This is a genomic window from Vibrio sp. JPW-9-11-11 (assembly GCF_013369335.1).
Taxonomy (GTDB): Bacteria; Pseudomonadota; Gammaproteobacteria; order Enterobacterales; family Vibrionaceae; genus Vibrio.
On sequence record NZ_SZQJ01000004.1, the window covers coordinates 460,528 to 518,198 of the forward strand.

At 43.5% G+C, this 57,671-nt stretch carries 40 protein-coding genes (2 of these 40 only partly in view); 29 read left to right on the top strand and 11 right to left on the bottom strand.

The window, feature by feature from the left end; all coding sequences use genetic code 11:
• The 7 genes from FCU94_RS04690 to recR form a co-directional block, all read left to right on the top strand.
• Window positions 1–55: the final stretch of a response regulator gene (locus FCU94_RS04690; RefSeq protein WP_176287379.1), read on the top strand. 1,046 nt of this gene lie to the left of the window's left edge; only the last 55 of its 1,101 coding nucleotides appear in the window; the start codon falls outside the window, past its left edge; the stop codon is at window positions 53–55.
• A gap of 165 nt (window positions 56–220) precedes the next feature.
• Window positions 221–352: a hypothetical protein gene (locus FCU94_RS19280; RefSeq protein WP_255199225.1), complete on the top strand. Its 132-nt coding sequence runs from the start codon at window positions 221–223 to the stop codon at window positions 350–352.
• A gap of 24 nt (window positions 353–376) precedes the next feature.
• The gene (locus tag FCU94_RS04695; protein WP_369597233.1) at window positions 377–769 is read left to right on the top strand and encodes a YbaN family protein; all 393 of its coding nucleotides are present in this window, start codon (window positions 377–379) and stop codon (window positions 767–769) included.
• 155 nt (window positions 770–924) lie between these two features.
• Window positions 925–1,470, top strand: a complete 546-nt coding sequence (gene apt, locus FCU94_RS04700) for an adenine phosphoribosyltransferase (RefSeq protein WP_176287381.1) — start codon at window positions 925–927, stop codon at window positions 1,468–1,470.
• 29 nt (window positions 1,471–1,499) lie between these two features.
• Window positions 1,500–3,557 (top strand): DNA polymerase III subunit gamma/tau, encoded by a 2,058-nt coding sequence (gene dnaX, locus FCU94_RS04705; RefSeq protein ID WP_176287382.1) that lies wholly within the window; start codon window positions 1,500–1,502, stop codon window positions 3,555–3,557.
• Window positions 3,558–3,632: 75 nt separating this feature from the next.
• Window positions 3,633–3,962 (top strand): YbaB/EbfC family nucleoid-associated protein, encoded by a 330-nt coding sequence (locus tag FCU94_RS04710; protein WP_004413339.1) that lies wholly within the window; start codon window positions 3,633–3,635, stop codon window positions 3,960–3,962.
• Between the two features lie 14 nt (window positions 3,963–3,976).
• Window positions 3,977–4,576, top strand: a complete 600-nt coding sequence (recR, locus tag FCU94_RS04715) for a recombination mediator RecR (protein ID WP_176287383.1) — start codon at window positions 3,977–3,979, stop codon at window positions 4,574–4,576.
• Window positions 4,577–4,629: 53 nt separating this feature from the next.
• Here recR and FCU94_RS04720 read toward each other — a convergent pair whose 3' ends face one another.
• From FCU94_RS04720 to FCU94_RS04745, 6 genes are all read right to left on the bottom strand, one after another.
• The gene (locus FCU94_RS04720; RefSeq protein ID WP_176287384.1) at window positions 4,630–5,697 is read right to left on the bottom strand and encodes a PKD domain-containing protein; all 1,068 of its coding nucleotides are present in this window, start codon (window positions 5,695–5,697) and stop codon (window positions 4,630–4,632) included.
• Window positions 5,698–5,715: 18 nt separating this feature from the next.
• Window positions 5,716–6,717 (bottom strand): DUF2860 family protein, encoded by a 1,002-nt coding sequence (locus tag FCU94_RS04725; RefSeq protein ID WP_176287385.1) that lies wholly within the window; start codon window positions 6,715–6,717, stop codon window positions 5,716–5,718.
• Between the two features lie 60 nt (window positions 6,718–6,777).
• Window positions 6,778–8,427: an ATP-binding protein gene (locus FCU94_RS04730; protein ID WP_176287386.1), complete on the bottom strand. Its 1,650-nt coding sequence runs from the start codon at window positions 8,425–8,427 to the stop codon at window positions 6,778–6,780.
• Window positions 8,424–9,143, bottom strand: coding sequence for a winged helix-turn-helix domain-containing protein (locus tag FCU94_RS04735; RefSeq protein WP_176287387.1), 720 nt, complete (start codon window positions 9,141–9,143; stop codon window positions 8,424–8,426). Before FCU94_RS04735 ends, FCU94_RS04730 begins: the two co-directional genes overlap by 4 nt.
• Window positions 9,144–9,292: 149 nt before the next feature.
• A complete protein-coding gene (locus FCU94_RS04740; protein WP_176287388.1) occupies window positions 9,293–9,541 on the bottom strand; it encodes a YkgJ family cysteine cluster protein in 249 nt (82 codons plus the stop codon).
• Between the two features lie 85 nt (window positions 9,542–9,626).
• Entirely contained in the window at window positions 9,627–10,598 is a 972-nt protein-coding gene (locus FCU94_RS04745) for a peptidoglycan DD-metalloendopeptidase family protein (RefSeq protein ID WP_176287389.1), read from the bottom strand.
• A gap of 267 nt (window positions 10,599–10,865) precedes the next feature.
• Between FCU94_RS04745 and FCU94_RS04750 the strand changes: the two genes are divergently transcribed.
• The 4 genes from FCU94_RS04750 (at window position 10,866) to FCU94_RS04765 (ending at window position 27,356) form a co-directional block, all read left to right on the top strand.
• Window positions 10,866–19,049 carry an Ig-like domain-containing protein gene (locus tag FCU94_RS04750; RefSeq protein WP_255199226.1) on the top strand — a complete coding sequence of 2,728 codons (8,184 nt, stop codon included), beginning with the start codon at window positions 10,866–10,868 and terminating at the stop codon, window positions 19,047–19,049.
• Window positions 19,050–19,782: 733 nt separating this feature from the next.
• The gene (locus FCU94_RS04755) at window positions 19,783–21,477 is read left to right on the top strand and encodes a hypothetical protein (RefSeq protein WP_176287390.1); all 1,695 of its coding nucleotides are present in this window, start codon (window positions 19,783–19,785) and stop codon (window positions 21,475–21,477) included.
• Between the two features lie 3 nt (window positions 21,478–21,480).
• Complete coding sequence (locus FCU94_RS04760; RefSeq protein WP_176287391.1) at window positions 21,481–22,581, top strand: hypothetical protein; 1,101 nt, start codon at window positions 21,481–21,483, stop codon at window positions 22,579–22,581.
• A complete protein-coding gene (locus FCU94_RS04765; protein ID WP_176287610.1) occupies window positions 22,581–27,356 on the top strand; it encodes an OmpA family protein in 4,776 nt (1,591 codons plus the stop codon). The genes FCU94_RS04760 and FCU94_RS04765 overlap by 1 nt, the downstream gene beginning before the upstream one ends.
• Before the next feature lie 72 nt (window positions 27,357–27,428).
• Here FCU94_RS04765 and FCU94_RS04770 read toward each other — a convergent pair whose 3' ends face one another.
• Together FCU94_RS04770 and tssH are read right to left on the bottom strand one after the other, a co-directional pair.
• The gene (locus tag FCU94_RS04770; RefSeq protein ID WP_176287392.1) at window positions 27,429–29,057 is read right to left on the bottom strand and encodes a sigma-54-dependent Fis family transcriptional regulator; all 1,629 of its coding nucleotides are present in this window, start codon (window positions 29,055–29,057) and stop codon (window positions 27,429–27,431) included.
• Window positions 29,044–31,722 carry a type VI secretion system ATPase TssH gene (tssH, locus tag FCU94_RS04775; protein WP_176287393.1) on the bottom strand — a complete coding sequence of 893 codons (2,679 nt, stop codon included), beginning with the start codon at window positions 31,720–31,722 and terminating at the stop codon, window positions 29,044–29,046. The genes FCU94_RS04770 and tssH overlap by 14 nt, the downstream gene beginning before the upstream one ends.
• Window positions 31,723–32,176: 454 nt before the next feature.
• Here tssH and FCU94_RS04780 point away from each other — a divergent pair, with 454 nt between their 5' ends.
• The 13 genes from FCU94_RS04780 to tssG all read left to right on the top strand — a co-directional run bounded on the left by FCU94_RS04780 (window position 32,177) and on the right by tssG (window position 47,645).
• A complete protein-coding gene (locus FCU94_RS04780) occupies window positions 32,177–32,695 on the top strand; it encodes an Hcp family type VI secretion system effector (RefSeq protein WP_004748728.1) in 519 nt (172 codons plus the stop codon).
• Between the two features lie 72 nt (window positions 32,696–32,767).
• The gene (gene tssI, locus FCU94_RS04785) at window positions 32,768–34,846 is read left to right on the top strand and encodes a type VI secretion system Vgr family protein (protein ID WP_176287394.1); all 2,079 of its coding nucleotides are present in this window, start codon (window positions 32,768–32,770) and stop codon (window positions 34,844–34,846) included.
• Window positions 34,846–35,331, top strand: a complete 486-nt coding sequence (locus FCU94_RS04790) for a hypothetical protein (protein WP_176287395.1) — start codon at window positions 34,846–34,848, stop codon at window positions 35,329–35,331. The genes tssI and FCU94_RS04790 overlap by 1 nt, the downstream gene beginning before the upstream one ends.
• Before the next feature lie 39 nt (window positions 35,332–35,370).
• Window positions 35,371–36,690, top strand: coding sequence for a hypothetical protein (locus FCU94_RS04795; RefSeq protein ID WP_176287396.1), 1,320 nt, complete (start codon window positions 35,371–35,373; stop codon window positions 36,688–36,690).
• Window positions 36,671–37,651 (top strand): DUF2169 family type VI secretion system accessory protein, encoded by a 981-nt coding sequence (locus tag FCU94_RS04800; protein WP_176287397.1) that lies wholly within the window; start codon window positions 36,671–36,673, stop codon window positions 37,649–37,651. The genes FCU94_RS04795 and FCU94_RS04800 overlap by 20 nt, the downstream gene beginning before the upstream one ends.
• A gap of 4 nt (window positions 37,652–37,655) precedes the next feature.
• The gene (locus FCU94_RS04805; RefSeq protein WP_176287398.1) at window positions 37,656–38,597 is read left to right on the top strand and encodes a hypothetical protein; all 942 of its coding nucleotides are present in this window, start codon (window positions 37,656–37,658) and stop codon (window positions 38,595–38,597) included.
• A gap of 236 nt (window positions 38,598–38,833) precedes the next feature.
• Window positions 38,834–40,825: a serine/threonine protein kinase gene (locus tag FCU94_RS04810; RefSeq protein ID WP_176287399.1), complete on the top strand. Its 1,992-nt coding sequence runs from the start codon at window positions 38,834–38,836 to the stop codon at window positions 40,823–40,825.
• Window positions 40,826–40,827: 2 nt separating this feature from the next.
• Window positions 40,828–42,402 carry a type VI secretion system protein TssA gene (gene tssA, locus FCU94_RS04815; RefSeq protein ID WP_176287400.1) on the top strand — a complete coding sequence of 525 codons (1,575 nt, stop codon included), beginning with the start codon at window positions 40,828–40,830 and terminating at the stop codon, window positions 42,400–42,402.
• Between the two features lie 26 nt (window positions 42,403–42,428).
• Window positions 42,429–42,935, top strand: coding sequence for a type VI secretion system contractile sheath small subunit (gene tssB / locus FCU94_RS04820; RefSeq protein WP_176287401.1), 507 nt, complete (start codon window positions 42,429–42,431; stop codon window positions 42,933–42,935).
• An 8-nt stretch (window positions 42,936–42,943) separates the two neighbouring features.
• A complete protein-coding gene (gene tssC / locus FCU94_RS04825; RefSeq protein WP_176287402.1) occupies window positions 42,944–44,419 on the top strand; it encodes a type VI secretion system contractile sheath large subunit in 1,476 nt (491 codons plus the stop codon).
• A 61-nt stretch (window positions 44,420–44,480) separates the two neighbouring features.
• Complete coding sequence (gene tssE, locus FCU94_RS04830; protein ID WP_049846755.1) at window positions 44,481–44,891, top strand: type VI secretion system baseplate subunit TssE; 411 nt, start codon at window positions 44,481–44,483, stop codon at window positions 44,889–44,891.
• 10 nt (window positions 44,892–44,901) lie between these two features.
• A complete protein-coding gene (tssF, locus tag FCU94_RS04835; RefSeq protein WP_176287403.1) occupies window positions 44,902–46,650 on the top strand; it encodes a type VI secretion system baseplate subunit TssF in 1,749 nt (582 codons plus the stop codon).
• Window positions 46,647–47,645, top strand: a complete 999-nt coding sequence (gene tssG / locus FCU94_RS04840; protein ID WP_176287404.1) for a type VI secretion system baseplate subunit TssG — start codon at window positions 46,647–46,649, stop codon at window positions 47,643–47,645. The genes tssF and tssG overlap by 4 nt, the downstream gene beginning before the upstream one ends.
• 45 nt (window positions 47,646–47,690) lie before the next feature.
• Here the strand turns inward: tssG and FCU94_RS04845 are convergent, their stop codons facing one another.
• Genes FCU94_RS04845 through FCU94_RS04855 form a run of 3 tightly spaced genes read right to left on the bottom strand, consistent with a single transcriptional unit; the run spans window position 47,691 to window position 52,865 of the window.
• The gene (locus FCU94_RS04845; protein WP_049846758.1) at window positions 47,691–48,143 is read right to left on the bottom strand and encodes an Lrp/AsnC family transcriptional regulator; all 453 of its coding nucleotides are present in this window, start codon (window positions 48,141–48,143) and stop codon (window positions 47,691–47,693) included.
• Between the two features lie 31 nt (window positions 48,144–48,174).
• Entirely contained in the window at window positions 48,175–51,561 is a 3,387-nt protein-coding gene (gene tssM, locus FCU94_RS04850) for a type VI secretion system membrane subunit TssM (RefSeq protein WP_176287405.1), read from the bottom strand.
• A gap of 23 nt (window positions 51,562–51,584) precedes the next feature.
• Window positions 51,585–52,865 (bottom strand): type VI secretion system ImpA family N-terminal domain-containing protein, encoded by a 1,281-nt coding sequence (locus FCU94_RS04855; RefSeq protein ID WP_176287406.1) that lies wholly within the window; start codon window positions 52,863–52,865, stop codon window positions 51,585–51,587.
• Between the two features lie 621 nt (window positions 52,866–53,486).
• Here FCU94_RS04855 and FCU94_RS04860 point away from each other — a divergent pair.
• The 5 genes in view from FCU94_RS04860 to icmH are tightly spaced (at most 11 nt apart) and all read left to right on the top strand, a layout consistent with a single transcriptional unit that may run on beyond the window.
• Complete coding sequence (locus FCU94_RS04860; protein WP_176287407.1) at window positions 53,487–54,089, top strand: hypothetical protein; 603 nt, start codon at window positions 53,487–53,489, stop codon at window positions 54,087–54,089.
• 9 nt (window positions 54,090–54,098) lie between these two features.
• Window positions 54,099–55,586 (top strand): type VI secretion system-associated FHA domain protein, encoded by a 1,488-nt coding sequence (locus FCU94_RS04865; protein WP_176287408.1) that lies wholly within the window; start codon window positions 54,099–54,101, stop codon window positions 55,584–55,586.
• Window positions 55,579–56,082: a type VI secretion system lipoprotein TssJ gene (tssJ, locus tag FCU94_RS04870; RefSeq protein ID WP_176287409.1), complete on the top strand. Its 504-nt coding sequence runs from the start codon at window positions 55,579–55,581 to the stop codon at window positions 56,080–56,082. Before FCU94_RS04865 ends, tssJ begins: the two co-directional genes overlap by 8 nt.
• Before the next feature lie 11 nt (window positions 56,083–56,093).
• Window positions 56,094–57,419 carry a type VI secretion system baseplate subunit TssK gene (gene tssK / locus FCU94_RS04875; protein WP_176287410.1) on the top strand — a complete coding sequence of 442 codons (1,326 nt, stop codon included), beginning with the start codon at window positions 56,094–56,096 and terminating at the stop codon, window positions 57,417–57,419.
• Window positions 57,416–57,671 carry the beginning of a type IVB secretion system protein IcmH/DotU gene (gene icmH / locus FCU94_RS04880; RefSeq protein ID WP_176287411.1) on the top strand. It continues 545 nt past the right edge of the window, so 256 of the gene's 801 nt are visible here — the first part of the coding sequence; it begins with the start codon at window positions 57,416–57,418; the stop codon falls past the right edge of the window. The genes tssK and icmH overlap by 4 nt, the downstream gene beginning before the upstream one ends.

Consider the following 57,671-nt stretch of genomic DNA (forward strand, 5'->3'; position numbering starts at 1 on the left):
CTGTTTGGGATCCAGTAGCTTTAGCCTAGATATTTATCGCGGCAATAAAGCGTAATTGCACTTCTATTAACATTTCTATAAAGACCCTAATTTTACTCGGTGTTTGTCGCCGAGTGATTAGGGTATAGTCCGCCACAAACAAAAATAGCCCATTTCGTTAACATCTAGATAATGATGCGGGCGACCGTTTCGTCACCTTTATATTTAGAGAAGCAAGCTCATGGCAGACAAAGATTTTAAAGAACCTTATAATATCTTCTACTTTCTTGGATTCATCGCAGTATTGTTAATCCCGACGTTACCTGCGACGCTCACTTGGATTCGTGTATTCAACGGTTATACGGGTTTCTAAACACGTCATCGATAGGAGCATACCATCATCATTCGGCGAGTTTTTCTCAATATGGTTGGTGTGCTCAGTCTAGCTTTAGGCATTCTGGGCATTTTTCTGCCTCTTCTCCCCACCACTCCTTTTGTCATTTTAGCCAGTGCATGCTTCATGCGCAGCAGTCCGACATTTCATTTCTGGCTTCATCAACATCGGGTCTTTGGGCCAATGCTTGATAATTGGCACCAACACCGCGCCGTGACACGCAAAGTGAAAACCCGTGGCGCACTCTGTATGTTATTCAGTTTTGCCTTTTCTATTTGGGTGGTGCCTCATGACTGGTTAAAGATTATGCTAGCTGTAATGTTAGTGATCATGCTGATCTGGTTTATTCGTTTACCTGTGATTGAGTACCTTGCCGATAGCGAAGAAAATCACTAAGATTGCTGGGAAGTGTGCCCGCTTTTATAGTGGGCGTTTGTTTTTTAGGCACAGCAAACCTGGGTATCCGTAGCGATTGACTGCCGCAGGTAAGGTTGTGCTGGTACTATGCTAACCCTCTCTTGTGTTGAGTTGGCTTATTGAAGTAAAGAATTATGACCACTGAAACTATTGCACAGATCAAATCTAGCATCAAAAGCATTCCAGACTACCCAAAACCAGGCATTCTATTTCGTGATGTCACCAGTTTGATGGAAGATGCTCAAGCTTACCAAGCGACTATCCAACTTTTGGTAGACCGATACAAAGCGATGGGCTTTACCAAAATTGTCGGTACTGAAGCGCGAGGTTTCCTATTTGGTGCGCCTTTAGCATTAGAGCTTGGAGTTGGATTTGTTCCAGTACGCAAACCTGGTAAGTTGCCGCGCCAGACCGTCGCTCAGTCGTACGAGCTTGAGTATGGTACTGATACGTTGGAGATCCATGTCGATGCAATCAGCGAAGGCGATAAAGTGTTGGTTGTGGATGATTTGCTCGCGACAGGTGGCACGATTGAAGCGACCACTAAGCTGATTCGTCAACTAGGCGGTGTCGTCGAGCACGCAGCATTTGTGATTAACCTTCCTGAAATCGGTGGTGACAAGCGTCTTGAGGGCTTGGGGCTCAACGTTTACAGCATTTGTGAGTTTGAAGGTCACTAATCGGCTAGGTTATTTATGGGTACAGTTTCATGAGTTATCTTGCTTTAGCACGTAAATGGCGACCAACCAAATTTGATGAAGTGGTGGGTCAATCACATGTATTGACCGCGCTTGAAAATGCGCTCGCACAAAATCGCCTTCACCATGCTTACTTGTTTAGCGGAACCCGAGGGGTAGGGAAAACAACCATAGGGCGACTATTCGCCAAGGGGCTAAACTGTGAAACGGGCATTACTGCGACCCCTTGTGGTGTATGCGATACCTGTCAAGAAATCGATCAAGGACGCTTTGTTGATCTGCTTGAAATCGATGCCGCATCGCGGACTAAGGTCGAAGATACCCGTGAGTTACTTGATAACGTTCAATACAAACCAGCGCGTGGACGCTTTAAGGTTTACTTGATCGACGAAGTACACATGCTCTCGCGTCATAGCTTCAACGCGTTATTGAAAACGCTCGAAGAGCCGCCTGAGTATGTGAAGTTTTTGCTCGCAACCACCGATCCCCAGAAACTACCTGTGACGATTTTGTCTCGTTGTTTGCAGTTTCACCTCAAACCCATCAGTGTCGATACGATTCACGAACAACTGGATCATATCCTCGCAAAAGAGCAGGTTGACTCAGAGACGCGCGCACTTGGGATGATTGCCCATGCGGCCGATGGTAGTATGCGCGACGCGCTTAGTTTGACCGATCAAGCCATTGCGCTCGGGAATGGACACGTATTGGCTGACAGTGTGACCCATATGTTAGGCACATTGGATACCGACCAAGCGCTACATTTGTTGGAGTCAATCAGTTCTAAACAGCCTCAAACGGCGATGGCTAGCATCGCTGCGTTAGCGAACAATGGCGTCGAGTGGGATGGGTTACTGCAGCAGCTTGCTAGCCAGTTACATCGTATCGCGATGTATCAAGCGTTGCCTGCCACGCTCGACACCGCGCAGCCCGACGCAGAAAAAATAGAGCTGTTAAGCCGCGCTCTATCGCCACAAGATGTCCAGCTTTATTACCAAATTGCACTCAAAGGTCGTCAAGATTTGCCTTTGGCGCCTTCAGAGCGAGTCGGACTAGAGATGGTCGTATTGCGAATGTTGGCGTTTCGCCCTGAGCAACCGCAAGCTAACCTGATTTCGACTCATCCAAAGGCACAGCCGACTTCTGCGCCTGCTGCTGAGAATGCGGTGCAAAAAACGCCTCAACCCGAGTCCACAGAGATGCCGCAGCAGCCTAGCTATAATAGGCCTGATGACATGCCTGAGCCTCCGCCCTACGAAGGGCCAGAGTATCAGTCGGCGCCTCCGAGCGAGTCGTACCCGTCGTCACCGATGGCCCAACCAGAACCAACACCTCAGGCCAGCGATGTTCGTGTGAGCTCCTCCCTAGGTGGTTTGCGCCATCAACTACGTTCTCAGCGTAAAGGCTTAAACCCGACTCAGGGCAACTCGCCAAAAAAGGCTAGTGCGGCACCTGCAAAAAATGAATCTGTTCTTGAGCGTGTGGCGCAAAAACACCCAGGATCGGCGCAGGTGTCGTCTCTATCTCCAGTTTCACAAACGGCTGCGGCCCCAGAGAAAGATGAACCGTATCAGTGGAAGCCGACTCAACCCGTCGTCGAAAAGCCGATATCGCAACTCACGCCTTCGATATTAAAAAAGGCGCTAGAGCATGAGAAAACGCCAGAAATGGCGCAAAAACTGATTGATGAGAGTTTAAAGCTCGATGAGTGGGCGCAACTGATTAGCCAACTTAATACCGCCAAGCTCACGGAGCAATTGGCACTCAACTCTAGCTTTCAACGCAATGGCAATACCATCGCGCTGACACTGCGACCATCACAAGCGCACTTAAATACAGATAAAGCGCAGAGCGAGCTTTTGCAGGAGCTGAACAGAGTATTAGAGGATGAGTGTTATCTGAGTGTGGAAGTGGGTGAAGCGGGAGAGACGCCACTCGAGCTAAGAGACAGACTATACCAAGGGCGATTAGAGCAGGCGTTTACCAGCTTGGAATCTGACCCTCATGTGCAGTTTATTGAGCGACGCTTTGCCGCGCAGCTCGATAAAGAGAGCATTCGACCGATTTAACCTTATTGGGGTTGAACTTAACGGGTTTGACCCCATCTAAATAACGAAACAAGCGAAATAACCAGAGAGATAAACATGTTTGGTAAAGGCGGTATGGGCAACTTAATGAAGCAAGCCCAGCAGATGCAAGATCGTATGCAAAAGCTTCAAGAAGAAATCGCAAATATGGAAGTCACCGGCGAGTCTGGTGCAGGCCTTGTGAAAGTGACGATCACAGGTAGTCATAGTGTGCGCCGCGTTGAAATCGACGAGAGCTTGATGGAAGACGACAAAGAGATGCTAGAAGACTTGATCGCAGCCGCGTTTAATGATGCTGCGCGTCGTGTCGAGGAAACTCAAAAAGAGAAAATGGCGGGCGTAACCGGTGGCATGCAACTACCGCCAGGCATGAAGATGCCGTTTTAATTGAGTAATCATTAATGCGCACCAGTCACATGCTGGAGCAATTGATGGAGGCCTTACGTTGTCTACCTGGGGTGGGTCCTAAGTCGGCACAACGTATGGCCTTTCATTTGTTACAGCGAGATAGAAAAGGCGGTCTTCAGTTAGCTGACGCTCTTAGTCAAGCGATGACAGAAATTGGTCATTGTAATGAGTGTCGTACCTTTACTGAAGAAGAGACATGCCACATTTGTACCAATCCAAAGCGGCAAGAAAATGGTCAAATATGCGTGGTAGAAAGCCCTGCGGATATCGCGGCTGTCGAAGCGACGGGGCAATACTCTGGTCGCTATTTTGTGTTGATGGGGCACTTGTCGCCCCTCGATGGCATAGGACCAAGTGATATTGGTTTGGACGTGTTAGATTATCGCTTACGTCATGGTGATATTAGTGAAGTGATCTTGGCAACGAACCCGACCGTTGAGGGCGAAGCTACGGCCCATTATATTGCCGAGCTTTGCCGAGAGCATCAGGTTCAAGCCAGTCGTATTGCTCATGGTGTACCGGTCGGAGGGGAGTTGGAGTTGGTCGATGGCACAACGCTATCTCATTCGCTGTTAGGTCGACAAAAACTTTAGCAATAAAGCAACAGTATAGTTAAAGGCGATGCCACTCGGCATCGCCTTTTTTATTAGCGCAAAACTAAACCGGATACTAGAGGTAAACTCGGTACAAATTCAAACGTATCGCCACCTAAATTAATTGTTTCAATGAACTGGGCGAATTGCCGTGAGGACTGGCTATGTTCGGCTCCTATGACCTTAAACTGAACATCACTTAGCGCGTTGTTTTCTGCTACTAGTACACAATCAGATTCTAAGGCAGAGCCGGCAAGACAAAGGCGGATGCGGCGCGGGGTCAGCTTGGTCAATAAGGAGAGAAACGCTTGGTCGTCAAAGGCACCGCTTTGACTAAAATCCAGTTGGATCTCTTGACTCGATGACAGATGCTTTAGCGCTGTGGCAAGCTTTAATGACAGTTCCTGACTGGTTAAGGTATTGAGCCTGTTGAAGTGAATCGTACCGATACCGTTGCTTTGGGACCATACGACTGAATCCGAGTTTGACTCTGTATTCGCCACATCGATGGATAAGCTGTCTAGCTCAAGTTGATCATTATTCAGTTCGCTTAGCATGCTTAAAACGAGATCTTGCCACTGTTCATCTGATGTTATTTGATCGGCCTTTAGTAAATATGGTTGATATAGGGCTTGCCACTCGTCCTCTATCAAAGGGTACCGGGCTGGGTCATTTGCTACGGTGTTCCACATCAAGTTGTAGTCATCATTGTACGATAAACTGCTACGGGCAACCGCCACTTCTGCGCTTTGTGTCAACACAATATTGACGCTATCGGTATTGGTTCTCCCTCCACTGTCTTTAACATACAGTTTAAACACGTAACTGCCGGTAGACGTTGGGTTGAGTATCGTTGCGGTAAGTGTGTCAGCGTTAAGAATGGTAAGCGCTGTTGGACCCGCTGTCTGCGTCCACTTGGTTTCTTTAATTGAGTAGACATTCTTAGGGTATGTTTTTGCCGAGCCCGTTAAGGTGATTTTATTTTGAGGTAAGGTATAGACTTTGTCGCTACCTGCATTCACGGTTGGCTTGGTGTACTTTTCAGCATCGCCGATATCATCATCGCATCCAGAAATAGCGATGACCGCGACCAGTATCAGAGTTTGAATAAACGTCGACATACAGATTCCTCGCTTAGATTAGAAGTGGTAGCTCATGCCAGTGGAGAGAAATAAGTTCTCGCTGCTATAGAAGTTGATATCCGAGTCTTTGGTTTGATACCCCGCCATAACATTCAGGTCGGTGTTGGGCAGATTCAATGGGCTGTGGTAGCTGTAAACAGAAAAGAGCCCCACGCTTCGATAGTCTTGTTTTCGGTCAAATTGAGGGTTCTCGCGATCAAACTCTGCTCGACTGCCCCGCAACGTGGTAGTGAAAGAGTGTCGAGTGAGATGAATAACAACGGCAATTTGGCCACTGATTTCAGCAAAAGAGTGAGCATCACCTGTGGCGTTTCTTTGCGTGTAATACATACCTGGTGAAAAAGTTACTGTTTGGCCAAAGGGAAGCGCGAGATCGGCGCCAAAGCGGTGATAGTCGCTATCACGCAAAAGCTGCGAACGTTGAGGCTGCGACAGGGGCTGCGATAAGCCAATGTCGTCTTTATCCACTTCGCTTTTCGCATAGGCGTACTTTAATGAAACAGATAAAGGGCCAAACAGATCCCAAGCGAATCGGACACCGGATACGCTTTGATCGCTAGCGCTTCTCGACACCCCCGTTAAGTAGGGATCGCGCCAAACTTCATCTTGGCCGGGTACACTGCCAAACAGAGCGCCGGTAATCGCACTGTTTCGGCCGAGCTTTTGACTCATGCCAAGTTCTGCTTGAAAGTTGGCTTCAGTGACTTGGTCTTCACTGTTACCCAAAAAGATCACGGTGTCACCAAAGCTGTACTGAAGTCTTCCAAGTAGCATCGGGGAGGCTTGATTAATCGTTTTTCCTTTATTGTTTAAGTTTGCTGTGATGGCATTGTCATCGTGGGTATTGTGTTGAGATTGGCTTTGGCTGTAGGCGCCATTCAAACTGAGCACACCACTGAATCCAGGCGTGAACGGGTCAGTTTGGGCGTGCACGTTGAGGGAAAGCAGCGTAGTGACGGACGCACCGAGCAGTGCGACGAAAGATAAACAGTTGTGCATGTGAATTCCTTTTTAGAGTGACGAGCTTGACTCACTCCAAACATACATTCACGCGAACCATTATTCGTTGGCAATATATGGACGAATTGTGTCCGATTTGGTCACAATGGCCGATGGGGTCTCCGGTGTGCCTCTCGCAGGCCAAGTCAGCGTAAACTGTGCGCCGCCCAATGTAGAGCAAGAGACTATCGCACTGCCTTGATGCCACTGCATGACTTGGCGAACGATTGCCAAGCCTAGGCCATGACCTTTGTCGCTGCTCCGCTCTTGGTTGTCGAGCTGAGTAAAGGGCTCGAAGACTTTGTCATGTTCATGTACGGGAATTCCAGGTCCATCGTCTTCAATGAGGATTCGGTAAAAGTGCGACTCTTTAGCAAAAGAAATCATAATCTTGTGATTGGCGAAGCGACTTGCATTGGTCAATAGGTTCTTCACCGCGCGCATCAAGCCTGCTTTATCAATAAACAGCTTATGATTGCGTAGGTCGGGTGAACAATAGAACCTGACTTCGAGCTCTGAATGTTCAAGGCAGAAATAGTCGACTTCTTTCGCCAAATCATCAGCAAGGCAACATGATGAAAATTGAGTGATGTCCGCAATTCGGCTGTAGCGAGACAGTAAAAGATTTTGGTTTATCAAGTGGTCTAAGTCGTCGATGCTGGATTGAATCGTATTGTGGTACTTGTTTTTTTGCACCTCTGATAGAGATTCATCTTCAAGCATTTCCAAGGCAAACCTCAGTCGATATAGCGGTGTACGCAAGTCATGGGCAACAGCGTTGGTCAGCTCTCGTTGGCCAGCAATCAATCTCTCGATATTGTCTGCCATGGTGTTGAATGACGTGCTTAGTTGAGACACGACAGATAAACGCGATGCTTTAGCTCGTTTAGAAAGCACCCCTTTACCAAATTCGTTGGCAGTTTGCACCAATCGTTTGAGGTCACGCCACAAGGGAAATACCCATAGCACTAAGGCGAGAGAAATGATCAAAAAGAACAGCCCGCCAATGGCGGAAGTCAGTTTCATTTGGGTTCGCTGCGACATGTCGTCTTGAATGTGCAGCCAGATATTCTTTTCAACAGGGGCGAGAAGTTCGACCTGTCCATGTGAATTAAGGTAACTGACGATATCATCGGAAGCACCTTCTACGGCCTTAAGGCCACTGGGAGAAAGGTCACTGAGCGTTTTTAAGCTGATTTGAAACGGTATGCGGTTATTTTTTTCTGCTAAATCCTGTTGCCACTGTGCTTTGGGCAGAGCGCGCAGTTGTTCTGAAGCCAGATAGAGGGTGCCTCTGGCCTGATTTAGAACGGCGAGTTCGGTAGACTCGTTGAGGGCGAAATATATCAGATAGTCACTTGAGCCGACACGCTTGAGAAGGGCCATAGGGTCGCCAAACAAAAAAGCAGTGTCATCACGCTCGATGGCCTCCATTATCTCGATATTGTCTTGATAGGTGTCTATCAGCTCTAACCTAAGCGGATAAGCAAAGTGTGCGGAATACGAACGGATAATGTCTTGCCATTGATTTTGTGGGGCCACGAGCAACTTGTCGGTCAGGATGTCGAAACTAACGGTGTAGATTTGCTTGTAAAACTGCTCAGAGATAGATTCATTTAAGCGCTGGATCGGGTTAAATGATGTGGGGAGAATCAATAGGATAATTGGGGCGAAGACCGCTAACCAAAGAATAAAGAACGCCCGGATCATCTCAATGTCTCCAGATCAGAAACACATAACTGATAGCCGATTCCTCGCACGGTTTTAATTAAGGTGGGCTCTTGAGGATCATCGCTAAGCGTCCGTCGTAAGCGAGAGATGCGCCTATCAATCGACCTGTCCAATCCATCATATTCAAACCCTCGGATTGATTGAGCAATCTCATCACGAGAAACCACTTGGCCAGCCCTCGTCGCCAGTAAGTGAAGGAGATCAAACTCGGAAGTGGTGAGTTTGATCGCCTGATGGTTGACCATAACTGCGCGATGTTGGAGGTTTATAGTGAGACGACCGAGCTTCATTTCATGGTCGTTAGGCTCGCTCGATTGACGCTCTTGGCGACGGAGCAGCGCGCGAAGACGTGATAAAAGTAGCCGCGGTTTAATTTGTTTGACCACATAGTCATCCGCCCCAAGTTCAAGCCCCATCACTTGGTCAATGTCGTCATCGAGCGCGGTTTGCATCAAGATCATACCGCGATACTTTGATCGTATGGCGCGGCAAACGTCCATACCATTTTGGCCAGGTAACATGACGTCGAGAATAACCAAATCAGGTTGAGTAGAGAGAATGGTCTCAACGGCTGTGATGCCATCTGAGATAACGTCCACGCGAAACTCGTGGTTGTGCAGAAAGTCTCTAATTAAGTCAGCGAGCTCGAGGTCGTCTTCAACGAGTGTGATCGAATAAATGGTATCTGTAGCCATCACTCAATAAACCGGAAATGAATAATAGCAAACTATAACTCACTCCTATCGATTGCAATGTGACGATTTGTGACGTGAACAAAAAGTTGTGACGCATTCACGAAAAACAGCCAGGTGGTGTGTTGTTAAGCGGCTTCTAAAGAGTGTACTTACGTTGAGCGCTCTAGAACGGCAATATTAATCAGTGCCTGCTGGTTAGATGAACCACATACGACCGGACAAGGCTTAAATTCATGGCACACCTTCGGCCGATCTGGCTTGCCAAACAATTGGCATAAATTGTCATCGTTAAGTTGTATGCACCTCTCCCCAGCAGGTTTACCGTTGGGCATACCAGGAATAGCAGAAGAGATACTCGGTGCGATACAGCAAGCGCCGCAGCCTAATCGACAGTCCATCTACATACACCTCTAATAGAAACTCGTGGTATTGTAACAAAATGTGAGCTTTGTATCATTACGATTATAACGTTGCGAATACTTTCTATGGCTTAAATACAGTATGTCTGAGAGCTTGAACAAGTTCATTACGCTCGAGTTGAGCGTTAATCAATTTTTTAGGGTCACTAATCGAGTTAGAAGTTAAACTGGTATAGTGCTCAAAGTCGACATGCCTTCCGTTAAGTACAAGTTCAATATGTAAGTGGGGACCCGTTGTCCTTCCGCTATTTCCAGAACGCCCTATTTGTTGTCCTTGTAATACCTGGTCTCCGGTTGCTACCTCTCGTTGAGATAGATGAAGGTATCTGGATATCGCGCCATCTGCGTGCTGAATATTTATATAATGACCTGCGAAACGATTATAGCGAGATCTAACGACTCGCCCATCAGCAACGCTATAAATGGGGGTACCAATAGGAACGGCGTAATCTGTTCCCAGATGAGGTGTAATTCGTTTAGTTATTGGATGTTTACGCTTAAGATTAAACTCGGAGCTTACTTTGTGGAAGGTATTTAGAGGGTGCCTATAGAGAAGAGGATCATTAACTTTAGCACCAAATTCATTCAGCGCACCGTTATCACTATCTGCTCGTATAAAAAAGTCATTTCCACTGCCGGAGTAGTAAAAAGAACGGATATTTCTTTCATTATATCTATTGTTTTCAAGTTTAATTGAAAATCGATCCCCTTTTCTAACAGCGCCTACAATATCAAAATTGTTCCCTATTAACTTCAATAGTGAATTTATCTCTCTTTTAGATAGTCCTACATTAATCATTGAAGTGATAAATGAGTAGTCAATAGAGCCTGTTACGATAACATTTTTTTTAGCGATCTTATGAGGTGCTGTTTCTGCTTCTTGGGGGACGTCTATTTCATTGCTAGCGGCCGGGAACTGATTCTCCGGAGTAAGAATAATGTGGGTAATGGACACTCCGAACACCATCGCTACAGCTATGATAAAGAGTGCTAGAGATAAATTATTAGCGCCATTTCTAAATATGAGACTAGTCATTGACTTGGAGAAGATTCGTAGAGGTCAAGTTGATGGGAAGTATAATATTTTGAAAAAAAACATACACTCTGTTAGACCTAATTAATGTGTTTTGACTAATTAAATAATTATAGATACTGAATTAAGGTCATTTTGCATGTGAGATTTAACTATTGAACTAGTTTTTACGTCTGTTTTTATGGTTATTATGCCACGTTGAGATATTTTTTGACGATAATATAATCGCGGGAAAATATACTCTGCCTAAAATCTATGTTCACTAATAATATGCCTAAACTGTCATTTGGTCTCATAATTGTTTCACTTTTACTCACTGCATGTGGCGGTGGTGGTGAAGAGGGGGATAGTACTCCTCAAGCACGTAAAACAGGAACCATATCTGGAAACGTTTTTGATGCACCTGTTTATGGTGCGACAGTCAATGTATGGGAATACGATGACGGCAAACTTGGAAGAAAGTTAGCCAGCACAACAACAGACTCTATAGGAAACTACAAGTTAGAGTTTGAAGCGGCATCTCGACCGTTATTGATACGTGCTGAAGGCGGTGGGTACACAGATCCACTAACCAAAGAAACGGTTTCAGTTAGTAATGGCAACATGCTCAAACTGGATAGTGTGATCAATTACAGCGAAGGCGCTACTCATAGCTTAATGATAACGCCATTAACGAACATAGCAGCTGGATTGACAAAGTATCAAATCTCCCAAGGTGTAGCAGGTTCTACTGCGATTTCTTCGTCTCTAGAAAGTGTCAACTCTATGTACGGTTTCAATGTTAACGAAACTTTACCTATTGATATCACAAAAGGCGGCCAGAGTGGGTACGCGACTCCTGGGCACCAGTACGGAGCTTTACTGACTGCCTACTCGTCATTGTCTTACGACATGATCAAAATGCATGGTAACTCAGACAATATTTATACCTCGATGCATCTTGCCGACATTCAATATCGAGATGTGGCCGCAGATGGCTTACTCAATGGTGAAGAGATAAGTTCGGTAACTGGTGGTCTTAGCAAATCAACGTTCGGTCAAAAAAAGATCACCAGTGATGTATATACCAACGAGCTTTCTCAGCATGTTCTGATTGTTGTAAATGATCCTGATCTTAATGTATCTGGTACATCTGGTGATGATTATGTTGAATTCAGTCAACAGCTAAATGGTCAGGGAGCGAACGGAAACAGTGGGGGGCTTGTTCCTCCTAGAGATGAAACTCAAATCGATACCACTGCGCCAAATGTCACCCGAGTTGGAAGTGAGATGCTTGCGGGTGAAGATAAAGTCGATATTACCTTAACCGATGAAGTCGGCGTCAAGGATGTGTCCGTCTATTTTCAGTATCAACTGTATGATTCATGGTCGAATGAATATCAGTGTGATGATTTACAGTCATCAGGAAGCCAATTTTGTTCCATTGAATTTGATGACTTCAAGGCGGGCTCACGTGAAACCAAGATCAAAGTAAGTATTGATACCGAAACCATTGATGCTATTGATGTTAACCATGATACAGAACTATCAAATGTTACAGCGGCTCGTTTGGTGGTGTATACCACTGACGTATTGGGTAACGCGCTTGTAGTAGGAACTGGTTCAGGGCATTTAGTGCCGTTCGAATGGGACAATAATGCCCCTGTTATTGAAATTACCTCAAGTGATACCATCAAGAAGCAGGATCAAGGTGCAAACTATATACTTAAAGGTATTGTGAAAGAGCCGCCGGAAGAGCTAGCGTCAGTAACAGTATCGTTTAAAGGAGGTTTACCTACTGAGTTGGAATGTGTTTCAGCTAATTCAGGTAAAGCCTGTGAATTTACTAGTCAACCCTATTCTATTGAAGATTTTCTCTCATCTACCTCGTTTGAGGTGCGCGCGACAGACAAAAGAGGCAATGTAGGCATTAAGCCTTTTGAAGTACGTCAGGATGACCAAGAGCCTACTCAAGATCTTTCTTTCCCTGAGGGTGCACCCATGAACTTTGTTCAGGTTGATATAACAGGAGAAAGAAACACCATAGAAGGTCCCTATAATCAAGATACTTATACAAAAGATACTGTTCAGACTAGCCAAGACTATTTGAAGATCGACTATATCTATGCAAGTGAGGGCATACAAAAAGCAATACCAAATATTGACTTTAAGAACTTTACCCCAAGCGTGCTGAAAGAAAATAGAATCCCTTATCTACGTGTCAGAGTGTTCGACATTAATAGCAGTACAGTATTGGGTTCGAGTGCGGATGACCTAACACTAGAGGTTAAATACTATGTAAGCTCTAAAAACGATGGCAACTATACGTATAAAGAGCAAATCAAGAATAAAGCATCGGACGGTACGGCCAACATTCCACATGAGACGATTGTAAAAGAGAATGATCGTGTAGAAGAAATGGTCTATTACGTGCCATTAGTGAGAGAAATACTTGGCTCTGGTTTTAAGAGTACGTCAGAAAATAGCAGCCATATGCTTACCATCCAAACGATAGATGGTGCAGGCAATAAGAGCCAACTTCAAAGTATTTACTTCCGAAGTAGTTTTGACCTGCCAACAATGAAGGTGGTGACGCCATTCATTGGAGCTCGGGTACAGTTGGAGGGCTTGACACCATCTGGAGAGTTTACATCATTGGCAAGTTGTACAACTCAAACCAGCCAATCGAAAACAGAACTTGATGTTGCCTCTTGTGAAGTAACAACTGACCTTGTCAATTACGACTTTATGCGGTTAAGACTAATTGGCGTTCAGGGATCTTCTCCACATTACTACCAGTGGACAAACGATCCAAGTGCAAAGCAGGAAGTCAAACTAAATAACGCCAATATTGGGGCCTATTTTAAACTTAACGGTTCGCAGACATTTTATTTGACGGAACTGTCAACCTATCAAACGGGTCTGTTTGACTACCAGTGGAATAAGCTTACTGCAGGTGAAAAAAACTCAGCGCGTGCTATTGAAATTTTAGATGATGTAAAAGAGGCATTGGCCGGACGTTATAACAACTCGTTTTTCGGCTTTGATCCGACTGTTACACCTTATGCAACTAATGAGATGTTAGCCTATGGTATTCCCAAGAACCCTTCTAATGATTATTTACATCGTTTCCTAGTTGAAGGGTTTGAAAAGCTGGCGCAACAGACGCCTTTATACAATTCGGTAGATTTCTCATCAGCAGTTTACGATGACTTTAGCTTTGACGGGAAAGCCAATGGCTTGGGGAGCGGTAGTCGTCAGATTGTTCTTGATCTCTATGAGTTCGGTCCTAATACATACCGAAAGCATTTGGCTCAATATTACTACGATATCATGACGAGCAATGGAATAGAGTCTAATGTAGCGCAAGCGTATGCTGATGTCATTTCTAAAGCTAACCCAAATTTAGATGGCAGCCCTATTTTTGATAGAGAAGGAGAAAGTATTGATAAGCTTCCTCCTCAGCCGACTATCGTGATCGAAAATGGCAGAGAAACAACTGTTGGAAATAAGAGGTACGTTGCGGGTCAATTGGAATCAAAAATTATATTGGAGGACCCTTCTGGCATCGATACAAAAGATGGCAGTCAACCAAAGTTTGTCACTAGCTGGTACAAACAAAGTGACCCAAATACCCCGATTAATTTAGATCTTGCCATTACAGAAGGCGGAGCGAGTTCGAGCTATCGTAAAGAGTATGGGTTCACTCTAAATACTCAGTCTACCAATTTACCGGGTATTGTTGAGTTTGCGTTGGAAACCAGTGCAAAAGACTTACAAGGTAATGCCTATGGTTATGATGGCAAATTCCCTCACTTACAGTCACTCTACATTGATAATGACTATCCTAAAGCGAGTTATGTATTACCGAATGGCATTGAGTCCGACGAAGTTTATCTAAATGCAAGCTACGTACAGGAGTTGACGTTCAAGATCGAAGATACGGTCGGCGATAAGTTGGATCAAAGAGGGGTAACTTTTTCAAAGTTAAGTGGGGAGAAACTTTCATTTACACATGATCTGTTTTCGAGCAATACGAATGAGTTCTTTAAAGTCAAACTTTGTGATGGTACTCGCTGTGCAGAGCAAGGAAAAGTCATCTATCCAGGTGAAGGTGAATGGATAGTATCCGTATCGGCTGAAGACCAACTTGGTAATAAAGTCACTGACGGGACGTCTTCGGCACCGAAATTTAAGGTTTTAATTGACTCGAAGGCACCGGTCGTCAATGGAAAAGTGATTGCTAATCGTCTAGGTGGAAATGCAGTTTGGACGCCTGATATTGGCTGGGGGTTAAGCCCGGGTAAGCAAGTTGACGTTTTACTCAAAACGGGAGCAGGTAAGCTGGTGAACCTGAAGCACTATGAGGTTGAACCGCCAACCAGTGATGAACCTTATTTGTTCGGAACACAGCCTGACGTTAAAGTTCGGTTGATTCCCTCAGCTTTTGATTATAAGGAGAAAAACACGTTTAAGGTGGTTGCCACAAACAGTGCTTTCCCTGCGAGTTCAAGTGAAGGAGAGTTTGAGTTTCAAGTCGACAATAAAGGTCCAGACATTGTTTTAGATAGCCCATGGATTGCCGACACAGTCTCAAAAGAAAGCTATGTAATGGGTCGTAAATTTAATATTAGATTCAGTTCTGTGACCGATGATTCAGAAGTGAAAACGGTTTCGCTATGGCAGGATGGAAAAGATACGGCCTTATATACCCTTGAGCCCAAGAACCCTAGTCAGCCGTTTGAAATGTTTATTGGCACTGAACAGAGTGATCTGATTCAATTAGACCCAGACGATAAATCAGTCAAACTCATTGTAAAAGCGACAGATGAATATGGTTTTGTTTCTGAGTCTCAGCCAAGCAAAATATTGCTCGATAGAGAAGGACCTACGTTATCGTTACATGGTTATAAGCCAGAACGTGAGGATATTTACTACCTTGGTAAATATGTATTTGACGTGGTTGCTCAAGACCTTGATAAAGAAGGTGTACCTTCGTTGACCGGTGTGAACAAAGAGAGCTTGGAATACTGGACGTATACAGATATCCCTCCTCAGACCGAAACAGGAACAAAAGTCGGTGAGACTCTGAAGTTACCTTTGGGTGACTTGAAAGATGGTGATAACTGGGTACGTCTTAAAGGCAACGATGTTCGAGGAAATACTTCTGTGTCTGACTTTAAAATTAAAGTTAATAATCGTATGCCTAGTGTTAAGTCTTATACTTTAGCGTATAAAGATGATCAGACTATTATTGACGGAGCGATTACTCGCGATGCTCCAGTCGTCGTGACGATGGAAGTAGAGGACGTAAGTGGTATTGATAAAATTGAGGCGACTTATAAACACTCCGCTCAACCGCAGTCTTCTGATCTCGCATTCATAGAGATTTCGAAAGGTAAGTACCAGGCTGAACTGTCGCCTGCAGATTTGCCAGAAGATGGAAGGTACGACCTTAGAATTAAGGTTTTCAACAACGTGAAATATAACGCTGAGTCTGATCGTAAAGTTAATGACTTTACAAAAACGATGAGCGTGCAAAGACAAGGTGTCGCGCTTGCGGTAGCAACGCCAAATCCGTTCCAAAGTCACATCTCAGGTCCCGAATTATCGGTAACGTTTAATCCTGTTGGAGAAGTGAAAGCTAAGACTTTAGAGTGTTGGGTGAGAGAAAACTATACTTCTGATACCGCACCATCTGATAGCTACGCGTACTCTGGTATTATAGATAACCCTCAAGAACCTTACTCTTGTACTGTTAGAAGCGACCGCGATATGTCAGATATTCCTGTAGTTCTGATAACAAGAACTATTGGAACAAATGACAAATCAACAGTATCTAAGTTCCGCTTTGAGATGGTAGATATTAAGCCGCCGGTGGTGAAACACGGTGACACATACCAGTTTGTTGGCAATGAAGTGTCTGTTGACTCTGAGGATGGTGCAACCAAAACACTCGAGTTCTCGTTAGACTTTGAAGATGAGTTATCTGGAATAAACATCTCAGACCAGAGTGCTTACCCTAAACTAGTCAGAAACCGCGGCAATATGGCTTTTATTCCTCAAACCTGTACTGCGCAAACAGAAGGTAAGACGTCATGTACTTACAAGGAAAAATACGATGACATTATTGATGGTTTGAGTTCTAGTCACGATTACAAAGTTAAAAACTTAAGTGACATCGCAGGGAATGTAGCTGCTGATCATAGCTTGTCGTTGTTACTTCCGTCCGGTAAGCCTACAGTTGAAATTCTGAGCCCTCAGGCCGATTCAGTGATTGATGGTCAAAAACTTAGTGTGTCATTTAAAATTAAACGAAACGACAATTCTAAGTTAGACAACTTAATCGCTGCTGTAGGTAGTGCGTCTTATAGCTTTAAAGATAACCGCTCTATGTTTACCCCAATTGAGGTGTGTGGCCCAGGGGATCTGGCTGGTTATGATTGTTCGACGTTCTCTACCCAGTTGTCTAAAGATACTGACGGTAAAACTTTGAATGTTAGTATTTCGGCAATCGACGTTTGGTCAAATACAAGTAGTGATAGCATCAATGTTAAAGTTGATAATTCACCACCTACTATTGGTGATGAGGTATTTATTACTCAGTCAGGAGCCGACAAAATTCGTTTCAGATTTAACATCAAAGATGAGGTAAGTGGTTTAGCTAAGGTTAAATACAAAGTTCTCAATCCATCATTTGAAGAAGAAAAACTTACGGATATGGATTACTTTGAGATAGACAACTCGATGCTAGAAGGTCTTGACAGTATAAAGGTTGACATAACAGCGACCGATAAAGTGAACTTGACCACTACAGCGTCTAAAACTATCGATATTAAAACATCGGAAGTTACGGTTAGTTTTGAAGGCATTACCTCATTAGAAGGTGGCAAGCTGTTACTTAAAAATAACAACCAACCTTATACAATTACAACGGTAGATAAGGAAGGCGTAAGTGCTTCCCAGTATAGCTTAGAGCTAATCCCAAGCGCCGGAGATAGCTTGAAATATACAGGCAACATTAACTCATCAAGTGCTAATGGCACGATGAACTTCACGGTTAATGAGCAAGCTGCTTACACCTTGAAGGTCACCGTAACCGATTCTATCGGTAGGCAAGTGAAGAGTTTCAAACTTTTCAATGGTAATTACGATGATACAGGCATTCCCGCCATTGTTGACCATGAGCTACCAACGGTTTCGATAGCAAGCGCGACTCAGCTATCTCAGGTTCCTGAGAACGATAGGTACCAGCTTGATGTCACAGCACACGTCACTGACAAGAATTTGAATGTGGTAAGCTCATTTGCGGATAACGGTAGCGGACGTTTTAACCCTCAATCCGTCACTAAGCCTACTAACGATTCGGAGCCTTATGTATTCCACTATCTTCTTGCTCCGGGGAGCTATACGTTCAATGTGAGCGCCAATGATCTAGCAAATCAGAGCGCTGAACGTACGATTGCCGCGAAAGTTGAGGCCGCGACAACTCCGACACTTGCAATCTCGACGACAGCTACTCCCCCTCTGGCAGGGGGAGAAGAGGCGACTCTATCGTTTACCTTTTCTGAAGAAGTCAAAGGTTTTGACTTCTCAGATGTGAAGCTTACTGCGAGTGATAGTGGGGGTATTGGTCAGCTGAAACAAGAAACTTGGGCGACTGTTGACAATATTACCTGGACGGTTAAGTACTTAAGTCCAGTCGGCGAAAACAAAGATATAACGATACGGGTTGATGATAATAGTTACCAGAGCTTAAACACTATCCCCGGAAAAGGGGATAGTTTGCTTCTGGGGGTTGAGGGCGCGTTACCAATCCTTACCAATGCGACGTTTACTCCGGGTTACCAAGCCATTGGTGAAAGTGTGGGCGTGAGACTGGAGTTTGATAAAGAGCTGCAATCTGCGACCGCGACCTTAGGCGGCACGACCATCAGTTCACTGGCGGCGACGGCGGACAAAAAAGTATGGACAGGTAACGTGACGGTGCCGAGCAGCAGCGACCGCAGTGTAGGATTAGTGGTGAGCAACTACACCGACACACTGGGTAATGTAGGCGATGACAACACCACATACGCGTTACCGATTACCCCGACCATTGCGATTGGCAGCATTAATGGTGGTAATACCGTAAACGCTTCGGATGCAGCGGCGGTGGCTATCACAGGTAGCAGCACGCGTTTTGAGTCGGGTGAATCGTTAACGGTTCAAGCGAGTGACACGAACGGTGGCAAAACCCCAGAAACGAGCGTCAATGTGTCAGGTGACGGTAGCTGGAGTGTGAACCTAGACATGAGTGCGCTACAAGACGGACAAATTACCGTGACGGTGAAAGGGGAAAACAACCTAGGTGCAATAGCTGAACAAGCAGAAGGTACTACGACCTTAGATAAGACACTTTCGGCATTTATTAGATACGTGGAGCCACATGAATCTTATGTCGAATTTTTTAACTATTTGCCTATGGCAGCGTAAATGAAGCGAGCGTTTAGCTCGCTTTTTTGTGATCTATATCTAGTGAAAGAAGTTATTCTATAAATCTCTTTTGCACCTAATAGCTTATATATAAGGCAAAATTTGTAGAACAACTGTCACTAATGTTGTTTTGGTAGGGGATAAAGTCATTGTGAGGGTTAAAGGTTGCTCGGTGTGGTAAATGTGTCGCGTTGAAAAAATGTTTAACTATTATATAGTTATGCTCGTTTCTATACATAGGTATAGAGTTCTGCTTTAGGTGGTTATTCCCACCTTATATGTTGTAACCGAAAATAAAGCATATAAACCTAGCTTGCTTCTGGAAGGTTACTTTTGTGAGTATTTTACGCACTCACCTTTTTATTTTGCCTCTGTAGCAGCCGTTGAGTGATTCACGTGGCCTGCTGTGGAGGCCATAACAGCTGCCTCGCTTTTCCATCATGAACGACAACTGTTACCTTCTGCTCATAATTAATGAATTGTCACCAAAACGATTTAGATGAAAAAGGTGTTGAGTTGAAGGTAGAAAGTGAGGCATTCCTGGTTGTTAGGTCGGGTTTTATAGTTATTTTAACTTTTTTCTAGTTATTTAGTCAGCAATTCGTAGTGATGTATCTAATTGAATTTAATCAGATAACTTAGTATTATTTTTTCCACCAAATCGTACCTATAAGCCTTATCAGCTTAAATGTCACCGCAACCCTATTAATGATGTCGGTTGTGGAGAATTTACATGCAATTAGTTTGCAAATTTATACCAAGCTCGAAGCTATCGTCCAACGAGCTATCTTATGTTCTTACACCGGATGAGTGTGTAGGGCAGCTTTCGCGTGTGCGAAATTCAGAAGACATTATAAGAAACCTCCCTAAAGAGCTTGCTCAGAAGATCTCAATCTCTACTAAGAAGTCTAGCGCTGGGTTGCTCGCGACTATTCGAACCGAGCTAGCAAAAGGGCACTGGGTTACGTTGTCTTCCTTTGCTCGTAGGTCGCCATTAACAGACTCTCAGCTGCAAAGTTTCCCAAGGCTTAAAGCAGTGATTGACTCTGTAGCAGCTTCGAGGGAAAGCAAAGTTTTTAAAGCGGGTTACAAGCAGGTAACGGACGACGTCGCGCTAGTTCGCAATTACACACACGTACCTTCTGAGCCAAGCCCAGACCACAAAATCGTAGTAGAGTTTGCGGGGCAGTGGTCTAGCAATGCTGCCTGCTTGATGTTGGGTAAGACAGAAGCACAAAAAGAAAAAGTCACGGTAGGAAAAGCGGATACTGAAAACAAACACCGTAGCCTTGCAACCTTTAAAGATCTAGAAACAGAAGGCAAAACACTTTACATCAAAATCCCTTGTTCCGACCAACCTCAGCCGATCTTGCTTAAACTCGCCGAAGACCTGCAACCCGTTGATAAAGAGACGCAGATGGATGAGTGGGATAACGTGCTCGTGCCTGTGGTTCCTTTGTATAAATCGGGTTCTTCGTGGGATGGTTACACGTCAGGGCGTGTTTACATTATTTGGAATGGGGAAGTTTGGCGAGAGCTGCAGGTAACAAATGATGGATATTTTGCTGATGTAGATATGAGCCATAGCCGAAAAAAAACAACGGAGACAAGACACGTCAATATTGATGGCTCTTCGTTGTTCCCCGGGGAGAATGTTGCTTTTGAACGGTTCACCATTTTGCAAGATGGGGTAGAAGTGTTTAGCGGCGAACTAGACATCAATGAGCAGGCAAGAGTGTTTAGTTTGGTCGCAGAGGAGGTCGAGATCAAGTTCGTTGATTTTGAACACAAGCAATTGATGGTTCCGACCCATCCTAGCCCTATGAAAGCCTCTGCCACACCGAGTGATGAGGTTCTAGGCTATCCGTTACCTCATATCTGGATACCATACAAAATCAAAGGTGAATGCCAAGACGTTTACCTGTATTACGCATCTCAAACATTAAGTGATGATGCTATTTCTGAATTAGAAAGCAATTATGAATCGATGGCTGTTTCACTAGCTGAAGCGTCAGACTACAGCAGTAATCAAGAATTTACTCAACAAACCGTTTTTGCTTTGCCTGAACTCTCTGAAAGTCAAAAAGTGAAGGCGGTTGTCAATGAACAGAACGATTGCAATGTCGCTGCAGTCAATATACCGCCTCCTGGAAGCGAGATCATATTACGCTATCGTGTTCTGGGCTCCACCGATCAGCCCGATGACTATTTTATGTTACAAAACGAAGAGCATAGTTGGTCGCAAAAAGCATATTTTCGTTGTGCCAAGGTCGATGAAGATGGCTATCTCAATTTACGATTTAGTGGCTGGCCAGAAAAGGTTAAAGAAGTCGATATTTTAAGGGGAGCTCATGCATCACGAGGGAATGAAACTCCCGAAACGTTTAAGTTGCGCGAAAAAGTAAAAGTTACGGATTTATTAGGCTAGAAAATGAAAAAAACACTACTAATCACGTTATTAGGCTTAGCAATCATTGGTTGTAATGACCAATCTCAACAGAGTGCTTCCCCTGTTTCGAGTTCTGCGCAAACAGAGCAAGAAAAATACCCAGATCGCGTTTATGTCGGCGAACATAACTACTACGTAATGGAATCGGCAGTGACCAATGAGAATTGGGTAGCCGATGACAAAATAAAACCTATGCCGGGCAAGTTTCCTAAATACTATGTCTTTAATTCAGATGAATGGCCGAAGGAAGACATTAACGATGCTAGCTCTTATGACCTGCCGCGTTTTCAGTTTGCATGGGCGAATGATGGTGATCGTTACAACTTACGAATCTGGAGCATGAAAACGGATGGCACAGATTTACGCTTAGTGGTGCCAGATATCAAGGTTGATGGCATTGTGCTTATTCGACGTTCTCCTAACTTGCGCTATGTTGCCTGGATAGATAAAGGCACAGGCAAGTATGTTTATGACCTAAAAACGGGTGTAAAAACGCGAGTGATGGGATTAGGCTATCCTGGCATGGCTTGGTCAGAGGATAGCCGTTATTTGTATTTTCATACCATGGGCGATTTTGATAACGCTCGTTGGGATTCTGAAACAGGAGAAATTGAAGCGGTTGATTTTGGGGTTGGAAACGCGACTATCCTGAGAAACAATATGTCAATTAACCTAAGTTATTCAGGGGTATTTAAGAAGCAATTTAATAGCGATAGTTTCAAGCATATAAGTATTAAGCCAACAGGAAAAGTTAATCAGAGCGAGTGGTTGACGTTTCGTAGTATTAGCCCAACAGGTCGATATGCTTGGGGACAAAATAATCGGAATAGATTCTTTTTTGACATAGAGAATGAAACGGTCAAAAAGTACGATAAAACTGAATATGTAGGTTCGGGCATATTAGGAAAAGACGCTCGATTCAGTGCACATGACCGAGTGTCACGCATGACAGTCGTCGATCGCGAAACACAGAGAGGGTGGCAATGGTATGCGTTGGGTACTGGCGAAATAGGCGTTGACTCCAATATGAGCTTATACAATGGCTTAGCAAATGATGGTCTTTGGTTTAAGGGGGGTGAGTGATGGTCGACGTATGTACTTACGATAAACCAATGTATTTGCTTGGGGCGTATTTTCAAGGTGAAGATACAGGTTTGGGACGAGAGTTCAGTAATTGGAATACGGTGTCAGACTTAACCAGCGTAGATGAAGTAAAGAATGTTCGACCTCTCCCATTTACGCCAATACTAATAGATGCTCTCGCCCAAGACTCTGTAACTTTGCCTAGGTTCTGGGGAAGTGACCAATATGGTAGGCTATGTAACTTATCGTACTTAAGTGAAGCCATAGAGGGTGAATCACAAGTGCTACTTCGCCACAATAGCCCCATCACAACGATTGATATTAATCAAAGCTATGAGATGTTGTTTCCACCCACCAATTTGATTGGCCAATTAGCGCAAAATTCATCATCTATTACTGAAATTAAGGAAAGCGTAAAGTCTCTCTATACGAAAATGAATCCTGCGTTAAATAAGCCGAGGCTTTTTAAACCGTCAAAAATTTCCGTAAAACAACTTGCGAAGCCTTACACCCATGAGCATGGGCAGTCACTTACGCAAGAGGAGGAAAACTATAACCAATGGTATGCAGCTATTCTCTCATCTGACGTTGAGTTTATTGAAGGGTTTGTCGTACCCAGTGTAAATACCATTAGCATAGTGTTTAGCAGTGATATTTACATAGGCGCGGAAGTGTCATTAGTAAAATATCGCAGTACCCTTGGTAGTCAACAAGAAACGTCAGAGATCGTATTGGAAAGAGGTATCGTGAGACAGCCTACTTTTGACGATGAAAATCGAGGGTCACAAGCTTATAAAAACACTTTGCCATCTGTAACAATCAATTTACCATCGGTCATAAAGCCTGCGAAGTCTGTGTCAAGCACAGAAGATAATCACATAGTACTGGCTGATGGATTCTACGGGCTTAGAGTCCAATTCTTTGTTAAAGATTATTTAAAAGCGAATGAACGTCTTCAAAATGAAGTTCCTGAAGTTATCAAGTCTGGGCGACTCCAATTTGAACGGAATAAATCGTCAGCAGTCACGGGCGTAGCAGATCAGGATTGTTATACCTACGAACTGAACGAAAAGGTAACGTTTAAATCAATCAGTGGTTACGGAAAACTCGCCATTGTGTGCGGTGACATGATCTCTCTTGAAGAGTGTTTGTTTTATCAGTACCCCCAAGCATTACCCTCTAATTACAGCGAGTTGATGACAAAAACTGGTAAATCGGTTCCTCTCTCGGGAACAGGTGTCAATACACTCGGTTTAGCGTCAGCAATCAAAAAGAACGCGGAAAGTTTAGGCGAAGGTTTCCTAATGGGAGGGAATCCATTCTCAGAAAATCTGAAAGCGACAATGTTCAGTGTAGCTAAAGGCATCTGGTCGGACATTGAGCAACAAAAATTGCCTGATTTAATGACTAGCAGTGTTGCATTTGCTTTTGGCTTTTCAGCATTTAAAGAAAGCCGTAAAGAATTGACTAAAGCGATAAGGTTTGCCAATAAGGGGCTCGACTTTAATCAGGCGGCAGCCTTGGCGTTTCGTAAGAGTGGTATGAACATCTCTTTTATTAAGCGCGAACTCGATGTGATAAAAGCTAGTTTGATCACGGGTACATTCAGTGAGAACTCAACACGACTTGCGAGGTCATGGTTTAATGGCTCCGTTATGGAGAAGATGAACCGAGCATTTCCAATTCTTGAATCTGGCTCAAGCTTAGTGGACTTGTACGATTTGGTGCAAAAAGAAAACGAGCTTGAGAAGAAATCTCTCGAAGCCAAAGAAGATTTCGATGCGATATCTCATACCTACCTTCAATCTATTTCAGTTATTAAAGCGTATCAAGAATGGGCACAAGCGTTAGACGACGCTAAAAACGTGATCAATGGTAGCGATGGTGAGGAGATAGCTCACATAGTTGAGGACAGCCAAGGGTTAGCGATTCATATCAACTTTAAGTTCAACGAATGGCAACATGGCAATGAGCACGGCAAGCTCAGAACAGACATTAAACAAGTGTGTAAGAATTTGTCGCAATTGATGCTAGATAACCCAAGCTACAAGGTATCTATAGAAGGGCATGCTGGTAGGATTGGTTCTTCTGATGCGAACGATCTTGTTGCTGCTAATCGCGCAAAGACGGTTACCAATGCAATAACCTCCATTGACTCTAGCTTGGAAGAAAGGGTTTACACGGCGTCTTATGGAAATACTCAACCGCTTACGGCTGATAGTACCAAGAGCGATATGTCGCAGACCGGAGACAGTGCCCCTGCCGCCTTAGATCGACGAGTTGAAGTTCGATTGATTATTCCTAACTATCAAGTTGTTTTACCACCGAGCCGCAGCGGAATGGTGGAATTAGAGAAAGCACGCCAGTTGAAGCAAGCATTGGATGTTGGCTTAGATGATACGCAGAAGGCGCAAGTCGCGGCGGTGTTAACTACTCTTAGCGGGTTTGCGATGTTTACTCCACTAGCTCCGCTTGCTGCGGGTATTTTGTATCTAAAGTCCGGAGCAGAGCTAGCAGACTGTGCGTTATCTGTGTTGGACGAGCTCATTACTGAAAAAGCCTATTCTGACTTTAAAGGTCGTTATCAGAATATCGACCAACTAAACCAGTTAGGTAAAATCCATATCCGAGTTCTTCAACAGTACAGAGATTTAAAAGTAACGATTGAGCGCAGTGAGATAAAGACACGTGATGAAGTTGAATCTCACCTGAAGAATAAAGAAACAGTGCAAGAGCTGCAGAAACGATTTTTACTCCGAGCTCTTGCGCTTAATGGACTAGTGGAACTGCTTGCTCGAATTTCTCTTTGGAACCCGAATGTTTCTAAGTTGCAAGGGTTGCTTGAGGAATATCGCGTTAAGGACTACATCGATGTTTACGTTATCAATGATAACTGGGAGGCTCCGTTAAGTAGCTACAACACCATGGCTCAGAATTGGATACAACGAGTTAGGGATGATAAGTCAGGTGCAAGTGCTGCCCGCGCTTTTGCACAATCTTGGAAAAACGAACATTCGCCACAATTGTCACCTTTGTTGAAGAGAGCTCGTATCCAAGGGGAATTCAATAAAGGCTTCCCAGTTCAAGCTCGTTTATATCAGGGTGATGTAGACAATGGCTTTTCCGATTTCGCAAAAATGTTCGATAACAATGTGGAGTCGGTTAAATCGGACGATATCGGCTTCAGCCGTTTATTAGTTGACAGTAGAGGAGATGGGGTTTCTTGGAAGCCATTTGACGAGTGGCTTTCCCTAAACAAAACCAATCGAATTACGCCTTTTACACGTGTTAAGGTTCAGATTGTATTATCAAGTAATGCCTCTAAATCTAAGAAAAAGATATTTAAGACAACGCTGCAATACTGTTGTGAACGGTCGCTTTGGGACTTTAAAGGACCAAGCTTTGAAGTTCTGATGGCGCCGAGAAAAGCGGATGACTTAACCTTGTGCGGAAGCAACGATAAGCTAAAAAGTTATTTTGACCAACACGCAATTGAAGAACATCTAACATGTGTTGAGTTTGAGCCAACATATTGGTTCGGCGAGTATGAAATCCCTGGCCTTAAACCGTTGTACTCAAATTACGAGCTGCAAGACTTTGATAAGTGGAAACAAAGTGGAGAAGCTCGTTCAATGCAATACTATTTCACTGCTGATGGGAGTACGCTATCGCTAGCAGGAACTGACGAGCGGTTAACCATGTTTAACTATGGTGTCGATGATAATAATACCTATGGTAAGCAATGCCACCTGAATAGTGACGGTGAAGTTGAGGTCGATGGTCTACCTCTCGTTTTATACGATGGTTTGGCGAATAGGCAAGTAGTGATTAACGAATATGATTTACTCATCGAAGAGTTTGTTAAAAGTGCTTCTGCTAAAAAATCTGAAGGTATTGTACCGTATCTAAAAGGTGATGTTTCGAGCTTTAGTGCGGTTTCGAAAGGGAGTGGTTTTGAGTGGTTCGATGATAAAGCACCAAAATCCTCTGTACTTGATTGGTCTAATGATAAACCAGTTACTATTTATGTCGCTTTACTTTCCGAAGGCGGCGAAAAAGAGACATATAGGCGTATGATGGGAGAGAGCTATCAGGTACCAATGCGTTTATCTTTGTCGATTGAAGAACAAGAGTCGATGTTTTCAAAAGACACGACTGAAGGGCCGAGTTTCTTCGGTACACTGCTAGAAGTTGGTGAATATACTTATAAAAAAGAAGTCCCATCTCCTTATGCAAAAGTAGAAATCAAAGAGGTCAATTTCACTGATACTAACACCGAACTTGCATCTGGGTTGGGATCTTTTGTGAAAGAGTTTCAGGCGAAAGTTAATGCAGAACCCAATAGATACCTAGATCCATTTAGTGACCGTAGGACTCTGCATATCGTTAAGTTTGAGCTCAGATATACCTCTCCAACAGGACGAAGAGTTCCGACATTGAGACCGTTTGGTCCAATTTTGGACAAGAAAAAAGCCGTGTTTTTACCAGTGCATATTGCTGTCTCATCGTTATCACAAATGGGGCTTGCGCCGGATGTAGGTATCTATCCACTTAAACAGGCCCAAAAGCTGTCTGTTCAGGGTGGACAAGAATATAGTACAAAAGGTATGCCTTGGATGGAGATTGAGCGCGATGTTTCTCGAATGAATGATTCTGCGTTTCTCTATTGGCAGAAAGAGTTAGCGAATAACTCAACGAAAAGAAAAGAGTGGATAGAGGACTGGATCACCAAAGAGCCGATGAATGTATCTGCTCCCCTGCCGAAAACAGTATAAAAGAAAACCGCCTCCGGGCGGTTTTTCTTTTTTATCACTTAAAACAGAAGTTAAAATCTTCCCGTTTCCCCATCAACCCGCAGCAGAAATATCGTATTTCTTCATCTTGTGGTTGAGTGTACTTAAAGGTAAAGAGAGTTGCTCAGCGGCGCGTTTAGTGTGCCAGTTACAAGCATTTAAGCAGTCTAAAATGACCGTGCGCTCATATTGGCTGACCACTTCCTTAAGGCCCTTTGCCCCATCTTCTGAGTCATCGTGTACGGGTTCGTAAGAAGATTGCACTAAAGGTGGTGCTTCAACTTCAGCAGCTACGCTTACCTGTTCTTCTGGGAGCTGCTCACCAAACTCAATATGAGTAATGGTTTCGAAATCAGACAGCAGAACTGAACGCTCGATAATGTTCTTAAGCTCACGCACGTTCCCTGGGTATTGGTAGGCAAGGAGCTGTTTACGTACGTTGGCACTTAACCCTGGCGCTTGCGGCAAACCTAGCGTGTTGGTTGTGTGTTGCACGAAATGTTCGGCAAGGGGAATAATGTCCGACTTACGGGCTCTCAGGGGCGGCAATGTAATCGGGAATACATTCAAGCGATAGAACAAGTCGGCACGGAATCCGCCATCTTTAATTTGCTGCATAAGGTTACAGTGTGTTGCAGCGATTACGCGAACGTCGACTTCAATCTCTTTGCTGGTACCGATAGGGCGAACTTTGCGTTCTTGCAGTACACGCAGTAACTTCGCTTGTAATAGCATTGGCATATCGCCAATTTCATCTAGGAAAAGCGTGCCGCCGTTGGCTGCTTCAAACAAACCGACTTTGTCTTTGTCCGCGCCAGTGAATGAGCCTTTCTTATGGCCAAAGAGTTCTGACTCTAATAACTGCTCTGGGATTGCGGCACAGTTCTGTACGATCAAAGGCTGCTCTGAACGGTTAGAGTTTTCGTGAATGTATTTCGCGATCACCTCTTTACCGGCACCGGTCTCACCACGTAACAGAACGTCGACAGGAAGAGATAACACCTTATCAAGTCGAGCCAGTACGTTAAGCATTTCATCGCTCTCAGCAATAGGGCCTTGGTAGGTTTTCTGGGTGCGCTTTTTCAGTTGAGTGTTCTCACGTACAAGGGCTTGATTGTCTGCATTGAGATTTTTAATCACTTGCCCGTACTGCTCTAACCAAACTGCTTGGCGAATGTTACTTGCTGCCATTCGACAAAATTCAGTTAATGCGGCTTCGTTATCGATAACGCTTAAGTCCATTAGTACCAACAGACCAATGGTTTTCGTCTCGCTATCAATTAGAGGCCAAGCTAAAAGGTTTTCGCTTTTTAGCCCGAGTGTCTGCTCAGTTTGATAAATGCTTTCGCAGTCATAGCCGTTGTACTTATACAACTCGTTAATCAACACCACTTCACCATTACGAATAGCAAAGTTAAATGGGTCGTTCTCACTGGCTGAGTCTAACTGTAATGCTTCCCAAGGGTGGGAAACAATCGTTTTATCGTTATGGTGAGCGGTACTTGGAATCAACGCCTGGCCAGTCTGGTCCAAAACATAAATGATGCCATGTTTTGCGAGGGTCATTTGTCTCGCAGCGGTCAACACAGCATCCAATGTTTGGGTAAGCTGGCTGCGATCAGCCAAAGACTGACTGATCGCAAGTAGGGCGTTACTAAGTTCGCTATGGTTAGCTGAACGCATAGGTGAGAGTTCCTTGCTCATCGACAGAGACTGCGATTTGCGTGTGTGAATCATCCTTGTCGTGCACCAATAGCTGAGTCGATAGCTGAGGTAGCAATTGACGGTTGATCACTGCATCAATGTTGCGCGCCCCTGTTTCTGCAAGACGGCAGTTACCCAATACAAACTCAACTAAGCTCTCTTCGTAGCTCAAAGACAACTTATGGTGGCTTTGTAAACGCTGAGAAACTTTGTTCAGCTTGTGGTGAATAATTTCTGTCATTGCTTCATCAGACAGCGGAACAAACGGAAGCACAGACATACGTGCCAACAGCGCCGGTTTGAAGTGTTGGTTCAAAGTAGGGCGGATAGCTTCTGCGATGATGTTTGCATCGATGTCTTTTGATTGATGAACCAAAGATTCAATCTCATGCGTTGCAAGGTTACTGGTCATGATGATCAGCGTGTTCTTGAAGTCGATGGTTCGGCCTTCGCCGTCGTTCAGCGTACCCTTATCGAACACTTGGTAGAACAGGTTCAACACTTCAGGGTCGGCTTTTTCCACTTCATCAAGAAGTACAACAGAATATGGACGTTGACGAACCGCTTCTGTCAGCATGCCGCCTTCTCCGTAACCTACGTAACCTGGAGGTGAACCGATTAGGCGAGATACGGTGTGCTTCTCTTGGAACTCAGACATGTTGATGGTCGTCATAAAGCGCTCGCCACCAAACATTTGATCAGCAATCGCACGAGCTGTCTCGGTTTTACCCACACCACTTGGGCCAACCAGAAGGAATACGCCTGTCGGTGCGTCTGGGTTACCTAGGCCGGCTTTTGCGGTTTGAATGCCTTCAGACAGTGCATCGATAGCGTATTCTTGGCCTTTGATGCACTGTGTTAGGCTTCCTTTCAGTTTTAGCGTGGTTTCTGCTTCGTCTTGAAGCATCTTACCCATTGGAATACCAGTCCAATCCGAGATCACGTGGCTGACTTCATCTGGGCCCACTTCAAAGTGAACCAATGGATTGTCATTGCGGATCGCGTCTAACTGTTCTTGGCAGGCTGAAATCGCAATGCGAACCGCTTCTTCATTCATTTCTGCATATGGAGAAACGTCTTGATCTTGTTCTGAATCTTCGTCTGCAGCAAGCTCTTCTTCATTTGTTTCGCCAAAGACCAGTTCATGCAAGCGAGAGCGTAGCGCAATCATCTCTTGGATCTGCTCTTTTTCTTTGCGCCATTGCGCTTCTTGTTCTGCTAGCTCTTCTTTCGTTGTTTCCATTGCCAGTTTTAGGTCTGGAATATTAGCAAGGCTGTGCTTATCGCCAGTTTGCTGCAGAGCATCACGCTCAAGTGCTTCAAGCTCGCGCTGTTGAGCTGCAAGTTCTTGTTGCAGTGTCTCTACAGAAGCAGGAATGGCATTAAGGCTGATGTTCACTCGTGCACAGGCCGTATCTAGTACATCGATCGCTTTATCTGGCAGTTGACGACCAGATATGTAACGAGCAGAAAGTGCTGCCGCAGCAGTGATAGCATCGTCACGCACGTAAACGTTATGTGATTTTTCATAAGCAGGGCGCAGACCACGAATGATTAGTGCAGCTTGTTCTGGTGATGGTTCGTCAAGTTTGACTAACTGGAAACGACGTGCCAAAGCTGGATCTTTTTCGAAGTACTTTTTGTACTCAGACCAAGTAGTTGCTGCAATCGTTTTTACTTCGCCACGTGCTAGTGCCGGTTTTAGCAAGTTAGCTGCATCGCTTCCACCAGCTTGGTTACCACCACCAACAAGAGTGTGTGCTTCATCGATGAAGAGAATGATTGGTGTCGGGGAATTTTTTACCTCATCCAAAACGGCATTCAGACGTTTTTCGAACTCACCTTTTACGCTAGCGCCTGCTTGCAGAAGGCCCATATCAAGGCCATAAAGCTCAACGCCCTTCAAATTATCTGGCACATCGCCTTGTACGATTTTTAGTGCTAACCCCTCAACTACGGCAGTTTTACCAACACCAGGTTCGCCTACCGCGATTGGGTTGTTTTTACGGCGACGAGCAAGAATGTCCACGATTTGGCGGATTTCTTGGTCGCGGCAGAAAACAGGGTCGATTTCGCCTTTGCGTGCTTTACCAGTGAAGTCGGTTGTGAATTTGCTCAATGCAGATCCATCTTCACGTGCTTGCGTTGTTTCTGAAGTGGCCACTTGGGCTTCAATTGAATGGCTGGTGAGCTCTGCAAAGTTACGCTTTAGGCTGTCTGGGTTGACGGCTTCGAGGATCGACGCATAGCCGTGTTGTCCGTAGCGTAGTGGGTTACTGACTAAAGTAAGAAGTAGAGCACCGGATCGGATTTGTGTTTCGGAAAGATCTAAAGAAGAAACTAACCAGCTTTCTTGTAACCATTCGATCAGTAGAGCAGAAAAAACGGGTTTACTGCCATTGCCATTGGAATTGCTGTCGAGAGATGAACGAACTGATTGTCTCAATAAATTCTCAGAACAATCAAAATGACTTAATAAGACGTCAAAATCACTATTTGGCCTTTCTAATAGACTCAGTAGGTAATGCTCAATTTGAACTTCGTTTGCTTTTTCAGAGACCGCTAGCGCAGCAGCATCTTCTAATGCGACTTTAGCTATTGGGTGTAGACGTTGAATTAATGAAGAAAGATTTATATTAATCATGGTCATATTGTTAGTTAGAGAAAAGATATAGCCTACATTATACAAAAGTTAATATTTGTCTTTCTTTATTGTGATATTTTGCCTAGCGTTTTTTGGTGATTTTTATATGTTTAACAGGGTTTTTGATTGAAATAATAATCCCTTGTTTGTTTTTTAGAATGTAATTGCTGACATTTTTACTAAATGGGTAGTCTAATTGACTTATTTTTAAATAAAATTAGTGGTTATTTTCACTTTCTAGGTAAAATCAATTTATTATCATACTTGCTCAACTTTTTGTTTTTTTATCCAATAAGTTGTAATTAACAAACTAGATATTAATTGCGATTTTAATATAAGTGATTGTATTTTAAGTGTTTTAATAGTTGGCATGGAGTTTGAATAGTACTAACCAGTCGCGGTGATAAGCGATTTGGTGATTTAACAAATTTAGATTTTAAAAAAGGAAATAGCGATGCCAACTCCAGCATATATGTCTATCAACGGTGAAACTCAAGGTCACATTACTAAAGATACTTACTCTGCAGATTCTGTAGGTAACACTTGGCAAGAAGCTCACGTTGACGAGTTCCTAGTGCAAGAGCTTGACCACGTGCTAACTGTTCCACGTGACCCACAAAGTGGCCAGCCTACAGGTCAGCGTGTACACCGCCCAGTAGTTGTAACTAAAGTTCAAGACCGTTCTTCTCCGCTTCTGTTCAACGCACTTGTATCTGGCGAGAAACTACCTGAGTGTGTAATTCGTTTTTACCGCACGTCAGTGCAAGGTAAGCAAGAGCACTACTACTCAATCAAATTGATTGATGCTCTACTAGTTGATATTCAAACTCGTATGAACCACTGCCAAGATGCAGCAACGGCTGACCGCGTGACAGAAGAAGTACTTAAGTTCACTTACCGCGCAATTGAAGTGACTCACGAAAACTGTGGTACAGCGGGTAACGACGACTGGCGTGCTCCACGCGAAGCATAATCGCTTTTCGTGCAAAGATTCAGGGCCAACATTTGTTGGCCCTAATTCCATTATTTGTATCAGGTAAAAGATATGGTGAATGACGTAGAATTTAAATTTGAAGTGCCTGGATGTGGGCATGAATTTCGGGTCGAAAGTTTTCAGGTAACCGAAGAACTATCCAAACCTTTTCACATCAGTCTGTCATTACTTTCACTTGATCCAGATATTTCGTTCGATACTCTTATTCGCAAAGCAGGTTCGTTAACCCTTTATGGTCAAGGGGTTGGGGCTGCTCGTGTTTTTAATGGTGTCGTCAATGAAGTGCGTTACCTTGGATCTGGTCGTCGATTCTCTCGCTATCAGTTGGTGTTAGTGCCACAAGCTTGGTTCTTATCACAGCGCCAAGATTGTCGTATTTTTCAACAAAAATCAGCGTCAGATATTATTACCGAAGTTCTCGATGATGGCTCCGTTACAGATTACCGCCTTGAACTATCGGGTATGTATCCTGCCAAAGAATACGTCTTGCAGTATCGTGAGTCTGACCTTCATTTCGTACAACGAATAATGGCAGAACACGGTATGTGGTACTATTTTGAGCATACCGATACTAACCATACTATGGTAATTGTCGATAGCAACGATGCTATCCCTCCGCTTTTAAGTACTCCGTTGAACTCATCTTATCTAGGGCCAGTTGTTTATCACTCCGATGGTGGCGGTGTCGCAGATAGGGAACATATTACCGATCTCGAACTAGTGAATAGAGTGCGTACGGGTCAGGTAACCTATACCGATTACAACTACGAACACCCTAAAATTCCTCAGGAAATGACCAGTGCCGGTGATTTGGACCAGGACCTTAAGCAATTTGACTATCCTGGACGCTATTTTGACCCAGCCATGGGGCAGGTGAGAACGACAGAATGGATGTCTGAACAGATTGTAGATAACCAACAGGTAGAAGCAAGTAGTGATGTGATGCGCTTCGTGTCAGGTTATAGCTTTAACATTGATGAGCACCCTCGTGCTGAACTAAACCGTGATTACATCATGTTATCTGTTGTTCATACAGGGCAAGATCCACAAGTACATGAAGATGAGACAAGTGGTATGCCTACAACATACTACAACCATTTTTCATGTATTCCACGTGACGTGGTGTTCAAAGCACCGAAACTCTCGGCCCCGATAGTCGATGGCCCACAAACGGCAGTAGTTGTAGGCCCAGCTGGCGAAGAGATCTACACGGATAAGCTTGGTCGAATAAAAGTCCAGTTTCACTGGGATCGATATGGTGAGAATGATGAGAACTCAAGTTGCTGGATCCGTGTTAGTCAGTCGATGGCTGCACCAACCTGGGGTGCAGTATACCTGCCGCGTATCGGACACGAAGTTGTCGTCACCTTCTTAGAAGGCGATCCAGATCGACCACTAGTAACGGGTGCGGTATACAATGGCCTTCATTTTCCTCCGTACTCTTTGCCAGAGAACAAAACACGTACCACATTCCGCACTCAGACACATAAAGGGAGTGGGTACAACGAGCTAAGTTTTGAAGATGAAGCGAATCAAGAAGAAGTATATATCCATGCTCAAAAGGATATGTCGACAAAGGTACTTAACAATCGTTATCGAGATATAGGGCAAGATGAGTTCCTAAAAGTTGGTCGGCACCAAACAAATGATGTCCACGGTGATCATAAAGAAACCATTGATGGTCACAAAACGACTCAGGTTAATAGCACTTTCACTGAGACTGTTGAGCAGGATGTCAAGGTGACATACAACGCCAACGAAACTCAATATGTGAAGAATAACTCTGACTTAGAAATCGGAGACAACCGCACTACCAAGATTGGCAAAAATGACGATCTTGATGTAGGTGAGAACAGCAATTTAAATGTTGGTGCTTCGAAAAACTCTGATGTTGGTGCGGATGACAATCAAACGGTTGGTGGTAACTTAACGGTTTCTGTGAAAGGTAATACTTCGTACAAAGCTGATGGGGCAACGCAAATAATCAGTGGCGAAAAAATCGTATTGAAAACAGGAGGCTCCTCTTTGGTCATGAATAGTGATGGTTCAATTAAATTGACAGGCTCTGCAATCACCATTGAAGGCAGCGATAAAGTTGTAGTGAAAGGTGGCAACGTAGCGATAAATTAATGATGGAAAAACAACGTACTCATGTAGAAACCATCACCGAGCAGCAAGCCAAATCAACGGCTTGCTTTTCGCGTTTTGGAACCATAGTCGCGATTAATAAATCGACGAATAGTGTCCGAGTTGAATTTGAAGGTAACCCATTTAATCAGCCACTGACCGCACGATTGGGCCGGGCTTTTCGTAGCAGTGAGCTGCAAATGGCGATCGACAACCAACTGAGCTGTCGCATCGAATTTTTGAATGATGATTTGGGCTTACCTTTAGTGACGGACATTTTTTTCTCGATCCTTGAAGAATCAGAAGAGTTTATCTTGCGGGCTAAGAAAATGGTGATAGAGACAGAACAGGAGTTAATTGTCAAAAGTGGTGAAACGCAAACACGCTACAGCGGGCGTGATGGGCGGATTACAACCAAGGCCAAGTATGTCACTTCTCAAGCAGAAAAAGCCCAGAAAATTCAAGGTGGAACGATAGCTATTAACTGATAGCCATCGCATTGTTATGTGTCAAATACGGAAAAGTAGATGCGAGAAAGAATCGGTGCTGAGCAGCTAAATACTCCTATTACGAACCAAGAAATTGATATAGCGCTAGAAAATTCAGAGCGAACAATCGAAGAGCTTTCTGCCCTGCCTGAGGCATGGGTTTGCTTTTGTAATGAAAAGCTGTTGCTGGCTTCAGAGAGTCTAGGGTTTCTTCTTAGGCAACGAGTACAAATATATAAACAGGGATATCCAAGCCGAAACAATACTTATTTGAATCTAATTGAGCGACAAATTGAAGAGCTCAAGCAAGTTTACATATCTTTCTATCGATTGGCCCCTGGCTTAATACATCAACAAAAGGATGTTGAGCCTAACATCTATACATGGCTGATGTTTCAAAATGAGTTTTGTGATGACCTAGATAATCTGCTCAGTGGCGTGCGCTATCTTGATGAGCTTGATACAACCACCGCGACGCTTATTGTTGCTCACTCGTCATTTTCTTCATTAGATAACGTATTAGCAGACCTTATAGAAGGAAATTCAAAGTCGGCCCCCCTCTATTTTGAATGCTTGCGCTTACGTCAGACTTTGAGTGTTGGGTTGATTAAGCATTGGTACAAAACGGGGCGCATCAATGCTGAGCAGGCTTTTCCTACTCTTGCATTACAAGATGTGGAAGAAGGGATTAGCTGGCTCAACGAAAATGCGCAAGGTGACGATTATCTATTTGAGCGGTTAATTACTAAAGGTGATAGAAGTACCTGGTTTCGAAGGTACTTTGGTACTGAAGTTCAGCATATTTCCTCATCAAAAACCAAAACGTTCGCGAAACTTCTCGAGATCAAAGAGTTAATGGAGTTTGATGTTGAGTCCCCACTGGCACATATCGACTTTGTTTTAAGTGGAGACTGTAGACTGGTATTAACAGTGATTGAGAACTTAGAACACCTTGACGACCATCAATATGAACTTTGGCTGGAGGCTCTATATGTCGTTTATGGTGCTCTACTCCCGATTAGGCCAAGAGACTTAGGCATTGAGTATGATCGGCATCAGGCACTCGATTTGTTGAATGAATGGGTTACGAAAGGTAAGCACATGCAAAACTCACCGAGTAGGCTCGGTTACGCATTAAATTTCGATACGACACTTACAGCACTGCAAGACTCTAACATTAGCTTTGTATTCCGTGAGTGGCTATGGCAACAGCTGTGCATTCAGTCAAGAGCTTACGTTCCTTGGAATATGGTGATGCCTGTCCATCAGCAAGATTGGAATTTTCGTAACTTTAAAGCAACGCCTTCGGTGAGTGAGCGCTTCAACTTAAGGAGTAGCAATGCAGTTGTGGGATATTGAACCGAATTCCGAAGTCACTGTGAAAGGGCGATTTCAACGTGATGAACAAGGGAATGAAGTTTGGGTCGTGGTAGGAAAAAGAACCTGGCAATGGGATGGAAGTCGTTGGTGCGAACTGGAACAAAGCGAGATCTTTGATGACCCACAGTATATAGGTGAGCCTGGGTTTTCCGCCATGAAGGTTGACCATGAGTTTGCGTACACCAAAAAGAATACCGATGTACTGGTTTTTGGCAAGGCGAGAAGTTACGCAAAAAAGCCGGTGACTTACCATGAGTGTCGAGTGCTCGTTGACGGTCACGTCGACAAAACTTTAGCTGTTCATGGAGATCGTATATGGGTTGAACATGGTGGTGGTATAACCTTAAGCAACCCCGTCCCTTTTGTTGAAAAAGACATTGATTATTCTTGTGCAATTGGGGGAGATATTCGTAATCGATTAGGTGGTGGTATCGCAGGTTCAAAGGAAGAACTACTTAAACAGAAAGTGCCCTCAGTGTTCTACCCAAAGGACGAATGGAGTGCGACTGGTTCGAAGGCTCGTGTCGCGGGTTTCGGCCCGTTACCACCTTTTTTTGAAACTCGCCAAAAGCTTGCAGGCACATTTGATGAGAACTGGGTCGAAAATCGTAAGCCGCTATTACCCCTAGATTTCAACCCACAGTTTTATCAGAGTGCTCCACAAGATCAACAGTGCAAAGGTCACCTTATTGGGGGCGAACGTGTGATGATGAGTGGATTTTGTCATGATGACACGATCTCATTTCGTACTCCCAAAGACAGGTACATTGCAATCGCAAAATTTAAAGATGAGACATATCAAGTGCCAATGTCAATTTATAGCCTATTTATAGATACGGAAAATAAAACAATATCAATGAGTTATAACGCTTCATTTTTATGTCAAGACAAAGAACACTTATTGATTTCCACCTCGATAGTTAAACAACAAAAAGGTTAGGGATATGAATAGGTCCGCTGATCGCTATGTGCTTGGGATGGAACTGATTACCCCGACAGGTATGAATCTGGAAATCGCTCAAACTGTTGCAAAGGCCGATCTTGGTAGGTTTGAGCAACTGGAGGGAGACGATGGCATTGAACGCTTTACGTATGCAAAAATTGATTACACCAAAGCAAAGACAGTCCTCGAAAAAACTTGTGAACTGTCTGGCTACATCCTTAGATCCTTGCTAGAGCAATTACCACAATCGTTAAAACCTATACCGTTAATTATCGCAGTTTCTCGTGAGGCTTCTCTAGTAAAGGTGCAGGAATGGATAGAAGAAAGTAGTTATTCTGGTTTCATTTCAAAAATCGATGTTGTTCATTCAGATGGAGCAAGTTTTGTCCTTAAAGCGATCAAATCTCTAGATGAAAATGATGCAATAATGTGCATTCATCTTGATTCTTTAGTAGAGGTACTGGGTGATTTAGTTAAAGAAGGTAAAGTGATGAGCACTAATAACCCTTGGGGAATTATCCCCAGTGAAGGTGGTGCTGGTTTGATTCTTTGTCGGAGAAATATCGTTGAAACGCTCAAGCTAAAACCTAAAGCAACGCTAGGTTATCTAGACGTTGAACTAGGTGCTACGGATCGTCGAGGTATGTACCGTCTTGTCCAGCGCGCGAGCCAGCACATTGAATCATTTGGTGAGGTGTATTCTGATATGTCTAACCTACGAGCGCATACTGAAGACTATGGGTTCGCTTTGGGTGCAAAAGCAGAGCGTTTTGTTCAACCGCAGAAACCTCATTTGATCAATGAATTATGGGGAACGATGGGAGGTAGCTCCTCGTTAGCATTAATTGCTTACGCAGTAAAAAACCACCATTTTAATCAACCTACCACAGTAATGATGTTTGGCCCTGAAGGTGACAAAGCAATACTTCAATTGTTAGCCTGATGAATAAATTTTCGCCTAATATAGGGTCGTACTAATTCTAATTTATCTCGGGAGTGTTATTGGCATCAAAACTACTTAATCTACATAGTCAAAGCGTAAGTTAAAAAAGCAGATTGGCTAGTAATAATAACTAAAATAATAGGTGTACTGTTCGTTTTTAATACCAGCCTTGAAACTGAGATGTGTCACCAAATATTATCTGCGCTCAATAATGTTTATCGATTAAAGAGTGCAGAGTGTCTGACAAGCAGGGAGCAGCCAAAGGATATATTGATCAGTTGGTTGTAAAAGCCATTGAGAGAAAAAAACAGAACGAACAGCGACTGGCGAATAAGAATAAGCCCAAGCTTGAATACGTTCTTTTTTCACAATTTGATGTGCTAGACACACTGCCATCAAAGAATGGTAGGACGACGGTCTACCATCTTGCCAAAAAAGGTCAGCCTGAGAAACAACTCTGTTGCAAGGTCGTCAATGAAGATGCTTCAGACTTGGCAATCAAGATGCTGATTAACGAAGCGAGTCGGTTAGAGATTTCGCAGCATCCGAGTGTCGCTGAGTTTATCAAAGTAGGAAAAGAGTTTGATAGACCCTATTTGATGTATGAGTGGATTCAAGGTGAATCCTTAGCTGAAAAGATGGAACGCTATTCAACTAAAGGTTTCCGTCACGATCACATTGCTTGGTTGGTTTATCAATTAGCAGGTGCATTAGAGTTCATGCATACGCGCGGAATCTGTCATCTCGATATTAAACCTTCGAATGTTCTGGTAAGCGAAGGCGACTATGTAAAGCTGATTGATTTTGGTGCTGCGCGCTATATTGGTGAGTCAGAACCTTATTCTGAGGCAAGCTTAAGCTATGCGTCTCCGCTTTACCTAGAATCCGGAACAACCGAACCACAAGATGATGTTTACTCATTAGCTCTGCTTACAGGCCATCTATTTCTAGGTGCAATCTTTGGTGATGCTTGGCATCAGCAACTAAACGAGCGTAAACGCGTTCCACTGATCCCAAATCACATTTGGAAGCTACTCAAAGAAGTCATTAACAATCCGAGAGGACATGGCTATACGGCTATTTCTTTTGCACAGCAAGTTGCAAGGCTCGACGCTCAAGAGATTGACTCCAAGTCGAGCGCACCGATTTTTAGCAGCCTGCGAAATGCAGACTTGTTGCTGACTCATCGCAAACCCTATGAAGGTTCTGGGTACGGGCGTTTCAAAATATTGGAAGCGAGTTTGGTGCTGAGTGTTGCAACGATTACTGGCAGTTACCTGTACGACCAGAGTCAGCCTGAGTGGAAATCAATAATTAATCCTGCCCAGTCTACCAATGAAGTCGTTAGTGTCATAAAACCGGCTCAAACGGCTTCGTTTTTGGCTCAATCACCTTGGGATATCGAGTTTTCTCTCAATGATATGGAGAAGAATGTTGTTAAGACAGCTCCTTATCGAGAAGCGTATCAAGTGCAACAGATGAAACTCTCCAAGTTATATAAAAACAACCAATCTGAATTGCAGTCTTACCAACTCCTTGCCGATGATTTGCCTAAAGAACTGGTAGATTTACGCAAAGAGATAGTCAATCTCAGGCAGAAACTGGTTGATGATGGAGCTTTGTTCCCTTATGCCGACAAAACGCTAACTTCAGTCATGGCCGGGCTCAATACTGCTTCAATTAATGCGTTGAAATTATCTGCTTTGTCGGGGAGTAAAGAGCAGCAACTGACCAAGTTGATTCTAACTGGACAAGCAAAGCTTGCAGATAAAGAGCTTAAAGCAGCTTGGTTGCTCAACCAATCAGAAGCGTATTTCTATAGTCAGGTTTTGCCTGCAAATGTGCTGTCGAAGCTCCACAGCTCAATTGACCAATATGCTAAAGAGCATTACTACACGAAAGCTATCACAGTGGCTGAAGCGGCGATTGAGTTTTTTGGTCGAACCCCCGAGTTAAACCAAAAAGTTAAAGATCTGATTGTGGCTAGAAGTGAATTTATTTTGTTTAGCACGGTTACTGAACAATCTATTTTTGACAAACAACGACTGCATGACTCGCTGGTGGACTTAGAAACGAACGCACCAAAGAACTTCAATGAAATCATTGAAGTTTTGAACAACATGGCGAAGGAATCAATTGATAAAGGGCATCAGATCTCCCAACCTTCCAGAGGTGCGATAGCTGTCGATAACGCTTTGAAAGACTACTTCTCCGAGGGCAGGAGTTAATAATGACTACGATTAATTCAGAAAAGTTGCTCGCCCCAATATCAGACTCTTCTCCAGCAGGCGAAGATGCCCGTTACGAGTTCTGCTATGAAATGATGGAAGCTGAGGTCAAAAAGTTTGGCTCTCTATTTGGCGAAACAGTTGACTGGAAGGTAGTCAAAACTCATGCGACTGAAGTACTTGAAAGGCATAGCAAAGACCTGAAGGCTTTATGTTATCTAATTCGGTCCCTGAGTGAAGAGAGCGGATTGCAAGGACTCAAACAAGGCTTAGTGCTGCTTAATGACTCGTTGAATAGATTTGGTTCAGATCTTTACCCGAATAGAAAACGAGGAAGAGATGGCGCGGTCGAATGGCTGAATCATCAGTTTAAATTGCAAAGCAGCAAATTAGCTGATGAGCCTCAATCGTGGGAGCTAGTTTCGGCTTGTATTACGGCAGTTGAAGAAGTGCAAAGGCAGTTTGATGACGTGTTTCATGATTCAGAAGCGGATTTTTTCGAAATCCGTACTCAGCTGAATGTGTTATCTCAGCAAGCCGTAGATGACTATCAAGGTTCATCCGATCAGATTGAACAAGCTCCACAGGCGATGCCGCTCAATCCCACGGCGCATGAATCTGTACCCTCGGTAGAAAATGCGACATCGGCACCCGCGCCAACAAGTACGCAGTCAGACTCGGCTACAGTCGCCACAAACAAACCTGTGACTAAGCAAGTCGACGTTGATACCGATTTTACATCGCCATCGGCTTCTAAGCGTACTCTGAAAAAAGTGGCGGAAGTAATGATTGGCGCAGATGCCAGTGATCCACTTGCATATCGTATTTACCGTCATCTGACTTGGGATGATATTGATGCCCTGCCGGAACATCAAAATTTTGAAACTCCGTTAAGTCTTGCCGTCTCAACAGACCAACAAGCAGAATACCGCGACAAAGCTCTTCAGGAAAGCGATGTTGATACGATCAAGCGCCTTGAGAGAACTCTCACAGATGCACCATTCTGGTTGACTGGCCATTACATGGTCTACTCGATGTTGACTAACCTTGGTTTCGAACAGGCTGCTACTGCAGTAAAGCAAGAGGTTAAGCGTTTCGTTGGGGCGCTCGAGGGCATCGAACATCTAAAGTTCAAAAATTCTATACCATTTGCAGATGAAGCGACAATAAGTTGGTTGTCTACTCAAGTTGCTGATTCATCGTGCTCTCAACCGATAGTTCAGACGGTTGTTGTCACGGAAGAAGACTCATCGCTAATGGAGGATATCACCCTAGCAAATTTAGGGGAACGTGCTGCAGTACTGGCCCGAAAGCTAGAGTTAGATAGCTCAGGAAGAGGGCAGTTCATGCTGTACTTACAACTGATAGCTGCTTACCAGTCAGTGGGATTATACGCCTTGTGCTTACCATACCTCGATAAAGGGTGGGAGGTACAAAAGGAGTTTGATCTTGCAAGCTGGGAACCCCACTTATCGTCGCAATTGGAAGACCTATTTCGCAAAACACTTAAACAGTTATATCGAACCAAAGACCTTCTGCCTGCGAAATACGAAGAGTGGCAAGCAATTTATGACTAATTACAAAGTTAGATAAGGAACTAAATATGTCACGTGATGGCTCGGTGGCTCCTAAAGAGCGAATTAATATCCGTTATGTTCCAGCGACAGGTGATGCGCAAGAAGACGTAGAACTGCCGCTGAGCATGATGGTTGTAGGGGATTTTACTGCCCGTGCAGATGAAACACCTATCGAAGAGCGTACTCCAATCAATATCGACAAGGACAACTTTAACGAAGTGCTTGAAGGATATGCTCCGAATGTTAAAGCGAACGTTCCAAACCAACTTTCAGATGAAGAAGGTGCCCAGCTTGGCGTAGATTTAACATTTACCAACATGAAAGATTTCTCGCCAGAAGCAATCGCTAAAAGCGTACCTGAACTTAACAGCTTGCTCGAATTGCGTGAAGCCTTGGTCGCACTAAAAGGCCCTCTTGGCAATGTTCCAGCGTTTCGTAAGAAAATTGCTGCTGTGCTTCAAGACGAAGAAGCGAGAAAGAAACTATTGGATGAATTGAGCATTGGTGAAGACCAAAGCGCGAAAGAAGAATAAGGGATACCATGTCTGCAGAAGCACAAGCTCCAGAACAAGAAGCTACCTTAGCGGCTTCAGATTCACTTCTGGATAGCATTCTTAATGAAACACGTTTGAAGCCAAGTGATGAAGGATTTGACGTTGCAAAACGAGGCGTTGAAGCATTTATCGGTGAGCTGCTAAGTAGTTCTAACACTGAAAAAGTAGATCAATCTCTGGTTGATCTTATGATCTCAGAAATCGACCAGAAATTGTCAAAGCAAGTGGATGCGATTCTTCACAATGAAGAGGTACAAGCAGTAGAGTCTACTTGGCGTGGTCTGAAGTACCTAGTTGATCACACAGACTTTAGAGAGAACATCCAAATTGAGTTGATTTCTGCGAAGAAGGACGAAGTACTGGATGACTTTGAAGATGCACCAGAGGTTGTTAAGTCTGGCCTTTACAAGCAAATCTATACTCGTGAATATGGCCAGTTTGGTGGTAAGCCTGTAGGTGCAGTAATCTGTGATTACCAACTTTCAGCTTCATCTCCTGATATCAAGCTAATGGAGTACATGGCTAATGTAGGCGCAATGTCTCATGCACCATTTATTACTTCGGCATCTTCTAAGTTCTTTGGCTTAGATAGCTACGAAGAATTACCTAACTTGAAAGATCTAAAATCTGTATTTGAAGGCCCTCAATACACTAAATGGCGCGGATTCCGTGAGCACGAAGATGCTCGCTATGTTGGTCTATGTACATCTCGCTTTATGTTACGTACGCCATACTCCGTTCAAGACAACCCAATTAAAGCATTCGATTACGATGAACAAGTAACAGATAGTCACCATAACTACTTGTGGGGCAACTCGGCTTATGCGATGGCCTCAAAAATTAGTGAGTCGTTTGCTAAGTATCGTTGGTGTCCAAACATTATCGGCCCACAAAGTGGTGGTGCAGTATTTGACTTGCCGGTATATAACTTTGAGTCAATGGGTCAAATTGAAACTAAGATCCCGACAGAGATTCTCGTTTCTGACCGTCGCGAGTACGAGCTAGCGGAAGAGGGCTTTATTGCACTTACCATGCGCAAAGGTTCTGACAATGCAGCGTTCTTCTCTGCAAACTCAGTTCAAAAACCGAAAGTATTTGCTAATACTCCAGAAGGTAAACAAGCTGAAATGAACTATAAACTTGGTACACAGCTACCGTATATGTTCATTATAAATCGCCTAGCTCACTATATTAAAGTTCTTCAGCGTGAGCAGATCGGTTCATGGAAAGAGCGTTCTGACTTGGAAATCGAACTGAACAAATGGATTCGTCAGTATGTTTCAGACCAAGAAAACCCACCAGCAGAAGTACGTGGTCGTCGACCTCTACGCGCAGCAAAAGTTGAAGTGTCTGACGTAGAGGGTGACCCAGGCTGGTACAAGGTATCAATGTCTGTACGTCCTCACTTTAAGTACATGGGCGCAAGCTTTGATTTGTCATTGGTTGGCAAGTTAGACCAATAAGCTTTGATGGAAATAATCAAGCAGCCAGTGAATACTGGCTGCTTTTTTCGTAGGACTAAGAATGGAAAAAGGTTATCGACTTTTAGAACGTATTGAACTAGGCGAACCAAAAAACTGCTATGAAAAAGTTGTGTCGCATAAGCACTTGATCGAGTCGATACATTTACATTTGGCAGACTTGCTGAACACACATTCGGGGAATGCGATGATCGATGACGAGTACGGTCTGCCAGATTTTAATGATGTACTTTCCAATAACACCAACCTAGTTCGTCATATTCAAAAGAATATCACATCAACAATAGAGCGTTTCGAACCAAGGTTGCGTAGCGTCGAAGTTCATTATCGCGAGGATCACCATAACCCATTACAACTGGGCTTTGGCATTCGCGGTGAAGTCTCTCACAACGGCGGTAGAGTTCCGATGTCGATTGATGTCTACATGGGTACTGACGGCCAATTCAACGTTTAGTAGGTATCATTTGAGCAACAGTAAGTACTTTCAAGATGAGCTGACGTATCTTCGTGAAGCCGGAAGCGAGTTTGCGAAATATCACCCGAAGTTAACGCATTTTCTTGCAGAGGGGACCTTTGATCCTGATGTAGAGCGACTACTAGAAGGTTTTGCATTTCTTACAGGTAGAATTCGCGAAAAAATTGATGATGAATTGCCAGAGCTTACTCAATCATTAATGACTTTGTTGTGGCCTCACTACATGCGTTCAGTGCCGTCTATGTGTATCAGTGAGCTAAAACCTCATACTGGTAGTGTGACAGAAAAAACAGTTGTTAAAAGAGGGGCCGAAATGGCAAGCGAGCAAGTAGAAGGAACACAATGCTTGTTCCGTACTTGCTACGATGTTGAGTTATATCCCATCGCAATCACAGGTATAGAACAAACCAATAGTCGTACAAGCTCAACGATTGAAATTACGCTTTCAACTGAGCATGGTCTTGAACTGTCTCGTATTGGGTTAGATACGCTTAGGTTACATCTTCATGGTGAAATTCACATATCGCGCACCGTATTCTTATGGTTGTTCCGGTACCTAGATTACGTAGAGCTAGACGTGGGCGGTGGATATAAACATAAACTTGGTCCAGAGTTTGTAAAACCTGTCGGGTTCCAAGAACAAGAAGCGTTGCTTCCATACAGTAAAAACTCTTTTTCTGGCTACCGATTATTGCAAGAGCTGTTCTCATTACCTGACAAGTTTATGTTCTTTGATATTTATGGCTTAGAGTGGTTAAAAGGCATTCCCCAGCGTAGCAACGTAAATATCAAGTTTCATTTTAAGCGTTCCCTACCGTCAGAAGTAATTTTAAAGGACAAGCACCTACGCTTACACTGCACACCGGCGGTCAATCTGTTTGATCAAGACGGTGATCCGATAAGGTTAGATCATCGACGTAATGAATATAAAGTACGTCCTCAAAGCACCAATCAAGACCATTATGAAGTTTATTCTATTGAGCATGTTGAAAGTTGGAGCAAAGATGAGCGTCGCCGCAAACCACTGATTGAGTTTGAAACTTTTGAACATCAAATCAATCAAAGAGACAAACGTGAGTTTTATAAATCGAAAGTGGGTGAACGTGTTAGTGGTCGAGGATTAGAGCGATATATTTCCTTCCACACCCATAACGGTGATATTGCAGATCTAGGCTCTGAAACGGTACTGATGAAATTGCAATGTAGCAATGCAGATTTAGCCGAGCGATTATCTGTCGGAGACATTACTTACGCTACTCACAAATCACCGACATTTGCGACGTTTGAAAATATTACTAAGCCAACGCAATCTGTCAGCCCTCAAGTTAATGGTGAGCTACAGTGGCAACTTATCGCAAACATGTCGTTAAACTATTTGTCTTTAGCAAATATCGATGTTCTTAAGGTCTTGTTATCGACATATGATTTTCACTCTCGTGTTGATAGGCAGGCACATCGAGCTTCAATACATCGCCTAGATGGCATTATTTCTTCTGAAATGAAGCCGATCGATCGCGTGTTTAGAGGTGTCTCAGTGCGTGGTAACCAGTTCAAACTAGTCACCAACTCAAAATATTTTGTTAATGAAGGTGATATGTTTTTGATGGTGAATGTATTGAACGAATTCATCAGACTTTATTCAAGTGTTAACTCATTTACAGAGCTTGAGGTCTTTGATGAAGCGAGTGGTGAAGTGTACAGATGGGCCAGCTTAATCGGACAGCAGACAATACTATGATAAATGTACTATCTGAAGATTCGCACGAGTTTAGCTTCTACCAAGCAGTTTTACTGCTCGAAAAGCACTATCAGCGCCTACCAGATTCCAATTTTTCTGCGGTGGGAGAGAACAAATACTTTCATCAAGAGCGCATAGAGTTCAGTGTTTCTCCGAAGTTAAGTTTTCCTAAGAGTGATATGGACTTTATTGTCCATATGGAGCGTAATGGTCAGCAATACTCTCGAATTGAAACCAATTTTTTAGGCTTACATGGGGCCAGCTCACCGCTACCTGCATCATATACAGAAAAGCTGGCCGGAAGAGACCCAGACGATAATCCGGTCAAGGGATTTTTTGATTTCTTCCACAATCGCTATACGAGTTTACTCTATCGTGTGTGGAAGAAATATCGCTATCACGTTCAGTATCAAAGCGGTGCTAGTGATACATTCTCTGGCCGAATACTGCACTTAGCGGGTCTGTCTGGTGTGATGCAAGACTGTGAAGTCGCTGAACTAGACAGGGCAAAAATACTTTCTTACGTCAATCAATTATCCACACGTACGCGTTCTCCCAAGTTGATTGCGGGAATCGTTTCTCACTATTTCTCTCTGCCTAGTGTGAGAATTGAAGAGTGGGTTTATCGAAGAGTTAACATCGCCGAGTGCCAGAGAAACAAGCTAAACCGAGCTAACTGTGTTTTAGGCCAGACTCTACACTTAGGTCAAAGTATTGCGGATTTGAACGGTAAGTTTAACTTATGCATCGATGAGATTGACTTTGCCACTTTTAGGCGCTTTTCATATGGTGGCGAATTGCACAATACATTGGTTGGTTTAATGCGATTTATATTGCGAGACCCAATGTCTTGGGATCTGAAACTAACGGTGAACCTCGATACGGTACCTGCGAACAAATTGGGGCATGGGGAAGGAAACCACTTAGGGCAGACCGCATGGTTGGGCAACCCCAGCGAGAAAGACGTAGCGATTAAAGTTATTGGAAGTATTTAAAAAGCCGCTCTAAAGAGCGGCTTTTTCACAGATATATCTCGCCTACTAGCGACTAATAGGCTGGTGGAGCACTACAGTCGTATCAAGTTTTTGGATTCCACTGAAAGACTCAATTTCATTGGATAGATGGTGAATAGACTGTAGATCTGGAGCTTCGATCAAGGCAATAATATCAAAGTTACCGCCAACGACACTCGTTAAGCGTACTTCCGGGATCTCTTTAAGCGCATTTGTGACATCATTTTTCTTGCCTTTCTCACAAGAAATAAGCAAGTAGCTTGCTGCCGTACGCCCTTCGTTCTCGACACGTATTTGAGCCGTATATCCTTTGATAATACCAGTCTGCTCTAGTCGGTTGATTCGCTCGGCCACTGCTGTACGAGACAAACCGATGTTACGAGATAGGTTTGCGATTGACTGACGTCCGTTTGATAACAGGCTCGAAAGTATTTTTCGATCCAACTTATCTAAGCCTTGTAAAGTCATGTTAGAAATCATGTGTTCTGCCTAATTTATTTTTATATATTTATTAAATTGACTCTGGAAGTGTAAAGCTATACAGCTCCGCTAGAGTAAACGGGTTTTTCTGTGTCAGTGGGGTGATACGAAGGCTCAAATCCCGTCCTGACACTTTTATGTTACTGACGAAGCTACCGTTATGAGTGTTTGTCAGGGACGAATCACCTAGCAATCTATATATCGCCCATTGACCACTCTTATTTAAAACGTGCTGTTTACCTTCGTCGGTTACATCTTGGATCGTGATACTGATGTTGAAGTCACCATTTTGAGGTGGCCACTCCATCTCACGAATTCTGCTCGGACCGTGATAGTAGCTAATATCAGTGTCAGCAATTTTAATACTTGCTCTGATCGCACTTGAATCAAGGTCTAGTACTTTAGTGCTAAAAGGTATATTAACGCGGTTGGTACGTTTATTAATTAGCGTATCTCTTATGACGTTGTAGTTACGTAGCTGTACCAGCATCGCAGGCGAGAGAGGCATAGTCTCGCCATCAACCTGTTTTGGTGTCCATAAGTTGGTGTCATAAAACGGTGCAAAGTTCTTTTGTATAAAGGTGTCTAGCAAGCCACCCGATGCGAAGAGAAGCTCAAAGTCTTCAATAGAAATTTCTTCAGTTGCCGATAGATCAAAAGGATACTTGCCGAGGCCGAGTTCTTTAAACTTGGTATAGACTTCGCTATACCATTGAGTTTGGATACCTTTTGACGATTCGGTAATCATTACTGACCAACTTTGTTTAACGACTTCAAGCAGCCAACTTCTGACTGGTTCAGGTGATTTTTGCGCAATTTGCTTGAGCTTAATTAACGGATCTGCATCAGTACTGTTCATTCTATGCTGAGCTGCGGCCAAAGCCGCCATTTGTGGATCTGGGGCATCAGCAATGTCTTTCATGTAGGTACGAACACGGCTCAGTGCTGCAATTGTTTCGTCCCACGGTGTAGGAGAGTTTGGAGTTTCACTGACTTGCAGTTGGTTTAGTAAATGGAAAGCCTGCTCGACACGTTTCATTAGTAGGTAATCAGGTTTGATCACTTCTTCAGCTGCTTCCGAAGCAGAATTGGCGACATCTAGTAGCTTCGGGTTTACCTTTGAAACGAGAGCATTTTGTTCTCCTATGGGAGAGAACTGTGTATTGGCATAGACTTGCTTTAAAACAGTTGTCAGAGGAGATGAAGGCCCCGAAATTAAGTCTATTGCATTGGTTAGATCGCCGACATTTTCATAGTGTTGTACTTTGAGTTCACTTAGTGCGTTACGCCAATAGCTAATGTAGTCATCAGTATATTTCTTGCGGACCTGGTCTTTAAAGGCCTCTTGTTCTTGCGGTGTGGGGATAACATGATTTGACAAGCCAAGTACCCAATTATCACTGATGACTTGTTGAGACAATAGATCTACACGAGGACGATAAAAAGTACTAAATCCTGTGGAAGTATAGGCTTTGTCAATCGCCAATCGTTCTGCATCAGTTGGAGTTGAGAAGACGTTACTAAACTCAAACCCGACAGCACGTTGAAGATCTAAAGAACCTAAACCAGTCGCTTTTGCTTGGCTTAATATACCCGCGTACACAAGGTCAACATTGGAGTTCGATAGCAACGAACGTCTAGTGGCACGAACAAGGTCCATACTAATGTTTACTGGGGCAAATTCGGTACGGAAATAAGCGTCTAGATAGCCCATAGTCTGCTGCACTAGCTCAGGCTCACTTAATTCGCTAAGCACTTCTAAAGTTTGGTTGCGAAGAAAGGTGATATCTCGTTTAGAAGGGTCATGGAGCATTAAGTACCCTTTAAGCAATGGCATCGAACGATTGACGTCATGAAGGTCTTGCGTCAGTTGGACACGATAACCACGTTCTAAAATGGGCATTATTTGCTGAGATACCTGTTGGATGAGTGCCCCATATGCAATTTTAGTACTTTCGTCTAAACGGCTTATATTGAGTGGTAATAGTTGGTCTTCTAGAGCTTTTGAACCACTTAACCATGCATTGTACGAGGGTTGAACCGTTTTGTTCGCGTCAGCGAGCAAAGTGTTAAAGTCTGAGTTTTGATCGCTTTGACTTTTATCATTAATTCCAAGTAGCTGGTGAATGACACGTAAATTACTGTCAAGCGTAGTAGCTAAGAAGTAGCCGCCGCCTACGAGTAAAATAATGGACGCGAGCATTGCTAGGCGACTTTGCCTTTGGATTATCCGAAGGTAAGCTTTGTTCTCTCCGGCAAAGTCACTTTCTGGCAACACTTGAGAGTCCATTAAAAATCTTGAAAAATAAGGGGTTTCTGTTAGGTGGGTATGCTCAGAGGCTATGATCGGTAAATTAAAATAGTTGCTGCAACTTTTCGCGAGTAAGTTGTACTTTCGACCACCTTGCAAACTAGAACAAAAGAAAATTTCACGGATGTCTAAAGCGTACAATCCGTTATTGGCTTCGCAAAGGCGATCAAGAATGTAGCCGATCTCCGATTGGCAGAGTTCAAACTGCTTTGGAAATGAAAGAATAGCTTGTTTCTCTGCAATATCGTTCGATGATGATGAAGAATCTAGGGCATTTGTCTCAAGTACTTTTACCAGGTTCTGATAGCTGTCACGGTAGTACTCAGTCATGACACCTTTTGCTTCTTTTAGTGGAATAGAAAGAAACTCCACGCGAGATTTGAGCGAGCTGAAACCCACATACTCTTTGAAACCGTCAAGCTTATCCAATTTGGACATCATTAAATATACAGGTAGAGCAGAAGAGGTTTTTTCGTTGATAGACGTCATGCGTTCTAGCAGCGCAGTCATGGTGTAATCTTTTTGCTCTGGTTCTGAAATGATGAGGAACTCGAAGTCAACAAACAGTAGGCATCCTGAGAAAGGTTTGCGTGGTCGATATCGGATCACTTCGTCTACAAACGTAGTCCAAAGAGAAGCATCACTGCTTGAGACTTCTTGGAATACGAGTCTCTGATCTGGCTTTACATATACCGCGCTGTCAGATTCGAACCATTGGAAAAAATCGTTTTTCGCGGTACGAGTCTTGTCCATGGGCTTAATGGCGCTAGAGTTAAACAAAAACTGACACCGGCCAGACGCCTTATTACCAATCATCAAGTAAATTGGTTTATTACCTGCGTTGGCAAGCAGTGGTCGTATGACCATTGATAGTGCTTCTTCTTCCGTCTCTAGGCGTTGCGCTTTTAGATTATTTTTCTTCTTATACCAGAGAGTTACCTGAAAAATCAGATAGAAAGTGACTATAGAAGCCAGCCCTACCCAAAGATACAGTTCTTGGTCTTCTTCTAACCAGAACAAAGATGCGGCGATCAGTATTGCTGCGAGCAGCAAAGCAATGATGGTGGAAACCACTATTGGGTTCCTAGTTATTTTTTGTTTAAACATAAGCCTTTGGTTTTTTGACGTAGTTATTTGTTGTTAGTTTTGTCTGTTTTTATTTGTTGTAACTTGTATAGATAGGTGTTGAGCAACAGCAATGAGCGCTCAATTTCTGATTGCTCCTGTTGTTTTTCTGCGTATTCGATTCTACCTAGTAAAGGAAACAGTGAGTTACTGTACTTGTATGCCGCTTCTGCATCTTTGTTTGAGTTCTGATTCGCGATATTGGCGAAAACAGTTCTAGCATGTGAAAATCGCTTGTGAATAGTTGTGAACTCCTGCTCGAAATTCTTTCGTTGTGCCTCGAAGTTCTCACGCAGCTGTGAAATAGAAGATGAGTCAGGATACAGCCTTGTCAGTTTCAAAGTCAGGTCATCGATGACTTCGATATTGCTGACTTTGACGGGGTCAAAATACCAATTAGTCATAAGAGAACTAAGGCGATCTACAGTAGATTCTCTTAGCGCCGCGGTGTGAGTCTTGTTTTCATGACTAAGAGAGTCAACGATTGAAGACAGCTCCGTTAAAGACGCATGGCTAATCTGCTGTGTCAGGGAAGAATACTCATATTGTTTGTGGATGAAATGTGCAAAAAATGCAAAAAGAATCAACCCAATAAGCGCATAGGTGGCGACATTGCTTTTTGGCTCTGGTGCTTTTTCTTTTTCCACAGGCTTAACTGGAGGAGCGATCTCTACTTTAATTCCGGGTACGGACTGTTCAGTGTTTGTTGGCTTTGGCTTGTGAGTTGCTTCTAGCGCTTTGCGTGTTTCTTTGAACTCTTCAATCCACTGGCTCAATATGCGACGTATACGACCAAATGAAGGTGCTTTGATGCCATAGTGCAGGCGTAATTCCTCTTCAATACGTAGGCATAATTGGTGCGCTGCTTCTATAAGTGGTAGTTCCTCAGGGCGAGGAGTGTACTTTTTGATACGTTTTTCAACATATTCGACCATCCACTCAACAGCACTCATTCGCGCATTTGGCTTAGAGTGCTCTGGATAAGCAGAGTACCAGTAGACGATACACAGGTCGAGAAGTGAATTAAGGCCTTCGACGAGCCCTTTTAACCCTTCATTGTGAGTCGATGCGACAGTGTAGTAGCAACTGCAGCGAAAGTCCTTGCTGTGGGTTGTGAGAATTTTTTTTGATAACGTCTGAACACTTTTCCATGACACTCGACCTGTCACTTTATTCAAGTTATTTACTTGACGTTTGATCTCATCAAAATCATCCAAGCCGTTGGGATTTAAGCCGCTCGGATTATTTTCATCGATCGGCCTTCTGGCGAACTCGCTGAAAAACATATTTTTAGTACCAACTGTTCAATAACCGTTCACACTGTGCTGTGTGATACATAATATTATTATTAAGACTGATTAATCTTTTTTTGGGGATTTTATAGTCAAAAGAAAGAAATTGAACAATAACTAGTAACAAAAAACGCATAAATTAACTTAATGAGACATTGCTTCCAAGTTTTGTTGTATTGTTGAGTTTTTTGACAGTAATCAAAGCGTCACTGGTCGCATATTTTGATGATTTTTTATACGTATAATAGCGTTTAAATCATTACTTTATTTTATGGTATGGTGTATTTTTGGAACCAAAGTAACGGCTTTTATATTTATGTGTTGCTAAATTAGAAACTCTTTAAATTATCATTCTATTTTCAGAATTTTATTCATATTATGACATAACCTCCCTCTCTGATTTCATGATGGTGTGATTAATAATTAGCCTGTTTAGGCTATTTAACGTTCTTTGACTCAATCCGACTATATGCCACTTATAATAGTTAAATTGCTTTTATTTATAGTCGAAATGCCTTATTTGATGGGGGTAATTTTTACCTTATTGAAAAAGAGAAGATTATTGATATCTTTCGCCTCAACTTTTAATCGTCGGTTTTTTCCTAGAGGGACGAAATGCTAAAACCAAGTCAATTCGGGCTAATTTCAGCTTTATGCCTATTCTCAACCTTTGCCTTGGCAAAAGGTGAACGATACGGTGCATCGGTAAACATGCTAACCATCGATAGCGTCAAATATGATCAAGGTTCGAGTGGAGAGCAAGATACGCTACGCTATGGCATAGTGCATACACGTCCAATTGATTTGAATAACAATCGCTGGCGATGGTGGCTTGGCCTAAACTATTTGACTGAAGATGTTATAGCTCCAGCAAATGGCGTTTATCAAGAAGCAACCAACTTCGAGTTACGCGTTGTGCCTCAATACGCACTCGACTCATGGTCTGTCTTTACTCCATATCTTGGTGCTGGTCTGTCGCTTGGCTACTCACAGTACTCAAACCGTTGGAAAGTAGATGACGAGGGCTTCAGATATGGTTCGCAACTAGAAGATATCGAACAGTTTGAGGTGGGAGCAGTTGCGACAATTGGAACGGTAATCAAGCTAGGTAGTAACCCTGACGCACATATTCAAATCATTCCCCAAGCTTCCTATATCATTCCTGTAGTTAACGAAGGAATCGGCGGCATTGAACTTTCTGTCTCACTGCTATTTTAAAGGTTAGCAATGCGCTTAAATCAGCTTGTTCTATTCATTTCTAAATGCCCAGAAGAGTACACTGGCGCCAAGCACATTGAAATGCCTGAAAGTGGCGGTTCGATAGGTAGGGCTGCGGGTTGTACTGTATCTCTTGCAGACCATAACCGATTCATATCCAGTACTCACTGCCTGGTGAGTATTTATGGTGATACTCACTACATTAGTGATGTAAGTACTAATGGGACTATGATCAATGGCCATAAAATACTTAAAAATCAGCCAGTGTCTATATGTGATGGCGACGTTATTTCACTCGGACAATATGAGATCGGCGTTTCACTCGAACTTGTAACCACTAGTCAAGATATAGCGGCTGACATTGCGCCTGAAAGGGTGTCGAATGATCCACTTATCAACTTAGGCGAAGCAATGGTCGAGGAAGTAGACCAGAGCGGTGTGCTAGAAGATCTGTTTATGGAAACAAAACAGCAAGAAGTTGACAGCCACGATCCAGTCGCACACCTTAATTTTTCTATGCAGAAAGATGACGATTATCTGATCAAGGACGTGGATGGGCCAGAACAAGCTAAGTCTTTTTCAATTGAAAGCACACGTCAGATGACAGATGACAGCTTTAGTATTCACTCGGAATTTGATTTGCCAAGTTTAATACCTGAGGACTGGTTTGGCGGTGATAGTACGAGTCAATCGAGTGCTAGTGAATCAGAGAGTACGGTTAATCTTTCTACTGGAAAATCACAAAGTCCCAAAAGCGTACCGAAAAGTGCTTATACTATGCAGCCTGAAACGGTTGCACAGCCGAAAGTTAAACAAACGCTCACCTCCACTCAGGCTCCTGAAGCAGTTGGGCAAAAGTGGGAAGAGGTTACACAGCCATTTACACCTTCATCTCATCAAGCTGACCAACCAGAACAGTCGCAAAGTGATCCTAAAGTGGGGTTATTCACTAGTGAACCTGCAGAAAGTAAGAGCCTCGCTCAATTTGACGATATCAGCCAAGCATTTTTCGAAGGTCTTGGTATTAATAATTCAGAATTAATCAGAAACGATACATCGCTTTTCAGGCAGATGGGAACGTGTCTGCGTTTATGTATGGATAACTTACAGAAAGACTTACGTGAAGTTGAAGCTTTAAAAGATGAACCGAGCGCAAATGAGCCTGCTGCTAACTTAGCAGAACTGATGCTCACCTTGGACAGTCAGAACTTGCTTTCACCTAATGAGCTGATTGAGCAAATGCTTGATGAGCTAAACGATCATCAAGTTATGTTTAACCGCGCCTTAAATGGCCTACTGGTAGAGCAATCAAGAACAAACGATCCTGAAGCTTTTGCGAATGAGCGTACCAAAGGATCTTTGTTTAAAACTAAATCTAGGCTTTGGACAGAGTATCTGGATTTTTACGCCAGCAATCGTCGTCAGTTCAACGAAGGTTCATTGAACGGGCTGATTAAGAAAAACTACAACAAAGCTTTAAAGGGAAACCATGCGTAGAATTATCGTATTATTTGGTTTTGCTCTACTACTGTCAGGGTGTGCAATGTGGGACCAGTTTAAAGAGTCTTCCGGTATTACTCCCGAAACATCATCCATTGAACTAGTTATCGAGGCTTCATCTATATTGAATGTTCGCAAAGGCGGGCAGTCATCCCCCGTTATTCTACGCATTCATGAACTCACATCCCCGGTACTTTTCCGCAGCCTAGACTTCTTTGCTCTGTTTGAAAATGATAAAGCGTCGTTAGGTGATGAATACATCAAACGTTACGAATATCAAATTCAGCCGGGGGATAAGATTCACGAGCTGCTAATCTTAGCACCAGAAACAAGAGCAGTCGGTTTTTCGGTGGCGTTCCGCGATATCGACGGATCTTCATGGCGGCAGGTAGAAATCATTGAAGAGAAGAGCGAATACTTTTTGAACCTCAACATCGAAGGCAGTGAGTTAACATCAAACAATACTCGCGGCATTGAACAAGTTTACTTTTAAGGGATAGAACCATGTCTTTATACAATCCAGTTGTTTGGCAAGATGGAATGTTCATGAAGCCGCAGCATTTTCAGCAGCTTGACCGTTCGCAAAGTAAACTGTCTAGTATGCTAAGCTCCGTTTCATCGCCACTTCACTGGGGGATTAAACGACTAGAAATCAATACACAACTATTAGCGCTGGGTAAAATTGGAATAACGTGTGCAGAGGGTATTCTGCAAGATCGTACTCCTTTTGATCTGCCCTTGCTTGCTGAGCTACCTGAAGTAAAAGAAGTAGATCCATCCATAGCAGATAAAGTTGTTTATTTGTGTTGTCCACTGCCCTCGGAGAGAGCTGAGCTTTTTGGTAAACAAAAGGATGATGCTCGTTACACTATTGAGTCTCAGGAAGCAGTTGACTCTTGTTATGACTCTGACGACATCTCAAGTATTGCAATAGGAAAACTTAATTTTTGTTTGATGTACGACCATGAAGATAAAAGTGCCTATACCTCTATCCCTATTTTAAAAATTTCGGAAGTTAAGCCAGATGGAAGCGTGATTTTAGATGATAGCTTTATTCCAACCTGCATCGACATACATGCCTCTACGGTATTAAGTAAGTTTTCGACTGAGTTTGCTTCTATGCTGAAACACAGAGCTGAGTCGATAGTAGAAAGGCTTGGGGTGGTCGATCAACAAGGCGTTTCATCCGTGTCAGATTTTATGCTCTTGCAGGCACTTAATCGGTATGAACCGCTTTTTTGGCATTTTGAAAGTAGTGAGGGAATTCACCCGGAATCTCTGTATCGTACATTGCTTCAAGCAGAAGGTGAGCTTTCTACGTTGTGTTCCGCGTCACGCAGGCCGATAGAATTTACCAAATACAATCATGGTGACTTGACTAGTTGTCTTTCGCGCACATTAGAAAGCGCAAAAACAACCTTAAGTGTCATGTCAGAACAGCGTGCTATTCCACTTACGCTCAAAGATCAAAACTATGGTATTAGGACGGCGGCTCTCCCAGATAGCAAGATTATTGAAACGACAACATTCATTCTTGCGGTGAAAGCGGATGTCACGCTAGATGTGTTGCATACCCAGTTCGTTAGCCAGACCAAGATTGGCTCAATCGATAACATCCGAGATCTCATAAATCTTCAGCTACCAGGCATTCGAATTAAACCTATGCCTGTAGTGCCAAGGTCTCTGCCTTACCACGCAGGTTACACCTATTTTGAACTTGATAAGAGTGGAGAGGAGTGGGCTGCATTGAAAAACACCGCAGCAATTGCAGTTCATGTCGCTGGTGATTTTGCTAACTTATCGTTGCAACTATGGGCCGTTCGTCTATGAGTTATGCTGAAACCGATGTAACGGTAGTTCTGTTCCAGCCAGAGCCCGGTAAGCCGTTGGAGGTGATGCCACCTCCAGATTTATCGCGCAATATAGCTGTGCAAAACTTAACGATTGAGACGATGGGAATCAACCCCCTAGTCGATCAGTTCTCTTGGCTAATTGCTACCTTGTCTTGTATGTCATCTATCCCATGGTTAGATGATCCTATGCCTTTTCGCGAAGAAGTCGCGCGTGAGATCCGCAAGGGTG

Bases quoted from the DNA above. Each gene is read 5' to 3' on its own strand.
- apt (WP_176287381.1), top strand. From the start codon at position 925: ATGACCACTGAAACTATTGCACAGATCAAATCTAGCATCAAAAGCATT.
- FCU94_RS19280 (WP_255199225.1), top strand. From the start codon at position 221: ATGGCAGACAAAGATTTTAAAGAACCTTATAATATCTTCTACTTTCTT.
- tssB (WP_176287401.1), top strand. From the start codon at position 42,429: ATGTCACGTGATGGCTCGGTGGCTCCTAAAGAGCGAATTAATATCCGT.
- FCU94_RS04800 (WP_176287397.1), top strand. From the start codon at position 36,671: ATGCAGTTGTGGGATATTGAACCGAATTCCGAAGTCACTGTGAAAGGG.
- FCU94_RS04780 (WP_004748728.1), top strand. From the start codon at position 32,177: ATGCCAACTCCAGCATATATGTCTATCAACGGTGAAACTCAAGGTCAC.
- tssG (WP_176287404.1), top strand. From the start codon at position 46,647: ATGATAAATGTACTATCTGAAGATTCGCACGAGTTTAGCTTCTACCAA.
- FCU94_RS04720 (WP_176287384.1), bottom strand. From the start codon at position 5,697: ATGTCGACGTTTATTCAAACTCTGATACTGGTCGCGGTCATCGCTATT.
- FCU94_RS04845 (WP_049846758.1), bottom strand. From the start codon at position 48,143: ATGATTTCTAACATGACTTTACAAGGCTTAGATAAGTTGGATCGAAAA.
- tssH (WP_176287393.1), bottom strand. From the start codon at position 31,722: ATGATTAATATAAATCTTTCTTCATTAATTCAACGTCTACACCCAATA.
- tssI (WP_176287394.1), top strand. From the start codon at position 32,768: ATGGTGAATGACGTAGAATTTAAATTTGAAGTGCCTGGATGTGGGCAT.
- FCU94_RS04790 (WP_176287395.1), top strand. From the start codon at position 34,846: ATGATGGAAAAACAACGTACTCATGTAGAAACCATCACCGAGCAGCAA.
- dnaX (WP_176287382.1), top strand. From the start codon at position 1,500: ATGAGTTATCTTGCTTTAGCACGTAAATGGCGACCAACCAAATTTGAT.
- tssE (WP_049846755.1), top strand. From the start codon at position 44,481: ATGGAAAAAGGTTATCGACTTTTAGAACGTATTGAACTAGGCGAACCA.
- tssA (WP_176287400.1), top strand. From the start codon at position 40,828: ATGACTACGATTAATTCAGAAAAGTTGCTCGCCCCAATATCAGACTCT.
- FCU94_RS04770 (WP_176287392.1), bottom strand. From the start codon at position 29,057: ATGCGTTCAGCTAACCATAGCGAACTTAGTAACGCCCTACTTGCGATC.
- FCU94_RS04745 (WP_176287389.1), bottom strand. From the start codon at position 10,598: ATGACTAGTCTCATATTTAGAAATGGCGCTAATAATTTATCTCTAGCA.
- recR (WP_176287383.1), top strand. From the start codon at position 3,977: ATGCGCACCAGTCACATGCTGGAGCAATTGATGGAGGCCTTACGTTGT.
- FCU94_RS04765 (WP_176287610.1), top strand. From the start codon at position 22,581: ATGGTCGACGTATGTACTTACGATAAACCAATGTATTTGCTTGGGGCG.
- FCU94_RS04755 (WP_176287390.1), top strand. From the start codon at position 19,783: ATGCAATTAGTTTGCAAATTTATACCAAGCTCGAAGCTATCGTCCAAC.
- FCU94_RS04740 (WP_176287388.1), bottom strand. From the start codon at position 9,541: ATGGACTGTCGATTAGGCTGCGGCGCTTGCTGTATCGCACCGAGTATC.
- FCU94_RS04710 (WP_004413339.1), top strand. From the start codon at position 3,633: ATGTTTGGTAAAGGCGGTATGGGCAACTTAATGAAGCAAGCCCAGCAG.
- FCU94_RS04855 (WP_176287406.1), bottom strand. From the start codon at position 52,865: ATGTTTTTCAGCGAGTTCGCCAGAAGGCCGATCGATGAAAATAATCCG.
- FCU94_RS04860 (WP_176287407.1), top strand. From the start codon at position 53,487: ATGCTAAAACCAAGTCAATTCGGGCTAATTTCAGCTTTATGCCTATTC.
- FCU94_RS04795 (WP_176287396.1), top strand. From the start codon at position 35,371: ATGCGAGAAAGAATCGGTGCTGAGCAGCTAAATACTCCTATTACGAAC.
- FCU94_RS04725 (WP_176287385.1), bottom strand. From the start codon at position 6,717: ATGCACAACTGTTTATCTTTCGTCGCACTGCTCGGTGCGTCCGTCACT.
- FCU94_RS04730 (WP_176287386.1), bottom strand. From the start codon at position 8,427: ATGATCCGGGCGTTCTTTATTCTTTGGTTAGCGGTCTTCGCCCCAATT.
- tssC (WP_176287402.1), top strand. From the start codon at position 42,944: ATGTCTGCAGAAGCACAAGCTCCAGAACAAGAAGCTACCTTAGCGGCT.
- FCU94_RS04865 (WP_176287408.1), top strand. From the start codon at position 54,099: ATGCGCTTAAATCAGCTTGTTCTATTCATTTCTAAATGCCCAGAAGAG.
- FCU94_RS04750 (WP_255199226.1), top strand. From the start codon at position 10,866: ATGCCTAAACTGTCATTTGGTCTCATAATTGTTTCACTTTTACTCACT.
- FCU94_RS04760 (WP_176287391.1), top strand. From the start codon at position 21,481: ATGAAAAAAACACTACTAATCACGTTATTAGGCTTAGCAATCATTGGT.
- tssM (WP_176287405.1), bottom strand. From the start codon at position 51,561: ATGTTTAAACAAAAAATAACTAGGAACCCAATAGTGGTTTCCACCATC.
- FCU94_RS04805 (WP_176287398.1), top strand. From the start codon at position 37,656: ATGAATAGGTCCGCTGATCGCTATGTGCTTGGGATGGAACTGATTACC.
- tssK (WP_176287410.1), top strand. From the start codon at position 56,094: ATGTCTTTATACAATCCAGTTGTTTGGCAAGATGGAATGTTCATGAAG.
- tssJ (WP_176287409.1), top strand. From the start codon at position 55,579: ATGCGTAGAATTATCGTATTATTTGGTTTTGCTCTACTACTGTCAGGG.
- FCU94_RS04735 (WP_176287387.1), bottom strand. From the start codon at position 9,143: ATGGCTACAGATACCATTTATTCGATCACACTCGTTGAAGACGACCTC.